Consider the following 57,671-nt stretch of genomic DNA (forward strand, 5'->3'; position numbering starts at 1 on the left):
CCGTAGTTTATTAGAAAATGATGTCATTACAGGGAAACAACTTGTTCAAATTGGAATTCGTAATTTTTCTAACGCACGTGCGTACCATGAATATGCAATAGAGCATGGCGTAACAGTGTATACAATGAAAGACGTACGAGAGCGAGAAATAAAAGATATTATCACGGAAAGTATTGAAGTATTAAGAAAACAAGGTGTGACTTCTATTTATATTTCTCTTGATATGGATGTACTAGACCAAGCGTTTGCACCAGGTTGTCCAGCAATTGGGCCTGGTGGAATGGATAGTACGACTTTACTAGATGCGATTGAATTCCTGGGTAAAGAACCGCTCGTTCAAGGAATGGATATAGTAGAGATTGATCCAACTCTTGATTTTAGGGATATGACGAGCCGAGTAGCTGCGCAAGTAATTATGAGTTTTCTTTTAGCGAGGGAAACAATTAGTAAGCGGGTTAGTATATAGACGGAAAAGTAGATCTTTATCTATGCATTATCAAAAACACATTACTACTCAAAAGTAGTAATGTGTTTTTATGTTAAAAGAGAATGAATGTGTATGGAACCGTTAATAAAATTGCGGGTTGTTATAGTGTATTGTGTAAATTTAATTTCTTGCTTCTGAAGTGTTGACTTGTAAAATAATTTTATGATAAAATAAAATTTTTGCTAAAAAACTAAAAGTATGTTAAGCTTGAGAAGGTTACCATATATGGAGGTGGATTATTTGTTTCAAATTGGCGATAACATTGTTTATCCAATGCAGGGAGCAGGTATAATTAAAGCCATAGAAGAGAAGGAAATCTCAGGAGAAAAACAACAGTATTATGTTATAAAAATGTCGGCTAGTAATATGGAACTAATGATTCCAGCAGGGAGAATATCGAATTCGAATATACGACCAGTTACGGATATAACCGCATTAGTACACATAATGGATATTTTTCAACATGGGGAGTCAGATAGATTACTTACGTGGAAACAAAGGTATAAATTGAACACTGATAAAATAAAGACGGGTAAAATGCAAGAAGGTGCTGAAGTTGTGCGTGATTTAATGCGTATACAGAAAGAAAAAGCACTTAATGCAAGCGAAAAGAAGATGTTAGATAACGCATATGAATTTTTGATTAGTGAGCTGGGATTAATTGAAGGTATCACAGAAAATCAGATAAAAAGCTTTTGTTAAGGTTCATTACAAATAATGTATTATATCCCAAAAAAGATCTTGAATTTTTTGGGAACATAATTATAGAAAATTTATCATTTCAAAGACATTCAACTCTTTCACACCACTTTTAGAGCATTACCTCTATTGTTATTACTACAATCAAATCCATTTTTATTTTTTAATTTCATTTATGAATGTTCGAAGTTTAATTGAATACTTCGATAAAATAGTTACTTGATTTTTGCAATCCTGATTCACACTGGCACGGACGAGGAGCCGTAAGGATGAAAGAGAGGTAGGGCTTTCATTGTTTTAGGTATATAAGTTATTATTTTTAGAAGAATACTGAACCATATTCACTTCTATTGATAAGGTATTTTTTATATTAAAGAGATAAATGAATTGACAACCATATATGTTCAACAAAAAAGGTTTCCTTCTAAGGAAACCTTTTTAATATTATTTATAGCATTTTATTTTTTTTTATATTCGAATTTTTTATTGTAAAGTCGTAAAAATTGACGTTACTATCTAAAAGTAAGTATGATGCGATTATAGTAAGATTTTTTAGGGGGAAGAAAGATGACAAGTTCAAGTAATAAAGCAGCGAGTATTTATGAAGGAACAAATGTAAACGCTGGGGGATCTTTTGAAAACGTTGAAGAAACAAAGTTGTTTGATCCAATTCAAATTGGAGCTTGGTCTCTTCGTAATCGTATAGCAATGGCACCAATGACAAGATGCTTTGCAGATAATGAGACTGGAGCAGTGGGTGCTGATGTAGTGGAATACTATAGAAAGCGTGCTGCTGACGGAGTTGGATTAATTATTACAGAAGGAATTGTCATTAGTCCAAGAGCGAAAGGGAATCCAGGAGTACCAGGAATTTATACACAAGAACAAATCGATTCTTGGAAACCTGTTACAGAGGCAGTACATAAAGAAGGCGGGACGATTATTGCTCAAATATGGCATGTTGGGCGTATGAGTCATCATGAAATAATTGGTGGACAAATGCCGCAAGCACCATCTGCTATCGCTGCAGAGGGAAATGTTCCACGTTTTCGTAAACCGTTTGATACGCCAGAAGCAATGACGTTAGAAGAAATACAAGAAGTGATTGGTCAATACGCACAAGCTGCGAAAAATGCAATCGAAGCTGGATTTGATGGAGTAGAAATTCACGGTGCACACGGATATTTAATTGATCAATTTACGTATGAGTCTGCGAATAAGCGAACAGATAAATATGGCGGTAATTTAAAACAAAGGTTAACGTTTATGAAAGAAGTAACGGCTGCTGTAATAGAAGCTGTTGGAGCTAATAAAACACTTCTTCGCTTCTCTGCTTTCAAAGGTGATAATCCTACTTATATGTGGGAAAATCCTGAGCTTGCAATTGAAACGTTCGTAAATATGTTCAAAGAAGTTGGATTAACGATGATCCATCCTTCAACGATGAATTATACGCAAGGAATTGCTGACGGAAAGAATTTTCATCAACTAGTAAGAAAATATTGGGATGGTACAATTGTTGGGGTTGGTAATTTAAATCCGAAAGAGGCCGAAGAAGCGTTGCAAGAAGGAACGATTGATGTAGTGGCATTCGGCAGACCGTTAATTGCTAATCCAGACTTTGTTCATCGAATTAAACATGCTGAAAGTTTAGTTGAATATGACGCGAAAGAGCATCTTGTTACGTTAGTATGAATAAAGATAAAAGGAGAACACATCGAGTGTTCTCCTTTTATTATGGGATTTTATAGGGGGAAGCGGGATGAGTGAAACGCTACTCGTTATTATTAGTATATTACTATTTTTAATGTTGCTTTTAATCGTCTTTTTTATCATTACATTTTTTATAAAAAAACGAACACATCATTCTATTTTAAAGTTACATCCATACTTAGGAAGAATGCGCTACTTACTGGAAAAGATAGGGCCTGAATTTCGACAATATTGGTTTGATCATGATACGGATGGAAAGCCTTTCTCACGTTATGATTTTCAAAGTGTTATGTTTTTAGCGAAATATCGCTCTGAAATACTTGGTTTTGGATCAAAACGAGATTTTGAAGCTTCTGGCTATTATATTGCTAATACATTATTTCCGATATTGACTGAGGAATTAAGTGTGAATCTCACGCAAGAGCGAGAAGGTAAAAAGTACGTGATTCATAAAGAAGGGTTATTTTCAAGAAGAGAAAAATTGACAGCGGATACAACGAATCTTTGGCTGTACGAAGAAGATGATGCAATTATAGTCGGTGAGAACCGTAAATATCCGTGGAAGCTACATGGTATGTTTGGTGCATCTGCGACTTCTTACGGCGCGATTGGAGAAAATTATATTTTAGCGAGTGGTTTTGGAGCAAAAATGGCAGGCGGATCGTGGATTAATACTGGTGAAGGTGGCGTTATTCCAGAACATTTACATACAGGAGCAAATATCCTTGCGCAAATTGGTCCAGGGTTATTTGGATACCGCGATGAGGACGGTAATTTTTCAATGGGAAAATTCAGGGAGAAAGCAAAAGAAAGTAATATTAGAGCATTCGAATTGAAATTTGGGCAAGGTGCTAAAATACGTGGTGGTCATCTAGAGGGACAAAAAGTAAATGAGAAAATTGCTTCTGTTCGCAACGTCAGAAAGGGAGAGACGATTAATTCACCGAATCGATTTTCATTTTTAAAGAATGCAACGGATACACTTTGTTTTATTCAACAGTTGCAAGAAAGCGGCGGTAAACCAGTTGGAATGAAAATTGTAATTGGTCAGCAGGAGCCTTTGGAAGATTTATTTAAAACGATGAAAGAGTTAAATATCTATCCAGATTTCATTACAATTGATGGTTCAGAAGGTGGATCAGGAGCGACGTATAAATCGATGGCAGATAGTATGGGAATGCCGCTTATTCCAGCGTTACTGACATGTATTGATACAGCGAATCATTATGGTGTTCGGGACAAATTCAAAGTGTTTGCATCGGGGAAATTAATCACACCAGATAAAGTGGCGATTGCTTTAGCGATTGGAGCGGATGCTGTAAGTTCAGCCCGCGGATTTATGATGGCAAGCGGCTGTATTATGGCCCTTCAATGTAATTCTGGCCAATGTCCATCTGGTGTAGCCACGACGAATCCGCATTATCAAAAAGCGTTAGATCCGTATGAGAAGAAGTGGCGAGTCATGAATTATATTATTAGTATGAGATATAGTTTATTTTCATTAGCAGCGGCAGCGGGAGTAAAGAGCCCGCGCCATTTAACTAGAGAGCATATTGTGTTTAAAGACGAGATGGGGAGAGTAGTTCCTCTTTCGGAATTGTTTCCTATAGTAAATCAAATCTAAAAGTATATTTGATATGTAAGATTTTTCAGAGGAATAATCATATTGTTTGGAAAAATTAGGAGTATAATAGGGAAGTGTTTTTAAAAATGACTATTTTTAGGGAGAGATTCACTTGCAGCAAGGTTCGTACAGTATTACAATTTTTTTACTCGTCATAGGGCTCGTTATATTTAGACGCATGCGTTCTATGAATCGACCAATTAAAAATAAAGGAAGACGATTACTATTGCCATTATTCTTCTTATTACCAGGTTTTTCTTTATATGCTGCACCGATACAACTTGTTGGTTGGCAAATTGGTATAGCTGCTGGGATCGGTCTGTTATTGTCAATTCCACTTATTATTTTAAGTGGGTATGAAGTTAGAGAAGATGGCCAAATTTATGCGAAAAAAAGTATCGCTTTTATTGCTACATTTTTAGTTATCGTTCTTTTACGTGCTTATTTTAGAAGACATTTACAAGGTTTAGATCCAAAGTCAATTGGCATTCTTTTCTACACTCTTGCGGTTTGTTATATAGTACCCTGGCGTATTGGATGCTATATGAAATTTCGTAAAGTATATGTAGAGAAAGAGAAAATTGAGATGTCAATAAGCTAAAAGTCATACATTTGTATGGCTTTTTCTTTTAAAATTTATCGGGTAAACGAATGAAAATAAGGTGTGAAAAAAACATTGTTTAATTTTCTGAATATTTTTACTTAAATTTCTTGAAAAATCATTGTAATCCACTGGGATAAAGGCGTTTATAAAGGTTTTCACATGTAATGAAAAGTGCTCGTTCACTTGAAAGAACAAAAAATGTTTGTTAAGGTAGGGAACCATAAGCGAATACAAGAAAATAGAAAAAGTCATTTTTCGAAATTTTGAATGGCTTATGGGCTAAGGGAGAGATTTGGTGAAGATTGAAATTATGGTTTCGCTTGCTATTTATATGGCAGGTATGTTGTATATCGGATATTGGTCTTATAAGAAGACATCCGATTTATCAGATTATATGTTAGGCGGAAGAGGACTCGGTCCAGCAGTTACAGCTTTATCAGCTGGTGCTTCTGACATGAGTGGTTGGATGCTAATGGGATTACCTGGTGCGATGTATGCAACAGGATTATCAAGTGTATGGATTGCGATAGGTTTATTAATAGGTGCTTATGCAAACTATTTAATCATTGCCCCGCGTTTACGAACGTATACAGAAGTGGCAAATGATTCAATTACGATTCCAGACTTTTTAGAAAATCGGTTTAAAGATCGTACGAAAATACTTCGTTTTGTCTCCGCTATCGTCATTTTAGTATTTTTCACATTTTATGCGTCGGCTGGTTTAGTTTCAGGTGGACGTTTGTTTGAAAATTCTTTTAACCTGGATTATAAAATTGGTTTATTTGTAACAGTGGGTGTCGTTGTTGCGTATACACTATTTGGTGGTTTTCTAGCCGTAAGTTGGACGGACTTTGTGCAAGGGTGTATTATGTTTATTGCGCTTGTACTAGTGCCAATTGTTGCTTTTACGGATGTCGGTGGTGTAACAGAAACATTCAATACGATTAAGCAAGTTGATGCATCACATTTAGATATGTTTAAAGGGACTACAATACTTGGTATTATTTCATTTTTAGCATGGGGTCTTGGGTATTTTGGTCAACCACATATTATTGTCCGCTTTATGGCAATTACCTCTATTAAAGATTTAAAAACTTCTCGTAGAATCGGTATCGGTTGGATGACGATTTCAATTATAGGTGCAATGCTTACTGGTCTAATTGGTATCGCTTATTATGCTAAAAATAATGCGACATTACAAGACCCAGAAATGGTCTTTGTAACATTCTCAAATATTTTATTCCATCCATACATTACAGGATTTTTATTATCAGCTATTTTGGCTTCGATTATGAGTAGTATTTCCTCACAATTACTTGTTATTTCAAGTGCAGTAACGGAAGACTTTTATAAAACATTTTTCCGTCGTAACGCAAGTGACAGAGAACTTGTATTTATCGGTAGATTATCAGTATTAGTAGTAGCTATGATCGCAGTTGTTTTAGCGTATCATCCAAGTGATACAATTTTAACACTTGTAGGTTATGCCTGGGCTGGATTTGGTTCAGCATTCGGACCAGCTATTTTATTAAGTTTATATTGGAAAAGGACGAATAAGTGGGGCGTTCTTGCAGGTATGATTGTTGGTGCAGTAGTTGTTATAGCATGGGTACAAATTCCAAGTTTAAAAGCGACTATGTATGAAATGGTACCTGGATTCTTCTGTAGTTTATTAACTGTTATCGTTGTAAGTTTATTAACGAAAGAACCCGTTAAGGCAGTTCATCGTGAATTTAATGAGATGGAAGCAGTGCTGGAAGAGGAAACGAAATAATTAGCGAAGAGAGTAGACGAAACTGGCGTTTACTCTCTTTTTATTTAAAATGAAAATACGGAATTCGTTTACAACTAAAAGTAAGTAACTTATAATAAATTTGAGTTCAAGATAATTTATGTTACGAATACAGATTTTAAATAGAGTAAATATTTTTTGAGAATTATCTCGAATTTGAGATGATTTTGATAAAGTAGACATTCAAGTGTGATATTATAATTAATATCTCGAATTCGAGATAAGATTATAATGACGGATTTTACTTTTCAGTATGGACAAAATGAATAATGAATTTTAATGAATAAAAGTTTTTAAAATGAAATAAAAAGGGGCGGAGAAAATGACAAAGAAAACGATGGGAATTCACCACATTACAGCAATCGTAGGACATCCACAAGAAAATGTAGATTTTTATGCTGGTGTATTGGGGTTACGTTTAGTGAAACAAACAGTGAATTTTGATGATCCAGGTACGTACCATCTTTATTTTGGAAATGAAGGAGGAAAGCCTGGAACAATTATTACGTTTTTCCCATGGGCAGGTGCTCGTCAAGGTATTATTGGAGATGGTCAAGTAGGAATTACGTCTTACGTTGTACCAAAAGGTGCAATGGAGTTTTGGGAAAATAGATTAGAAAAATTCGATGTTTCGTATACAAAAATGACTCGTTTTGGAGAACAGTATTTAGAATTTGATGATCCGCATGGTTTGCATATAGAATTAGTTGAAAGAGAAGAAGGCGAATTAAATAATTGGAGTTTTGGAGAAGTTACACCAGAAGTAGCAATTAAAGGGTTTGGAGGTGCTGTTCTTTTATCTGCACAGCCTCAAAAAACAGCTGAATTGTTAGAACATATTATGGGTCTTGAGAAAATTGGAGAAGAGGGTGAATTTGTTCGATTCCGTTCTTCTGCTGACATTGGAAATATTATTGATTTGAAATTATCAACAATCGGTCGTGGCCAAATGGGCGTTGGCACAGTTCATCATATTGCTTGGAGAGCGAGTGACGATGCAGATCAGCTAGACTGGAAAGAGCATATGACTCGTTTTGGATATCACGTAACTCCTGTACAAGACCGAAATTATTTTAACGCGATTTATTTTAGAGAACATGGTGAAATCTTATTTGAAATTGCAACAGATCCTCCTGGTTTCGCTCATGATGAATCGTTAGAGACGATGGGTGAGGAATTAAAGTTACCGGAACAATATGAACAACATAGAAAACAGATTGAACAAACGCTTTTACCATTTGAAGTGAGAAATTTAGATTAAAGTGATTGAAGGGGGAAAAGGATTATGATGAAACATGTTTTTCAAAAAGGAAAAGATACGTCAAAACCAGTGTTGTTATTACTTCATGGCACAGGTGGTAATGAATTAGATTTACTATCACTTGCAGAAATAGTTGATCCGGAAGCGTCGGTATTAAGCGTTAGGGGAAATGTGTTAGAGAATGGGATGCCGCGTTTCTTCCGCCGATTAGCAGAAGGCATTTTTGATGAAGAGGATTTAATTTTCCGTACGAAGGAATTAAATGAATTTTTAGATGAAGCGGCTAAAGAATATAAATTCGATAGAAATAACATTGTAGCTATCGGTTATTCGAATGGGGCAAATATCGCAGCAAGCTTATTATTCCATTACGAAAATGCATTGAAAGGTGCTGTGCTTCATCACCCAATGGTACCAAGAAGAGGAATGCAATTAGCAAATTTAGCAGGGAAATCTGTGTTTATTGCTGCTGGGACAAATGACCCAATTTGTTCATCAGCAGAGTCCGAGGAATTGAAGGTACTATTAGAAAATGCAAACGCGAATGTAACAATACATTGGGAAAATCAAGGGCATCAATTAACGATGGGTGAAGTAGAAAAAGCAAAAGAGTGGTATGACAAAGCATTTTAAAAAAGAAGCATCTGCTAACGATTAGCAGATGCTTCTTTTTTATTTAAGACTGGATTGCAAGATGAGATGAAGAAAGTGGTAGCTCAATATCAACAATCGTACCTTTATTTAATTCGCTTGAAATGTGTAATTTACCATGATGTTCTTCAATTATTTTGTAACACATCATTAATCCTAGTCCTGTGCCTTTTTCTTTTAAACTATAAAAAGGTTCGCCTAGACGGGAGATACGATCTTCTGGAATGCCACAACCTTCATCGATAATTCGTATTAAGATGAAATTATCCTCTAATGGTTTTGTTTGAATGAAAATATTTCCGCCATTTGGCATCGCTTCTATCGCATTTTTTAATATGTTTATAAAAACTTGTTTTAATTGGTTACCGTCACATTGAATATCATATACGTAATCAAAATGATCCATGATGATATGAACGCTATGCATAATTGCAGTCGGTAAAATAAATGTAACTACCTCTTCAATTAAAGTTTGTATGTTACAAGTTTGGATAGATAATACTTGTGGCTTAGACATCGCCATAAATTGACTTGTGATGGATTCCATTTGTGAAATCTCACTTAACATAACATCGATATACCATTTTTGCTCCTCATTTATTTCAGGGAGGAGCAACGTTAGAAAACCTTTTAGAGAAGTGAGTGGATTTCGAATTTCATGGGCAATTCCAGCTGTCAGTTGTCCGACTACTGCGAGCTTCTCAGATTTTCGTAATAACTTTTCAGTTTCTTTTAGCTCAGTAACATCTCTCCCCATCACGATAAGACCTTTGCGAGAACCGTCAGGATGATAAAGCGGGACTTTTGATATACTTAAGATTAGATCGAAATCATCTCTATGTATAATAAATTCCTCGCCATGAAGAATTTGTCTTTGTTGCCATGCTAGTTCATCAATTTCTTCACAATGTAAAAAAGCTTCTCGGTATGCTTCATTATATTGAATGAGTTCGCTATCTTTTTTCCCATGGTAAGGTACATGATGGAAATTGAAGCAAGAAAGTGCGTAGTCATTTGCCTCAAGCCAGCGCCCTTCATGATCTTTAAATATAACAAAGGCAGGCATGGAGTTTACTAATGTACGTAATCTCTTCTCACTTTCTTTTAGCATATTCTCAATTCTTTCTGATTTTTCAAGCGGCTTCATAATAGCATATACGCCAGTAAGACGATTTTGAACAAAAATAGGAACTAGTTTTGTCACAACATCTAATAAGAATCCATTTTTATGATAAATAGATAAGATATACTCTTGTTGATTATCCGCTTCAGTATTCTTTATATTTTGTAATACTTGCTCAGAAATATGGGCTTCTAAAATAGAGGTAATATTTTTCTGTTCTAATTCTAAAGAAGTGTAACCTAATATTCTTTCGGCAGAAGGATTTATATGTAGAATAACTCCTTCTAAATTTAATGAAATAATACTATCAGGATTGTGTTCGAACAGAGATGCGTACATTTCTGTTAATGAACGATCTTGTATATGGTTTCGCAAACGTCTAGAAATGTTCGGATGACGTTTTTTTTGAGTTGGTGAATATTTTTTACGACTCATAATAGTTCCTCCGTACAAATAGCATCTAAAAAGATTTGTCTATTCATAACTATAATATAGATGTAATGTGTATTTCTATAAAAAATGGAAGTTATAGAATAAATTTTGTTTTTTTTATTTTTTGCAAGGTGAATGCAGGATGTTAATAAGGGGAGCTTATATTGTTTTATAAACCTCTTGTAAGTTACAGACGGCTGTTTTCCGTATAACATTAGGGTAGAGGAGGGGGAGAGAAAATGAAAAATTATATTCAAGGGATTAATCACGTGCAAGTAGCTGCACCTGTAGGGTGTGAAGAAGAGGCGCGTGATTTTTATGGGAATACAATTGGTATGGAAGAAATTCCAAAGCCAGAAAAGTTGAAAAAACGAGGTGGATGTTGGTTTAAATACGGAAATCAAGAAATCCATATTGGTGTGGAGCGGAACTTTACACCAGCTAAAAAGGCTCATCCAGCTTTTTATGTGAATGAAATTAATGAATTTAAGCAAACACTTATAGAGCAAGGTGTTAAAGTGATTGATGATTATGCACGGCCAGATGTAATTCGATTTTACGTGTCAGATCCATTTGGAAACCGAATTGAATTTATGCAAAATAAAGACTAGGTGGATTCCCACCTAGTCTTTAACTTCTTCTGAAAAGTCCTAATACTTCTACAGTTTCTGTAATATTAACGAATGCATTCGGGTCGATTTCAGAAATTGTTAGTTTCATACTTGCTAATTCTTCACGAGAAACGACGGTCATAAGTACACGCTTTTTCTCGCTTGAATAAGCACCTTCGCCATCAAGTAACGTTATTCCACGTACAACAGTTGAAAGAAGTTGTTTTTTCATTTTTTCTGCTTCATTTGTTACAATCATAAGTGTAACTTTACGATGTTTTGTATGAACAGCATCAATTACTTTACCAGTTACATAAATTGAAAGTAAGCTTGTAAGTGCAACATCCCAGGTGAAGAAGAATCCTGCGATTATTACAACGACTGCATTTAAAATAATAAGGAATCCGCCAAGTTTAATGTCTCGCTTGCGGGATAAAAGCATACCGATAATATCAAATCCACCAGTGGATCCATTACAGTTAAAAACAAGACCAATACCAGCTCCGGCGATGACACCTCCGAAGATAGAAGATAACAATGGATCTGTTGCTACGACTTTTACTGGAACGTAGTATAATGCAACAGATAATACAACTACAGAGACAACTGTGTTAAAAATTACTTTTTTTCCAAGACCTATGTACCCTAAAATAAGGATAGGTAAGTTTAATACAAAGTTAATAATGCCTGTGTTTACAGGGGTTACAATTCCTAAAATAATAGCAATTCCGCCAATTCCACTACTTAAAATTTTGTGGGGGATAAGGAAAAGATTAAAGGCAACCGCAATAATAATAGAACCGATAATAACACCAAGGAATCTGACCATTTCTTTCCCGTCCTTCACTGAAAAATTCATATTATTTCAAGATTATATATGATATTGAAAGTTTTGGGTAAAAACAGTTTATTTCGGTAAATTAGATTAATCAAAATAATTTGAGTATTTTATTATTTGAAAGGGGATACAGTTGTGAAGATAAAAACATATCAACAGAAAAGCCCGTTGAAGCAAGAATGTGAGGATTCTTATTTTTGTAATAAAGAAAAAAAGATTTATGGTGTATGTGACGGTGCAACACCACTTGTCCCGTTTGGTGATGAAAATGGACATAATGGAGCATACATCGCTTCGCATTTATTTGCAAGTTATTTTACTTCATTACGAGAGAATCATAGGTTACGATTTGCAGTTGCAAAAGCAAATGAAGCATTGCAAAGCAAAATGTTGGAATATAAAGTAGATACGAGAAAGAAAGATCATTTGTGGTGTACATGTATTGCGGCAGTTCAAATAGATGGTGAGAAAATTGAATATGCGCAGCTTGGGGACTGTATGATTGTCGCAACTTTTCAAAATGGAACGATGCAAGTATTAACGAAAGACACAGTTAAAGGAATTAGTAACCGAGCAAAAAGGAAGAGGGAAGAAGATCGTAAGAAAGGTTTATCTGTCCCGGAGGAACATGTTTTTCAAGATGTTCGAGAACAGTTAAAGTACAATCGTTATCTTGCAAATATGCCAAATGGTTATTCAGTTGCAAATGGAATGAAAGAAGCGATACATTATTTACAACATGGTGAATTACATATAGATGAAGTGAGTGGAATTTTTATTTGTTCAGACGGGTTATTTCACCCAGATTGGCCACTCGAACAAACAGTTGCATATATAAGAAAGAATAGTATAAACGAATATGTAGCAATCATTGAAGAGCTGGAAGGGGAAAAGAGAATAAGACCAGATGATAAAACGATTATTATGATTGATTTTTAAGAGGAGGCAGTTCAAATGGAAATTAAACGTGTCAATCTAACATTTCAAGATGAATTAGTTCCTTTAGAAAAAGTAAACAAACTGATTATTCACCATACAGCTGAAGATGGATGGGACGTGTATAAAACGCATGAATTTCATCAAACTGTAAAAGGGTGGAGTGGGATTGGTTACAACTATTTTATCGAAGAGGACGGAACTGTAGTGGAAGGACGAGGTTTACATATTGGAGCGCATGCGAAAGATCATAACCGCCATACAATTGGGATATGTATGACGGGAAATTTTGATAAATACGATCCAACTCCTGCACAAGTGAATGCATTATATTCTTTATGTAAAATATTTATGAAGCAATTTGCTATAAAGAAAGAGAATATACTCGGTCATAGGGAGTTAGAAGGAGTTACAAAAAGCTGTCCTGGTAATCGTTTTTCTATGGTAGAGTTAAGGAAGATATTATCTTAAATATAGAGGAGTAACAACGATGATGAATATAAAAATACCAAATGATAAAAAAGAAGAGCTTGTAGCACAAATTCAGCAATTTTTCATGGAAGAAGATTTAGATGAAATTGGACGTTTCCAAGCAGAGCGTTTAATAGAAGAGATGATTAAATTAGTTGGACCATTTGCATACAATCAAGCAATTGGAGATGCAAGAAAGCTTGTAAGTGAGAAATTAACTAATATTGAAGAAGATTTATACGTGTTAGAGAAGAATGAAGGAAAATAAAAAAGAGCCGATGGGCTCTTTTTTATTTTTCTTTCTTATGTTCTTTATATTCATGTACTTTTTCTTTCACATTACCAACTGTATCTTTAGCAGTGCCTTTCACCTTATCCCATTTTCCTTCAGCTTGTAATTTCTTATTGTCAGTTACTTTCCCAACAACTTCTTTTACTTCACCCTTTACCTTATCAATAGCACCTTCTACTTTTTCTTTTAAACCATGATCATGTTTAGTCATACATTTCTCCTCCTTGTAGTTTGATTAGAATTCTCTTTTCATAGTGCAAGCTGAATGATGTATCTAGTAATAGCGTAACAAATATAGTTTGAATATTCAAATGATTAATAGGATAGAAAAGAAAGTGTCATAAAATTGTAATGAGAAGAGAAAGAATGTAAATTACATGTCTTTTGCAGTCCATATTGATTTCGTATAAGCAATTTTCATATGGGCACGTTCCATATTATTTTGACTGCTGCTACCGAACTTTGCTTGTCCAACTACTAAGTTACAGTTGGATTCAATAGCCGTCTCTATTCGTTTTTGAATTAATGCAGTATGACAGCCTTTACGCTGAAATTCTGGCAAAGTAGCAGAAGCAGCTAATGATGCAATCCCATTATTTATATACAGGACACCAATACCCGCAGGAGTGTTTTGAACTTCGGCTATGAAAAAATGCCAGCCAGGTTTATTGTAGAGAATTTCGTTATTTTGATGGACGCCATCTTTTGTAAAGGATGGCATGTTAAATCCGCGTACGTATATGTCTGCAAAAATATGAAATTCATTTTCTTTTAGTTCGCGTACTGAAATGTTAGAAGGAAGAAGGGAAGGGTCTTCTCTCGGTATACTATATAAAGCGGTATGGAAGCTGGATTGGTAAAATCCTCTTTGAGATAAGTATTGAAATAATTTGGCTGTACCTTGAGCGGGTGTAATTTCAAAACGACAAGGGATTTGTAGCGATTGATAATAAGAGACGATTTCATCTATCTCATCTGTATTTGTAAATGTAATACCTTTTACCGTATTAAAAGCTGGACCAGCAATTATTTTTGATGAAAAGGCAGTGGCACTCCCGAACTTTTTCATTTGTACTTGCATTGGATTTTCAGCTAATGCTTGTAATGCTTTTAGTCTAGAAGAGAGCATATGTATTTCTGCGTTTTCAATTTCTGTGGCTATATCGAGTGTTATAACAGTAGTCATAAAATTCCTCCATTAATAAATATATTTCATGGTATATATACGATTTTTGTTTTGAGATTCCTGTTGAAATGTGAGAGAATAAGAGGTTTTTTGGAAGGGAAATGGAAGTGAGCTGTCGAAGGGAGTGGAAACAGATTAAAGGTGGTGCTCTCATGAAACAAAAAGCCGTGCAGGCATGCTCTAATTGTGGTTCTCAAAACATAGGAGAAGGTGAGTTTGTCGGATATGCACAAATACGGAAAAAGGAAACGATGTTCACATCTTCACCGGTGGATGCTTATATTTGTACAGATTGCGGGAATATCCTTCTATTAAAAGTACGACATTATGAAAAGTTTAAGCAGAAGCCGTTATGATTATTGGGAAGTGACTTTATTAGAAAAGTTAATAAGAGTAATATTTTACATATATATGAGTATGCCTTATATAAAGAGATGACAACATATACTGTGTGGGATGCTTATTAATCGTTGCACAACATACAAAAAATATATAGAAGAAATTGTGAATTAATATAAGAAAGAAAATTAGCCCTTCTTGGAATATTTCATATCGAAAACTCCTTTAAATGAATAAGGGAGTTTTTATTTTTTTGTAACAATAATTACCTTTAATTGTTATAATTTGTTATTGGAATGAAATGTTTGATTAATGTCATAATCGTAGAAGAAAACTAGCTAAATCGTATGAAAAACCGCTATATAACACAATCGCAACCGTAAGTTGACAAAGTGCAACCGTAGGAAGATAGAGATAGTGACAATGTTTACATACAATTTAGTTAAGAAAACGAAGGGGACACACATATGGAATTTGGTGAGAAGCTTTTTAAATTAAGAAAGGAAAAGGGTCTTTCTCAAGAAGTGTTAGCTGAGAAATTAAAAACAACAAGGCAAGCAGTTAGTAAATGGGAAAACGGTCAAGGATTTCCTGAAACTGAAAAGTTAATAATGATTGGAAAGGTATTTGAAGTATCACTCGACTATTTATTAAAAGAAACTGCTGAGCAAAGTAATGAAAATGTGGAGGGCTATTACGTAAGTCAGGAAATGGCAGAAGGGTATATAGTGTATGGGCAAAAAATTTCTAAATATATTGCGCTAGGATTTAGTTTGCTCATTTTATCTACAATACCGTATTTATTATTTAAAGAAAATGCAACAATTTCGACATTCCTTGTTATTATCATTGCTGTCCTTGGAATTGGAGCAATGATGGTACCTGTAACAATAGAAGAGAGTAGATACAATGTATTAAAAAAAGAAGAACTACTATTTGATCAAAACTTTCTAAAAGAATTGACAAAAAGATATGCGACTATTAAGAAGAAGTATGCGTCAGTAGTGATCGTTGGATTTTGTTTTATTGCAGCAGGAGCGATTCCGTTTTTGTTTGAGAAAAAGCATATAACTTCAGGAGAATTAGTGCAGTATTACCCTTATTGTGTTGTACTTATTGCTATCGGAGTTTATCTTTTTGTACGTGTGTTAGGAGTGTTAGAGACGTATCGGATTTTAGTAGAAAATAAGGAATACAGTAATCGTTTTATTTTTAAATTGAAAAAGAAAGTAAGGAAAAAGGTAGATAGTTTATAAAAAATAAAAAACATGTTTCGAATCAATGTATTCAAAACATGTTTTTTATCGTTCTGAATTATTTCCAAAGAAATAATTCAGAAAATACAGAAAAATGTCGTAATCATTTGTAGAAGTCTGTTATAATGAACGAAAAATGAAAACGCTTTAAAGGGGGATATAACCAATATGATGATGAATGTACCGCTAACAATTAGTTCTATGATGGAAAGAGCAGAAAAACTGTTTTCAAAGAAAGAAATTGTTTCACGGACACATGATACAGTTACGACGTTAACGTATAAGCAGTTAGGTGAAAGGACGAGAAGGCTTTCTAGTGCGTTAAAAAAATTAGGAATTAAAGAAGGCGAGCGTATAGGAACGTTAGCGTGGAATCATCATCGACATGTGGAAGCTTATTTTGCTATTCCTGGTATTGCTTCTGTTTTGCACACAATTAATATTCGTTTATCTCCTCAACATATTTCATACATTATTCAGCACGCAGAAGATCGCATTCTACTTATAGATGAAGATCTCGTACCACTCGTTGAAAATATTCAATCACAATTATCAACTGTACAAGCCTACATTATTATGACTGATAAAGATGAACTTCCAAATACTACGCTAGAACCTGTATATCATTATGAAAAACTATTAGAAGAAGGCGATCCAAATTTCCAATTTGTAAAAGATATTGATGAAAATACACCTGCTGGTATGTGTTATACGTCAGCGACTACAGGGAATCCAAAAGGTGTTGTATATACGCATCGTAGTACTGTACTGCATTGTATGGCACTCGGTTTAGCGGATACAGCTGCTTTATCGGAAAGTGATGCGGCGATGGCAATTGTACCGATGTTCCATGTGAACGCTTGGGGACTTCCTTTTGCAGCTACTTGGTTTGGAACTAAACAAGTTCTGCCAGGACCAATGTTTACTCCAAAAATTTTATTAGAGATGATTCAAGCTGAAAAAGTAACGATAGCAGCAGGTGTGCCGACAATCTGGCTCGGTGTATTACAAGAATTAGAAAATAATAGTTACGATTTATCTAGTATAACGAGAATATTATGCGGTGGTGCTGCTGCACCGAAAAGCGTTATTAAAGCATTTGAACAAAAATATAATGTTCCTTTCGTACATGCATATGGTATGACTGAAACAAGCCCACTCGTAACACTTGCACGTTTAAAAAGTTATGAAACAGAATTATCATATGAAGAGCAATTAGAAATCCGCTCAAAACAAGGATATCTTGTCCCTGGTGTAGAGATGAAAGTAGTCGGTACAAACGGTGAAGTGAAGTGGGATGGTACTGAGATGGGAGAGTTATGTTTACGAGCACCTTGGATTGCTGAAAGCTATTATAACGATGATCGTACTGTCGAAGGATTCCGAGACGGTTGGTTATATACTGGTGATGTTGTTACAGTTGACGAGGAAGGCTGCGTGAAAATTGTTGATCGTACGAAAGATGTTATTAAAAGCGGGGGAGAATGGATTTCCTCAGTTGACCTTGAAAATGCTTTAATGGCACATGATGCTATATTTGAAGCGGCCGTTGTTGCAGTTCCACACCCGCAGTGGCAAGAGCGTCCAGTTGCCTGCGTTGTACAAAAGGCAAATAGCACTGTTACAAAAGAAGAACTATATGAATTTTTAAAACCACAGTTTGCAAAGTGGTGGTTACCAGACGATATTGTATTTATGCAGGAAATTCCGAAAACATCTGTTGGGAAGTTTTTAAAACAGGCGCTTCGGAAAGAACTTGAGCATTTGCATAAGGAGAAATAATTGAAAAAATAATTGTAAACCTATATTTAAAATAAGTTGACAAATACTAAATAGAAAGATAATATAACTCCTATAATATGTTATCTAAAAATCGTTTTAAGTTTACAAATAGGAGAAGCAAATATGAATACAAAAAACTTAGTTTTCGTCGCTTTATTTAGTTCTATTATGGGAGTGTTAGGGTTAATACCTCCAATTGCTCTTGCTATTACACCAGTTCCGATTACATTACAATCACTCGGTGTTATGCTTGCTGGTGGATTGTTAGGATCACGTCTTGGTGCGTTAAGTCAGCTTATTTTCTTACTTATTGTTGGAGTTGGGGCACCATTACTTGCAGGTGGACGAGGTGGTCCAGGTATATTTGTTGGGCCAAGCGCAGGATATTTACTTGGTTATATTGTAGGAGCATTTGTTATTGGTTATTTAATTGAGCGTTTACGTGAAGTTTCTATTATAAAAGTATTATGCATTAATATAATTGGTGGTATTTTCGTAGTTTATGTATTTGGTATCATTGTACAAGCATTCGTAATGGATATTTCTATATGGCAGACGATGAAAGTGAGTGTCGTATTTTTACCAGGTGATTGCATAAAAGCGATTATAGCAGCAATTCTTGTAACGAAATTACATCGTTCATTGAAACATATTATTACGCCTGCTCTAAAGAGTGGGAAATATACAAATGCGGGATAAGAAAGAGAAGAAACACGTTCATTGCGTGTTTCTTTTTATTATTTTGTAAAGAAAGGACGTCTCAAATGGGGATTACAAAAGAATATAAAAAGTATGCCTCTTTACTATCAAGTAAAATAGCAATAAAGGAAAATGATCGAGTATTAACATATAAAGAGTGGTTTGAGTCAGTATGTAAAGTAGCAAACTGGTTGAATGAAAAAGAATCGAAGAATAAAACGATAGCAATTGTATTAGAAAATAGTATGGAGTTTTTACAACTATTTGCTGGGGCTGCGATGTCTGGATGGGTTTGTGTGCCGTTAGATATAAAGTGGAAAGAGGATGAGCTCAAAGAAAGAATTGCAATTAGTAATCCGGATGTGATTGTGACAGAGCGATATAAGGTAAATGATCTACCGGATGAAGAAGGAAGAGTAATTGAAATTGATGAGTGGAAAAGAATGATAGAGAACTATCTTCCTACATATAATCCTGTAGAAAGTTTACAAAATGCTCCTTTTTATATGGGATTTACATCAGGATCAACAGGAACAGCAAAACCATTTTTACGTGCACAACAATCGTGGGTTCATAGTTTTGATTGTAATGTACATGACTTTCATATGAAAAGGGAGGATTCGATTTTAATAGCTGGGACGCTCGTTCATTCTCTTTTCTTATACGGGGCAATAAGTGCATTATATGTAGGACAAACGGTGTACATTATGAGAAAGTTCATTCCAAATCAAGTACTAGATAAGTTAGAAACTGAAAATATATCAGTTATGTATACAGTTCCGACAATGCTTGAATCTTTATATAAAGAAAATAGAGTAATAGAAAATAAAGTGAAAATTATTTCGTCAGGAGCGAAGTGGGAAGCTGAAGCGAAAGAAAAAATAAAGAATATATTTCCTTATGCGAAAAGATATGAATTTTATGGTGCATCAGAGTTAAGTTTTGTAACAGCACTAGTCGATGCAGAAAGCGAAAGAAGGCCAAATTCAGTAGGAAAACCTTGTCATAATGTGCAAGTTCGAATATGTAATGAAGCAGGCGAAGAAGTACAAAAAGGTGAAATAGGAACTGTTTATGTGAAAAGTGATCAGTTTTTTATGGGATACATAATAGATGGGGTTTTAACACGGGAGTTGAATGCAGAAGGCTGGATGACAGTGCGAGATGTAGGCTATGAAGATGAAGAAGGCTTTATATATATTGTTGGTAGAGAGAAGAATATGATTTTATTTGGAGGAATCAATATTTATCCAGAAGAAATAGAAAGTGTATTACATGAACACCCAGCTGTTGATGAAATAGTTGTAATTGGTGTGAAAGATAGTTACTGGGGTGAAAAGCCCCTCGCGATCGTAAAAGGAAGTGCTACGAAACAACAATTAAAGAGTTTTTGCTTACAGAGATTATCCTCTTTTAAAATACCGAAAGAATGGCATTTTGTAGATGGAATACCTTATACAAATAGTGGGAAAATCGCTCGTATGGAAGCAAAAAGTATGATTGAAAACCGGGAGAAAATATATGAATAGAGCAGTTATTGTAGAGGCGAAAAGAACACCTATCGGTAAGAAGAATGGGATGTTAAAAGAGTATGAAGTTCAGCAATTAGTAACGCCGCTTCTTACGTTTTTAAGTAAAGGGATTGAGAGAGAAATAGACGATGTCATGTTAGGGAATATTGTGGGGCCAGGAGGGAATATTGCGAGACTATCTGCTTTAGAGGCGGGACTTGGCTATCATATTCCTGGTGTAACGATTGATCGGCAATGTGGTGCTAGTTTAGAAGCAATTCGAACTGCGTGTCATCTCATTCAAGGCGGGGCAGGTAAGTGTTATATCGCCGGGGGAGTAGAGAGTACAAGTACGTCACCTTTTCAAAAAAGAGCACGATTTTCACCTGAAACAATTGGTGATCCTGACATGGGAGTAGCGGCTGAATATGTTGCGGAGCGTTATAACATAACGAGAGAAATGCAAGACGAGTATGCTTGTCTTAGTTATAAGCGGACACTGCAAGCGTTAGAAAAAGGATATATACATGATGAAATATTTTCTTTTAATGGATTATTAGATGAATCTATAAAGCTAGAAATGAATTATGAACGAATCATTAAAAGAACAAAGCCCGCATTTTTACAAAATGGAACAGTAACGGCAGGTAATTCGTGCGGTGTAAATGATGGAGCATGTGCCGTTCTTGTAATGGAAGAGGGACAAGCCCGAAAGTTAGGTTATAAACCTGTCCTTCGTTTCGTTCGTAGTGCTGTAGTGGGAGTGGATCCCAAGCTTCCAGGGACTGGTCCGATATTTGCGGTGAACAAATTATTAAACGAAATGAATGTAAAAGTAGAGGACATCGATTATTTTGAAATAAATGAAGCATTCGCCTCAAAAGTTGTTGCTTGCGCAAAAGAGTTACAAATTCCGTACGAAAAAGTAAATGTAAATGGTGGAGCAATTGCGCTCGGTCATCCGTACGGTGCATCTGGTGCTATGCTTGTAACACGTTTGTTTTATCAGGCACAAAGAGAGTCTATGAAATATGGAATTGCTACATTAGGAATTGGGGGCGGGATAGGGATTGCGCTATTATTTGAGAAAGTAGAAGACTAGCGAGGTAACTAGTTTTCTACTTTTTGAGGAACATAAATATTGCTACCAGGCTTCGCTTTCATTTCGTTCCAAGCAGCAATCGCATCAGCTTTTGCTTTCCCTTTATTATTTGGATCTTCGAAAAAGTCACGAGTAAAGCGATTGTATTCAAATTGTGCACCGATAGTTGTTTTGTATGTAGGGTCTTTTTTTCGTTCGTTTTCTTCATGCCAAAAAGCTACCGCGTCTTCATATGTTTTTCCAACATTCTCTTTGAAAAATTTTTGAAGAGCTACTGTAAAGCGGAAGTTTGTTCCGATTTTTTCTTTGAAAAAAGCACGAACATCTTCGCTACAGCGGTGATTGTTAGTAATAATCGTTTGAAGAGAAAGGTCTTTATAAGAGAGGGAAGCTTTACGCACTTTTTGCCCAGAGCTGTTTTTTAAGACTTTCCCCGTAGTTAAATAATGTGAGATACAATCGGTTATTTCAATCTTAGAGCCGCTAGCTGGCAACCCATTCTCACGACAAAATGTTTGGAGTTCTGCTTTTAACCAATAATAGTTTTGGAAATCTTCAAGTGATATAGACTTTGTTAAAGGTGGACGCATGAATGTAACAACTACTTTCTTCCATAATTTTCTTCAATTATAAAACGTACGTTCTTTTTATGGAAGGGGTAATTTGTAAATATAATGGGAAGAGGAGATTACATATGGAAAATGTAATGCAAGTTCGTGTTACGGGAATTTTAATTGAAGGTGAAAAATTATTGCTAGTAAAGCAAAAAGTTGCTAATAGGAATTGGTCTTTACCTGGAGGAAGAGTGGAGAATGGTGAAATGTTAGAAGAGGCGATGATTAGAGAAATGAGAGAAGAAACGGGATTAGAAGTTAAAATTAAGAAGCTACTCTATGTTTGTGATAAACCGGATGCCAGTCTATCTTTATTACATATTACATTTCTACTTGAAAAGCTTACAGGGGAAATTATGTTACCCTCTAATGAATTTGATCATAATCCAATTCATGATGTGCAAATGGTACCGATTAAAGATTTAAGTCAATATGGTTTTTCGGAAACTTTTATCACTCTTATAAGTGAAGGTTTTGCAAGTGCAGGGAGTTATCAAGGCTTGAAACAAAATATTGGTTTGTAAGTATAGAGTAAGGATAGCTGTTAGCTATCCTTACTAAAAATGCTTTACACCGCCGACTGTAAAGAAGAAACAAGCTGATTTAAAAATTCATCTCCGCTCATAATTGCTCTCCCGCCACCGCGAGCACTCTTCTTATTTCCGCCACCTTTTCCTTCGATTGTAGGAAGAGCGTCTTTTAAAAGAGCATTCATATCGAGTGATACTGATTTTCCGCAAGCGAGAATACATTGTAGTTTGTCATCATTTTCGATGACGAAATACGTAATTGCATGCTCTTGTTGTTCTGTAATAATAGCGGAAAGCTTTGCGATTTCTTGCATAGAACGATTTGTAAATACTTTAGAAATAAGTATGTCAGCATGAATTTTTATGGGCTGTAGAAGTAGTTCATTTGCCTCTGCAAATAATAATTTTTCATTCATTGTTTGTATTGCTTTTTCATTTTCTTTTTGAGAAGTAAGAAGTTGTGCTACTTTTGCTGGGATATCACTCTCGCTACTGTTTAATTGTTTAGAAACATCTTTCATAATTTGTTGCTGTTGTCCCATTAATTTAAGTGTACGCCAACCAGCGATAAACGTTAAGCGTATACCACCTTTATTGCGCTCCCATCCTAGTACTTGAATAGGACCAACTTCACCAGTTCGTTTCGGATGCGTTCCACCACAGCCGTTGTAGTCAAAGTTTTCGATAATAACAACCCGTATATTTTCTGTTATAGTCGGTTCTTTACGAAGGGGGAATGTTTTCGCTTTTTCTAAGTTCATCCATTCGATATGGATTTGATGGTTTTCGAAAACAATTTTGTTGGCAATGTTTATTGCTTTTTCAACCGTTTCTGTATGAAGATTTTCTATTTCTAAATCAATTGTTACCGTTTCTTTACCAAGGTGGAATCCAATCGTAGGTATGTTAAAATGATCCCAAAAAGCAGCAGATAAAATGTGCTGAGCCGCATGTTGCTGCATATGATCAAAACGGCGCTCCCAATTGATTTTACCTTCTACTTCTTCTGTATGTAATTTTTCTACAATGAAGTGACGAATTTCCCCATGTATCTCTTCTACATTGATTACATCGATATCATTTAATGTGCCAGTATCATGCGGTTGTCCGCCACCTGTCGGATAAAATGCGGTCTCGTTTAAAACGACGTATAAGTTACCGTCTTTATCATAATCTTGCTTTATAATTTTTGTAGTAAAGTCTTGCTTATAAGCGTCAGTGTAATATAATTTTTGCTCCAATTTTCTTTCCCCTTTCGCGTTCACTAGTTTCATTGTAAAGCAATTGAAATTAGTTTTCTAATATTTCAGAAGAAAGAAACTATTTTTAGAATTTTCTTGCTATAATAAGAAAAAGAAAATGCGGGGGTGGAATGAATATGTTATATGAAAACGGCGTAGATAAACTTCTTAGTTTAAGTAAAAATATTTCTGAATTGTATCGAGAATTAAATGAAATGACCCGGATTTTAACGGATTGTAATCGAGAAAGTGTGAAGTTTGATCGGTTATATGTAAAAGAGTTACTGTGGAAGAAAGAAGATGTAATAGAGAAATATGACCAGCTACTTGTGCAACTTTGTATAAATGAATGCTTTGATTTAAAAAGTGTCATTACAGGGGAATATAAGTATACATATGAAGAAGTAGAAAACATAGTTTTACAATTTAATGAAAAGTATAATGTCGCAATCTTAATTAAAGATGTGTGTAAAGAATTACAGTTCACATATGGAATTGATATGGACATAACGAGAACAACTCGGGTATCAACAGCTCAAGTATAGAAAAAGGAAAAGAAAGCAGATCCTTTGCTTTCTTTTTTTTATGTAAGAACGGGGAGAGTAGGTTTAGTGATGAAGGGGAAGTTACAAAATATTCATCCGTTAGGAATGACAATTATAATAGGGACTTTATTTGCGAGGTTCGCCACGTCAATGAGCATTCCTTTTTTAGCAATTTATTTAACGACTGTTAAAGGTGTATCAGCTGGAATGACAGGTGCTATTATCGGAACGAGTGCACTTGTTGGTGTTTTTGCTAGTTTTATCGGAGGGAATTTATCAGATCGATTTGGCCGGAAAACGATTATGCTCTGGTCCATGATCGTTTGGATTTTTGTGTTTATAGGTTTTTCACTTGCGGATCATGTTTTAAGTTTCTTTTTATTAAACGCTTTAAATGGATTATGTAGGTCGTTTTTTGAGCCAACATCAAGAGCATTATTATCAGATTTAACGAAACCAGAGTATCGTTTACTCGTATATAATTTGCGTTACGGTGCAATCAATGTTGGAGTGGCGATTGGCCCTCTTGTCGGATTACAGATTGGAAGCGCAAAATCTACAATTCCTTTTTTAGTAGCAGCTGGAGTGTACATTCTATATACAGCTATATTAGCATTCCAATTTAAGAAGTATCCAATTGAAAAAAAGAAAATAAATACAGAAAAACCTGTCACAATGTTAAATGCAATTCGCATTTTGCGAAAGGATGTCGTATTTTTAGTTGCTTTAGTCGGTATTATTTTGAGTAATTGTGGTTTTTCTCACTTAACGACAACAGTATCTCAATATTTTGCAAATGCACATATATTTCAGGATGGAGTGAAATTATTTTCATATATGTTAGCTTTAAATGCGATTGTTGTAGTGATTATCCAATACCCTGTTATTCAAATGTGCAAAAAGTATACACCGTTAACATCAATTATGGTGGGGACTTTATTTGTAAGCGGAGGATTATTTGGCTTTGGAATAGTAGAATCTATGCTAAGTGCTGCCGTTTGTACAATTATTTTTACAATTGGAGAAGTCTTAATGTTTTCGATGACGGATGTATTTATTGATGATATTGCTATTGCGCATCTAAAAGGAACATACTTCGGTGCGATGGGCTTTTCGGGAATTGGAGCAGTAATAGGTCCGTGGTTTGGAGGAGTACTTCTCGATTACTACGGCTACCAAAATGGGTTTGTAGTATTTTCAGCACTAGCTATATTTTCAACTGTGGCATTTCCTGTGCTTTTAGTTACAAAAGGTTTATCGAAAAAAAGATATGATGCAAATTCTAATATAGAAATGCATGCGAAATAACATAAGCCCCAGTAACCAACTGGGGCTTAGTTTATATTATATTAACTCTTAATTTGAAAAAAGAACTTTTTTTTCATGCTTATCAGCAACTTCATTTTTGGAAATATGAATGGCTAAAAATCCGTTTTCTAAGCAGGCTAGCATCTTTTTATAAATGATAGTAGTAGGTAAAGGGATTGTTCGTTGTAAGGAAATGTTTTTATGAAGTATGCATATAGCTAGGCCTGTCTCTAACTTTTTAATGAGTACATTTTGTTCAGTGACATTTTGTACATCTGTTTCCAAAATATATTCTTCTTCAGTTTCGCAAAGGTCGATGTGAATTTGATTTGGAAAGCTAAAGTTACTATAAGAATCGGAACAAAATTGATCCATCCATTCTTCGAAACCATCAACATGAAAAAGACAATTCTTCTTTTTCTTGCCCATGTAAGACACCCTCCGTAAAATATCAATTCATATCATGTTATGCATGAATGAAACAGAGGTGAAGAATAAATGATGAAATACAAACATTTTATGTTGAATGTGCACGGTATGTGAATATTTTTTATTACATATCATGATGTGCATGTTTTTTTTGGCGTGAATGGTTACGGTTTTTTACTTTATGAGATCCGCTTAATGGCTCAGGTTGTCCTTTTTTTTCTTTAGATTCACGATTGTTTTTACTCATTATATGTTACACCTCCTCTTTCTTTTTAGAATGAGAGAAGTTGACGATTTTATACAAGAATGTTTTTAGAAAAAAAGGTAAAGATAAAGGGGACTAACTATTATAGAAAGGGGATTATATAATGCCATATCATAAAGATAATCAACAAGCCTTTCAAGCGGCACAGCAAGGAGTTACACAAGCAGAAAATGCATTTAATAATATTGTGAAGAATGACCCTAACTATGGTCATGATTTAAAAGAGTTACGCCAAGAGGTTCAGGAAGCATATGAACAAATTCAAAATGCACTAGAGGTAGCTTCAGAAACACAACGTCCACAACTTGAGCAATATGAAAATAATCTCCAAAATATAATGCGAAATGTAGATCAATTAGAAAAGTAAATGAGGTTGTTGTCTATTCGACAACCTTGCTGCTTTAGTGAACGTTATGTTAAAACAGAAAATTCTTTTAATAGTTTTTTCTTTATTATGCGCAGTACATATATTTCAAGTGGAAAAAGTGGAAGCGAAAATGTTGCTCAGAAAAGAGTTAGAACCAACTGGTTATGTAACATGGGAAGTACCTAATAATGAAAAAATTATTGCAATTACATTTGATGATGGGCCAGATCCAACATATACACCGCAAGTTTTAGATTTATTACGTCAATATAAGGCTGAAGCGACATTTTTTATGATTGGATTTCGAGTTCAGCGCAATCCATATTTAGTGAACCAAGTGTTAAAAGAGGGACATGAAATTGGAAATCATACGATGAATCATTTGTATGCGAGTAATTCGTCAGATGAAAAATTAGAAAATGATATTTTAGATGGAAAGAAATTTTTTGAAAAATGGGTGAAAGAACCTTTGCTATTCCGTCCTCCTGGTGGATATATTAACGATGCTGTATTTAAAACAGCGAAAGAAGCTGGTTATCAAACTGTTCTATGGTCATGGCATCAAGATCCACGTGATTGGGCAGATCCAGGGGTTGAATCCATTGTAAATCATGTAGTGAAAAATGCTAAAAGTGGCGATATTGTATTGTTACATGATGGAGGAAATGATCGTAGTCAAACGGTAGCAGCGCTAGCAAAAATTTTACCTGAGTTGAAAAAGCAGGGCTATCGATTTGTAACGGTTTCGGAATTACTACGTTATAAACATTAGAAAAAATCCCAAAAGGAAAATAGACCTTTTGGGATTTTTCTTTACTGGTTCTTTTTACGTTTCTTATTATTTTGTCGCTCTGCTGGAGTTAAAGGCTCGTTTGCAAATTCTTCATTGTAACCAGTTCCTTGTCCTTGTGCAGATGCAACATTCATTCCTGAAATAGTATGATTTGCTTTTCTTTTACCCATTTTATTTCACCTCTATAACATTTTTTGTATGTTGAATGATGAGCAGTTCATAGTATGTATGAACTGTAAGTAAATCGCTGATAGAGCACTTTACTTTATGATAATAGTATTCATAAGGAGCATGAAAGCTATTCAAATTTAGAAACATAAAGAAAACTTATGATAATCTATAAGTTTCTTATTATTTACTTATTTAGAAAGTTGTAATAAGATATTATCGTAAGGTATTGAAAAGTTTGTCTACATTTTATATTCAGACAACTTAGTCACGTTTAACAGGGGGGAAACATAATGGTCAAACATAATCCATTTCAATCACGTGCAACTTTTGAAGTAGATGGAAAAACGTATCATTATTATGATTTGAAAGCGCTTGAAAATGCAGGGGTTGGCAACGTATCTCAATTACCATATTCCGTGAAAGTTTTACTTGAATCAGTACTTCGTCAAGTAGACGGACGTGTAATCACAGAAGAGCATGTTACAAATTTAGCGAAATGGGGAACGAAAGATGTGCAAGATATCGATGTTCCATTTAAACCATCTCGTGTAATTTTACAAGATTTCACTGGTGTTCCAGCTGTTGTTGATTTGGCTTCGCTTCGTAAAGCAATGGCAGACATGGGTGGGGATCCTGACAAAATTAATCCTGAAATTACTGTAGACCTTGTAATTGACCACTCTGTACAGGTTGATAGAGCGGGTACGGCAGACGCGCTTGCATTCAACATGGACTTAGAGTTTAAACGTAATGAAGAACGTTATAAATTTTTAAGCTGGGCACAAAAATCATTTGATAACTACCGTGCAGTTCCACCAGCTACAGGCATTGTACACCAAGTAAACCTTGAATATTTAGCACCAGTTGTTCATGCTGTGAAAAATGCTGAAGGTGACTTAGTTGCATACCCAGATTCATTAGTTGGAACAGACTCACATACAACAATGATTAACGGTATCGGCGTTCTTGGATGGGGCGTTGGTGGTATTGAAGCAGAAGCAGGAATGCTTGGACAGCCTTCATACTTCCCAGTACCTGAAGTAATCGGTGTGAAATTAACTGGCACACTTCCAAGTGGTACTACGGCAACAGACGTTGCATTAAAAGTAACACAAGTATTACGTCAAAAAGGTGTAGTTGGTAAATTTGTTGAGTTCTTCGGTAATGGACTAAAGAGTATGCCTTTAGCTGACCGTGCAACAATTTCAAATATGGCACCAGAATACGGCGCAACTTGTGGATTCTTCCCAATCGATGATATTTCATTAGAATACTTACGTTTAACAGGTAGAGATGAAGAGCAAATTCGTATTGTTGAAGAATACTGTAAAGCGAACGGTTTATTCTATACAGCAGATAGTAAAGATCCAATCTACACTGATCTTGTTGAAATTGATTTAAATACAATCGAATCTAACCTTTCTGGACCGAAACGCCCACAAGATTTAATTCCACTTTCAGATATGAAAGATGCGTTCCACAAAGCTGTTTTAGCACCAGTTGGAACACAAGGACTTGGATTTAATGAGCAAGAGTTCGATAAAGAAGTGAAGGTTACATTAGAAGATAAAGAAGTAACGATGAAAACAGGTGCAATTGCAATCGCTGCAATTACAAGCTGTACAAATACATCAAACCCATACGTATTAATTGGAGCAGGTCTAGTTGCGAAGAAAGCAATTGAAAAAGGACTTGTAGTACCTGAGTACGTAAAAACATCATTAGCACCAGGATCTAAAGTTGTTACTGAGTACTTAGATAAATCCGGTTTAACAACATATTTAGATCAATTAGGTTTCCAAACAGTTGGTTACGGTTGTACGACTTGTATCGGTAACTCTGGTCCATTAGCGCCAGAATTAGAAGAATCAATCGCAGCAAACGACTTACTAGTAACATCTGTTTTATCTGGTAACCGTAACTTTGAAGGTCGTATTCATCCTCTTGTAAAAGCAAACTACTTAGCATCACCACCACTTGTTGTGGCATATGCACTTGCAGGTACTGTTGATATTGACCTGAAAAATGATGAAATCGGTAAAGATGCAAATGGCAATGCTGTTTACTTCAATGATATTTGGCCATCAGCTAAAGAAATTGAAGATGTAGTTCAAAGCGTTGTTACATCTGAATTGTTCAAGAAAGAATATGCACAAGTATTTAACAGCAATGAGCGTTGGAATGAAATCCAAACTTCAAACGAAGCTTTATATACTTGGGATAATGATTCAACATACATTCAAAACCCACCATTCTTTGAAGGTTTATCTAAAGAGCCAGGTGAAGTTGAAACGTTATCAGGTTTACGCATAGTTGGTAAATTTGGTGATTCTGTAACAACAGACCATATTTCACCAGCAGGTTCAATTGGTAAGCACACACCAGCTGGACGCTATTTATTAGAAAACGGCGTACAACCAGTTGACTTTAACTCTTACGGTTCTCGTCGTGGTAACCATGAAGTTATGATGCGTGGTACATTTGCAAACATCCGTATTAAAAACCAAATCGCACCAGGAACAGAAGGTGGATATACAACATATTGGCCAACTGGTGAAGTAACATCAATCTATGATGCTGCTATGAAATATAAAGAAGATGGAACAGGTCTTCTAGTTGTTGCTGGTAAAGATTACGGTATGGGAAGTTCTCGTGACTGGGCTGCGAAAGGTACTAACTTATTAGGTATTAAAGCAGTAATCGCAGAAAGCTTCGAACGTATTCACCGCAGTAACTTAGTATTAATGGGTGTATTACCACTTCAATTTAAAGATGGCGAAAGTGCTGAAACGTTAGGTCTTGTTGGTAACGAGTCATTTGAAATTCAAATTGACAAAACAGTTAGACCGCGCGATCTTGTAAAAGTAGTTGCAACTGATTTAGATGGCAACGAAAAACAATTTGAAGTAGTAGCTCGTTTCGATAGTGAAGTAGAAATTGACTACTACCGTCACGGTGGTATTCTGCAAATGGTTCTTCGTGAGAAAATCGAAGAGTCAAAAGTGTCAAACTAAATAATTGAAATGAAAAATAAGGAAGCTAACAATAGTTAGCTTCCTTATTTTATGGAAAGGGATGAAACCATATGGTTTCATCCCTTTCTTTTTACTACGAAAAGTGGAGGGAACGTCATGAAAGAATATAAAAGAATATTGTGGCCGTTACGAAAAGAGAAAATATTAGTAATGGCAGCTGTATGTAGTGGGATAATTGCTACCATTTTAAATTTATCACGCCCAATTTTCATGGGATTAATTGTAGACAATCTTATTCAAAGGGAGCTAAAAGGTGCGTATTTATATATAGCTTTGTTTGCGGGTATTCGCTTTTTAATGTGGACGAACAATCTTTTATTTGATTATATAAGTTCAAAAGCGAGTCAACGTATATTACAAACGAAACGTATAGAATTATTGCGTCACTATTTCTCATTACCGTTTGAAGAGAGTGAGAAGATCAAGCAAGGGGAGTTAGAAACTTGGGTCGTATCTGATATTCCGAACTGGATCAGATTATATGGCTTTATGTTAATAGAGTATATACACGCTATTGCCCAATTTATTGGAGCTTTCATAGCACTACAACATATAGATATACAGTTTATATTGTGGGTAACTCCGTTTTTATTTTTAAGTACAATTGTTCCAATACTGATGGGAAAAAAGGTAAGAGATATTGCAAGCGTTGCTCAAAAAAATCAATCGAGTGTTGTAGAGATGGTGTCACAGTTTGTAAAGGGTATACAAGATTTACGTAGTTTACAAAAAGAAAAATGGGCTATTCGCTTATTTAAAGGAGTAACGGCACAATCTTATAAATCGGAAGTAAAGAAGACGATGATGCAACACTGCATTGGAGTAGTTGGAACAGTGATTGAAACAGGGGCATATATCGTTGTTCTCATTATAGGCGCGCAAAAAATAATGAAGGGAGAAATGGAAGTTGGCTCAATTGTTGCCGTGTTAGCCACAATTGAAATGCTCTTTTTTCCAGTCCGTTACGTTGGCGATTTATTAATGATGACACAAGTTGCAGTCGCTTCGGCAAATAGAATTTTTTCCTTTTTAGATAAACGAGTGGCAGATAGTAAGGTAGAAAGAGCGATGGGGATGACAGTAACAAATGTTTCATTTCAGGAGAATGATGAAGAGAAATGCAGAATTCATAATATTGATTTGCAAATTAATCCAGGTGAACTCGTTATTATTGTAGGAGAAAGTGGCGCAGGAAAAACAACGCTTTTAAAATTAATGACAGGGTTGTATAAACCATCTAATGGTAACATTGTTTATTATGGTGATGAGGCTCGTATGACTACAGTGTGGCAAGAACCTCGTTTCTTTCGGACGACAGTAAAAGAGAATATGTATTTCGAGGAAGAGGGTTTAGAAAATCAGTTAGAAAAAAATATTGAGCTTGTAAATGTGAAGCCGATAATTAGAGGTTTATCGGAAGGGCTTCAAACTGTACTACATAAAAGCGGTGAAGAGTTTTCGGGGGGGGGGGAAAGAAAACGTCTTGCATTATTACGTGCCATTGTTTCAAATCCGAATCTTATTATTTTAGATGAACCAACTGCGGGATTAGATCCGAGCAACCAAGAAACTATTTGGAATATGATAGAAGGATTAGGAAGAGAGGTCACGAGAATTGTGGCAACACATGATGTAGAGAAAGCGATACTAGCAGATCGTGTTGTCATAATGAAAGAAGGACGTATTGTTGCATGTGGAAGTCCTAAAAAATTAATAAATAGTCATTCGTTTTGCAAGTGATGTGAATAAAGATAAGAGTACTGCTCTTATCTTTATTCAGCATCATTTATTTGATACTCGATAGATTCTGAATGATTCAGATCAACGTTAAAGGTAGCGGTCGTAAGGAAAGTGGCAATTCCAAGAATTAAGAAAAGGACGAATGAGACTAGAGAGACGTAGAGACAAATACGCCCTACTTTCTTTTTTTTAAGGTCTTTACTAAAGAGTGAAATGATCCATGTAATAATACCGACTGGGTATAAAAGAAAACTAAGAATATATAATGTTGTTTTTTCGAATGAATTCATAAAAAATCCCCCTTTTGTTGTAGGTTTATAACTACGAGAGTAAAAAGGTGAATGGGTCCATAAGAAGATAAGCAACACTTCATTTATTTTTCTAATTATATGATAAAAAGGAAAAAATTTCACTTTAAATAAGAATATTCTAATTATTTCGACTGTGAATATTTCCAAGCTCGTCCGTATAAGCTAAAATAAGGTATATAGTATTTGGGTAATTAGGTTAATAAGAAGATAAATACGTTAGGGTGATATAAAATGTGGCGGAAGCTTACGATTATTGTAGTGTTACTTTGTTTAGCGGGATATGCAGCTTATGAACAATTTGGTAAAAAAGATCAGGCGGTACAAGGGGAGCAAGAAAAAAGTGAAGCTGCTATGAAAGAGATGATTGCAAGTAATGGTATCGAAATAGGGAAGAGTGCGCCAAACTTTGAATTAACGAAGTTAGATGGAACGAATGTAAAGTTATCGGATTTAAAAGGAAAGAAAGTGATTTTAAACTTTTGGGCAACGTGGTGTGGACCATGTCAGCAAGAAATGCCGGATATGGAAGCTTTCTATAAAGAACATAAAGAGAACGTAGAAATTTTAGCAATAAATTATACGCCTTCAGAAAAAGGTGGGGGAGTAGAAAAGGTAAGCAATTTTGTTAAAGAAAAAGGAATTACTTTTCCTATTTTATTGGACAAGAACATTGATGTGACAACAGCGTATAAAGTAATTACGATTCCAACTTCGTATTTTATAGATACAAAAGGTGTCATTCAAGATAAGTTTATTGGGCCGATGACGCAAAAAGAGATGGAGAAAAGAGTTGCTAAATTAAAATAATGGTGAAAAGGTAGAGGTGGAGAGTTCCCATTTCTGCCTTTTCTTTTTCAAGTAGTAATAACTTCATGATATGATGTAAGAAATATAAACGTTTAGAGATAAAGGAGTGTATGGAGTGGGGAATGTATCCTTACCGTTAGATTATGTTGTAATTGATTTTGAAACAACAGGATTTAACCCTTATAATGATAAAATTATTCAAGTTGCAGCAGTGAAATATCGTAATCATGAATTAGTAGATCAATTTGTTTCATACGTGAATCCAGAGCGGCCAATTCCGGACCGAATAACGAGTTTAACAGGTATTACTAATTATCGCGTTTCAGATGCACCGACGATTGAAGAAGTGTTACCTTTATTTTTAGCATTTTTACATACAAATGTTATTGTGGCCCATAATGCTTCTTTTGATATGCGCTTTTTGAAAAGTAATGTAAATATGCTAGGGCTACCTGAACCTAAAAATAAAGTAATTGATACTGTATTTTTAGCGAAGAAATACATGAAGCATGCGCCTAATCATAAACTTGAAACGTTAAAGCGAATGCTTGGCATTCGTTTAAGTTCTCATAATGCATTTGACGATTGTATTACGTGTGCCGCTGTTTATCAAAAGTGTGCAGCTATTGAAGAAGAAGGGAACCGAAAAGTAAATAAGGCTGTGCTTGATGAAACTGCGGTATACGAAGCGGTGAAAGAAATGCTTGTATGTAATAAACGTAATGTAGAATGGCTACGTTGTATGAATGTAGGAAGTTATTTAGATATAAAAGCTTTTTATCCAGTTATGAGAGTAAAGGTAAAAGGGCGAAAGAAATATGTATTAACAGAAATATTAGAAGATGATGTGAAAGAAATATGTACAAGCTTAAAATGTGAACCAGCGTTAAAAAGTGAAGTTGGTAATACGAGAATTATGCTTAATAGCTTAGAGGATGTTATGAAATTAGAAAGTTATATTTTAGAACAGTATGATTTTGTGTTACAGGTGCTTCATGATTATAAAGAAAATGAAATGAATGCAGATGAAAAGTTGAAAGAGTATTTAAATATTATGGTATGAAAAACTCCGTGTGCAATATATTGTACACGGAGTTTTTTTAGGAGTACTAAAACATAAAATTTTCTTACAAATCTGATTAAAGAGTTTTTCGTTTGCTCATACTATGTAATAAGAAAGCGAAGGAGAGAGGGTGAACAACATGAGAAGAAGTCGCCGTAAATCGTTTGAAGAACTTGTAAATGAAAATAAACAACAATTATTAAGCGATCGTGATGCAATTGATCGCATTGAAGAGCGCATCGAAAAACGTTATGAAATGAAACTTTTTAAGCAAGCTGAATAATTCTTAACACTAGTACGATACTAGTGTTAAGGAGGCGATAGTAATGGGTAATCCGAAAAAAAATTCAAAAGACTTTGCACCAAATCATATTGGAACACAATCGAAAAAAGCTGGTGGAAATAAAGGAAAGCAAATGCAAGATCAAACAGGTAAACAACCGATTGTTGATAACGGTTAAAAAGGAGAATGTTATCATTCTTCTTTTTTGTGAGGAAATGAAAGATGAGTTTTTAGCAGTAATATGAAAAAAAGGGCTGACTTTTGTCAGCTCTTTTTCGTAATCGTGAAATTTTCAACGAGTAAACGCCAATTTTGCGGGAATGGTAAACCGATTTTCCAGTAACTAATACCACCTATACCTTGTTCTTTCATTAAATTGAATTTACTTTGAACAGACCGTGAATCTTCAAACCAAACTTCGTGTTGCACGCCGTTTTCATCAAAATAATTAAAATGAGGAGCTTGGGCTGTGAAATCATAACGAATAGGAACATTATATTTACGAGCTAGTGCAACAGCTGCGACGGAGCTAATTGCTTTTGCAGGTGGATTTCCTTGTTTAAATGGAAGTTTCCAATCAAACCCGTATAAATTTTGCCCCATCATAATTTTTTGTGGAGGCATTTGAGATTTTGCATATTGAAGTACTTCTTTCACTGGACCGATAGGAGAAATCGCCATCGGTGGCCCGCCCTGCCATCCCCAGTCATATGTCATAATGACGACGAAATCAACAATTTGCCCTTGCGCTTTATAATCATGAGCTTCGAAAAATTTGCCCTTTTGATTGGAACTTGTTTTCGGTACGAGAGTTGTGCTCAATGTGTACCCACTAGGTAAGCGTGTTTTTACATTTCGTAAAAAGCGATTATACGCCTCGCGGTCTTCAGGTGCTACACTTTCGAAATCGAAATGAATGTCTCGCATGCCATATTTTTCAGCTGTTTGCAAAATGTTAGTAATAAATTTGTTTTGAATCGTTGCGTCGCGTAAAATAACTGATGTTAGATCGGCACTGAAATTACCATTTTCAATATTTGTAATAACGAGCATAGGGATTGTTTTACCTTGCGTTGCAATATTAGCAATTTTAGCTGTTTCAGTAGGTTCTTTTAATGTGCCATCTCTTTTTGCCTCAAAACTAAAATAGGCTAAGTATGTTAAAAATGGATTGATGGCGCGTGTCGCATTAACTAAACTCTCTTTAATCGGTATAGTTGAAGGTTGTAAATAAGCGATGGATTCTACAGCTCGTTTTGTGCCTTTTGGTACATATAATTGTTGTCCGACATGGAGAATAGATTTTAAAGATAAATTATTAACTTTAGCTAAACTAGCGAGGGGGACATTATATGTTTGAGAAATTCGATATAGGCTGTCACCAGGCTGTACATAATAATTATTTCCTTTCGTATTAACGATAAGTGCCTGACCAACAACGAGCGTTTCAGCTGGATTTAGTCCATTGTCTTTTACTATTTCGTCAGGTGTTGATCCATATTTTGATGCCAAGCTATATACGCTATCACCACTACGAACAGTTACAATTTGAATCATATGCTGGCTCCTTTCAGTAAAAGATTCACTGTTTTTATTTTATTTTTGATGTTACTGTATTATGATTAAATGTATGCAAGGTAGCAGAAGTGAAAGAAGGCGAATACATATGTTTGTAGCAGAACATGAAGTTGAAATCCGTTATGCGGAAACAGATCAAATGGGTGTTGTTTACCATTCAAACTACTTAGTGTGGCTTGAGTTAGGTCGCACGAAACTTATACAAGATTTAGGTTTTTCATATGTTGAAATGGAGAAAGAAGGAATTATTTCTCCTGTGTTAGATTTACAAATTTCATATCGTAAAGCGATGCGTTATGGAGAAAAGGCAATCGTAAAAACATGGGTCGATACTGTGAGCCCGCTTCGCGTTGTATATGGATATGAAATATATAATGGTGATGGTGATCTTTGTATTACTGCAAGTACGACGAATATTTGTGCGAAAAAAGAAGGGTTCCGCCCTGTATCATTTAAAAAGTTATATCCTGAGTGGTATGCGAAATATGAGGAAATTAAGAAAAAATAAAAAAGCGTGGCAGAAGCCGCGCTTTTTTATTTTTCATAATTAAATTGTGGGAAGTCGTCACCTTCATGAAGTGTAACAGATAAATTATGTCCATCGAAGAACCATTCATCATCGCCTTCAATAAAGAAGTTAATACCTTCTTCTTGAATTTGAACAGCAGGGTGTGCAGGATCATCTTTACGAATACCTAAAGAAAGTCCTTTTTGCACAGTACTGCAACCACCGTATTGTACGAAAAAGCGTAGTGTTTCATTTGATTGTAAGTTTAATTCATTTTTATACCATTGTGCTGCTTCTTTTGTTACGGAAAGATTCATGTATAGTTCCTCCAAGTTATGTTGCTTTTTCTTTAGTATAAAAAATAACGCAAAAAGACGCTATTAATATGCTTCACGTTTTCTTTTTGCGTTATGTGGGTTACGATCTTATTTTTGCTTTTTTGAAAAGTTTGCTTTTGGTTCAGTTTTATTTATAATTCGTCCGATATTTGCACGGTGTTTATAAATAACCATACCTGCTAATAAACACATCGCAATAATGAAGATTTTATCCCCGCTAACAATGGATGCAATAACAGCAACAACTGCTGTTACCATAGAAGAAAGTGATACGTATCTTGTTGTAAATAAAAGGGTGAAAAATACAACAGCCAATATTGCAAAAACAACTGGTGAATAGCATAATAGCACCCCAGCAGAAGTTGCAACTGCTTTACCACCACGGAATTTCGCGAAGATCGGGTAGACATGTCCAAGAACAGCCGCTAACCCGAACCATAGTGGGTGAATATCTAATCCGAAAATCATTGGTAGACTTGTTGCTAATGTCCCTTTTAAAATGTCAGCAATTGTAACGGTAAAACCTGCTTTTTTCCCTAATGTACGGAATGTGTTTGTTCCGCCTAGATTACCGCTCCCGTGCTCACGAATATCGATTCCGTAGCCAATTTTTCCAACAACTAGTGCAAATGGAATCGAGCCAAGCAAGTAGGCAACGATAAATAAAAGATATGTAGTAACCATAAGTTCAGTCTCCTTTATTCAAATGTGTTGATAAAGGGTAAAAAGAGTTTTTCCCGTATATTGTACCATACATTTGTAAAGAGCACATTTCTTTTTTGTAAATGAAAAATTCATTATTTCGTGAAAAAAATTTCACAGTAATGTTACATTTCTCACAGAAACAGCAAGACTATATGTAGTAACATTTTAATCAAAAGACAACAACATATTGGTGGAGGGTTATAAATGTTACAAAATAATACACGTGGAGAAGAATTAATGAAAGTGTTCGAGACGATAGTCCACGGCAATGAACAAGATTTAATGCAAGAAAATGCAAATGTAGACGGCCGCTCTCCAATGGGTGTAATGGGAACGTTCGCATCTGAGAGTGCAAAATATTATGCTGTTGAGAATTTATTGTCAGATCAAGTGAAAAAAGCGATAAATGAAAATATATTATATCCACATGATTTAGATTTTTATGCGACAGGAACGACGACTTGTTCGCAAATTCCGTTAGCGCAAATGCTTGCTAACGGTTTTCATACTGGACATGGACATATGAGACAACCACAAGACATTAAAAGTGCATTGGCTCTTTCGTCTATTATTTTTCAAGCGAATCAAAATATGCAGCATGGCGGTCAATCGTTTGCACTCTTTGATATTGATTTAGCACCTTATGTACGAAAAACAATTGAGAGACATAAAAAACGATTACAATCATATCCGCTTACGAAAGAACAAATAGAAGAATTTGCATGGAAAGAAACGGAAAATGATACGTATCAAGCGTGTGAGGCTTTCGTTCATAATTCGAATAGTATGCATAGTAGGGGCGGAGGACAAGTACCGTTTATTTCTATTAATTACGGAACAGATACATCAAAAGAAGGAAGAATGTTAATTAAACAACTATTAAAAGCAACACAAGCTGGACTTGGTAAAGGAGAGACACCAATTTTTCCGATTCAAATTTTCAAGATGAAAAAAGGTGTGAATTTTGAAGAAAGTGATCCGAATTACGATTTATTTGAATTAGCATTAGAGACAACTGCAGAGCGATTATTCCCTAACTTTTCATTTTTAGATGCTCCGTTTAATACAGTGCATTATGATGGAAGACCAGAAAGTGAAGTATGTTACATGGGATGTCGTACCCGTGTTATGTCTAATATACATGGAGAAGAAACAGCGATTGGTAGAGGGAATTTATCATTTACGTCTATCAATTTAGTGAAATTAGCGTTAATTAGTGGTTCAAAAGAAGCATTTTTTGAAGCGCTAAACTACTATTTAGATTTAGGAATTAAGCAGTTATTAGAAAGATTTGCGTATCAATGTAAGAAGCGAGCAAGAGATTTTCAGTTTTTATATTCACAAGGTGTATGGCGTGGTGGAGAAGCATTGCAGCCTGAAGACTCCGTAGCTTCGATTTTAAAACAAGGGACGTTAAGTGTTGGTTTTATCGGTCTTGCGGAATGTTTAGTAGCTTTAACAGGAAAGCATCATGGGGAAGATGAAGAATCATGGAAACTTGGGTACGAAATTATTTCCTTTATGAGAGATAGAATGGATAAAGCGACAGAAGAACATCAACTAAATTTCTCGATAATTGCAACTCCAGCAGAAGGATTATCAGGAAAGTTTGTGAAAAAAGATAGAGAAGAATTTGGCGTGATTAGCGGTATAACGAACCATAATTACTATACGAATTCATTCCATATTCCAGTTTATTATAACATTCAAGCGATAAATAAAATCCGTTTAGAAGGCCCGTTCCATGCTCTCTGTAATGGAGGACACATTACGTATATTGAACTGGACGGAGCAGCGATGCATAACAAAAAGGCATTAAAACAAATTATACAAGCCATGGCAGAACATGGCGTTGGATACGGTTCAATTAATCATCCTGTTGACCGTTGTAAGTGCTGTAGTTATCACGGGGTTATTGGAAATGAATGTCCAAGTTGCGGGAATGAAGATGAGGCTAATATAGAAAGAATTCGCCGTATAACAGGCTATCTTGTAGGAGATATGTCGAAGTGGAATAGTGCGAAACGTAGTGAAGAGATAGATCGGGTGAAACATAAATGAAAGTGATGAATATTATTCATGATAGTGTAGTAGATGGAGAAGGATTGCGGACAGTCGTGTTTTTTGCGGGCTGTCCGCATCGTTGTGTCGGTTGCCATAATCCGAAATCGTGGAATATTTGCAACGGAACGGAAATGACAGTAGAAGAAATTGTGAAAGAGATTGCAAGTAATCCATTAACTGATGTAACATTTTCAGGTGGAGATCCATTTTTTCAAGCTGCTGAAGTGAAAAAGGTAGCAAAAATCGTGAAAGATTTGAAAAAAAACCTATGGATGTATACAGGTTATACGTTAGAAGAGATACAGAGTTCCCAAAATAATGATATGATAGAGTTGTTACATTATGGGGATGTTTTAGTCGATGGAAGGTTTGAAATTGAGAAAAAAGATTTAACACTTCCATTTCGCGGAAGCTCCAATCAACGTATTATTCGATTGAAAGAGTAAAAAGGCGGGATAGATTATATGAATAAAACAGTATTGCTTGTTGAAGACGAAAGAAGATTACGTGAAATTGTTAGTGATTATTTTCGTAATGAAGGCTTTGAAGTAATCGAAGCAGAAGATGGAAAGAAAGCGTTAGAGTTATTTGCAGAGCATGAAATTGATTTAATTATGTTAGATATTATGTTACCGGAAATAGATGGATGGTCTGTTTGTAGACGAATTAGAAAAGAATCAGCAGTACCAATTATTATGTTGACAGCACGTTCGGATGAGGATGATACATTGCTAGGTTTCGAATTAGGTGCAGACGAGTATGTAACGAAACCATTTAGTCCGAAAGTGTTAGTAGCTCGTGCAAAGACGTTATTGAAACGTGCGGATGGCGCGGTAGGAGTAGCGGAAGAAAATGCTATGTCTTTAGCTGGAATTGAAGTGAATCGTCTATCTAGAACTGTTTTAGTAGATGGAGAAGAAATTATATTGACACATAAAGAATTTGAACTTCTCGTTTATTTAATGGAGAACAAAGGAATCGTATTATCACGTCAACATTTATTAGACCAGTTATGGGGATATGACTATTACGGTGATGACCGAACGGTTGATACCCATATTAAAAAACTTCGAAATAAGTTAGGAGATAAAGCGAAGCATATCGGTACTGTTATTCGAGTTGGTTATAAATTTGAAGAATAATCTAGAACAATTTGTGTAATTTAGCCTAGGAAAATGGCAATTTTATACTCTCTTTTGAAGGTAGAATGTACAAAAAATACTTTTCTTGTCTACAATGTTAGATAGGAGTATTTTTTTAATTGGATTTCACGATGAGTTCACAAGAAGGACACAAAACGTGACTATACTGAAAATACGAATTCACCAGAGAGGGGAAATAAAACATGGGATATTACGACGGACCAAATTTAAATGAAGAGCATAGTGAAACGAGAGAAGTGAGAAAATCAGGTAGTAAAAAAGGCTATTTCTTCACAGGTTTAGTGGGAGCTGTAGTCGGAGCGGTTTCGATTAGTTTTGCAGCACCATATATGCCATGGGCTCAAAATAATGGAGCACCAGTATCATCATTTAGTTCGGATTCAAAAGTAGAAGGTACTGTAGTTCCTGTTGTAAATAAAGCGAAAAATGAAACTGATTTACCTGGTATGATTGAAGGAGCGAAAGATGTTGTTGTAGGCGTTATTAATATGCAACAAAGCGTTGATCCATTTGCAATGCAACCGACAGGTCAAGAACAACAAGCTGGTTCAGGATCAGGTGTTATTTATAAAAAAGCAGGAAATAAAGCATATATTGTAACAAACAACCACGTAGTAGATGGAGCGAATAAACTTGCTGTAAAGCTAAGTGATGGTAAAAAGGTAGATGCAAAGTTAGTAGGGAAAGATCCTTGGTTAGACTTAGCTGTTGTTGAAATTGATGGGGCTAATGTAAATAAAGTTGCAACTTTAGGTGACTCAAGTAAACTTCGTGCGGGTGAAAAAGCGATTGCAATCGGTAACCCACTTGGATTTGACGGAAGTGTAACGGAAGGTATAATCAGTAGTAAAGAACGCGAAATCCCAGTTGATATTGATGGGGATAAACGCCCAGATTGGCAAGCACAAGTTATTCAAACAGATGCAGCGATTAATCCTGGTAACAGTGGTGGTGCATTATTTAACCAAAACGGTGAAATAATTGGGATTAATTCAAGTAAAATTGCACAACAAGAAGTTGAAGGAATTGGATTTGCTATTCCAATTAATATCGCAAAGCCAGTTATTGAATCACTTGAAAAAGACGGAGTAGTAAAACGTCCAGCTCTTGGAGTAGGTGTCGTTTCGTTAGAAGATGTGCAAGCTTATGCAGTCAATCAATTGAAAGTACCGAAAGAAGTAACTAATGGTGTTGTATTAGGTAAAATTTACCCAATATCACCGGCAGAAAAAGCTGGTTTAGAGCAATATGATATTGTCGTAGCATTAGATGATCAAAAAGTAGAAAATTCACTTCAATTCCGTAAATATTTATATGAAAAGAAAAAAGTAGGCGAGAAAGTAGAAGTCACATTCTACCGTAACGGTCAAAAAATGACGAAAACAGCTACTTTAGCAGATAATTCAGCTACAAAGAATCAATAATCGAAAATAAAGAAAGTCTCTTTCATATTGAAAGAGACTTTCTTTATCGGCTATACTAAAGGAATAGGAGGGATTAATTATGACAATTGAAAACCCAACTCGTACGGAAATTGGTGAAGTGTTAAAGAAAAGCAAAACAATTGCGGTTGTTGGATTATCAGATAAGCCAGAACGTACATCGTATATGGTTTCAAAAGCAATGCAAGATGCTGGATACCGCATTATTCCAGTTAATCCAACAGTAAATGAGGTGCTTGGAGAAAAGGCAGTTTCTTCACTAAAGGATATTAAGGAACACGTTGACATTGTAAATGTATTTCGTCGCTCAGAGTTTTTAATGGATGTTGCAAAAGAATTTGTCGAGATTGATGCAGATGTTTTTTGGGCACAATTAGGAGTACAAGATGAAGATACATATAAACTTTTAAAAGAAAAAGACTATACTGTAATAATGGATCGTTGTATTAAAGTAGAACATGCGATGACAAAATAGTATAGACTTAAAGTTAGAAAGATTGATTCAGCCCTCATTATAGATAAGTAGGGCCGATGAACGAGGTGTTCATCATGAGATTTATTAAAGGCTGTTTTTGGGGATTGTTATTTGTAATCCCATTTTGGATTTTGATCATTTGGATCATAATAAAGGTTTGGAATGTGTAATCTTGGAATACATATCCATTTCTCGTTGACAAACGATTATTTTTCTGAAATAGTAGCCTAGAGGAATCCTTGTGAGAAAACAAGGATTTTTCTATTGAAAATGGTATATAAAAGAGATAAGATAACTTGCCAAAACTATAGTCGAGGCGTTATTCTATAATAGAAACATATGTTCTGATTTTGGATTAGGAAAGGGGCAAGGAGTTTGGCGAAGCATCAGTTCCAATATAATGAAGATGCGATTCAAGTGTTAGAAGGACTTGAAGCCGTTCGAAAACGCCCGGGTATGTATATCGGGAGTACGGATAGCCGTGGATTGCATCATTTAGTATATGAAATAGTAGATAACTCCGTTGACGAGGCGTTAGCGGGATTTGGCGACGAAATTTCTGTCGTAATACATAAAGATAATAGTATTAGCGTTATAGATAAAGGGCGAGGAATGCCTACGGGAATGCATAAACTTGGGAAACCTACACCTGAAGTTATTTTAACTGTACTTCATGCAGGTGGTAAGTTTGGTCAAGGTGGCTATAAAACGAGTGGTGGTTTACACGGTGTTGGGGCATCAGTTGTAAACGCCTTGTCAGAATGGTTAGTAGTAACAATTAAACGTGATGGTAACATTTATGAACAACGCTTTGAAAATGGTGGCGTTCCTGCAACAACGTTAGAGAAAATCGGGAAAACAAAAGAGTCTGGTACAACAATGCATTTCAAACCAGATACAACGATTTTTAGTACGACAAATTACAATTATGAAACATTATGTGAGAGATTACGTGAATCTGCATTCTTATTAAAAGGAATGAAAATCTCAATAAAAGACGAACGTAATGATTTAGAAGATATATTTCATTATGAAACAGGAATTGAAGCTTTCGTTTCATATTTAAACGAAGAAAAAGATTCAATTCACCCGGTTGTATATTTCACTGGTGAACAAAACGGGATTGAAGCAGAACTAGCATTCCAGTTTAATGATGGTTACTCAGAAAATATTCTTTCGTTTGTAAATAACGTACGTACAAAAGATGGTGGAACACACGAAGCTGGATTTAAAACAGCAATGACGCGTGTGTTCAATGAGTATGCTCGTAAAGTTTCATTATTAAAAGAAAAAGATAAAAATTTAGAAGGTACAGATATTCGTGAAGGTGTAGCGGCTATCGTTTCTGTACGTGTACCAGAAGAAGTACTGCAGTTTGAAGGACAAACGAAAGGGAAACTTGGTACAAGTGAAGCTCGTTCTTCTATTGATGCCATTGTATCAGAGCATCTAGCTTACTTTTTAGAGGAAAACCCGGATGTAGCTACACTTCTTGTGAGAAAGGCAGTTAAAGCAGCGCAAGCACGTGAGGCTGCTCGTAAAGCGAGAGAAGAAGCACGTAGTGGTAAGAAAAAGAAAAAATCAGAAGGTACTTTAAGCGGGAAGTTAACACCTGCACAATCACGTAACCCTCAGAAAAACGAATTGTATTTAGTAGAGGGTGACTCGGCTGGCGGTTCAGCAAAGCAAGGGCGAGATCGTCGTTTTCAGGCGGTACTACCATTGCGTGGTAAAGTAATTAATACGGAGAAAGCAAAGCTTGCTGATATTTTTAAGAATGAAGAGATTAATACAATTATTTATGCAATTGGCGGCGGTGTAGGAAATGAATTCGCTGTTGAAGATATTAACTACGATAAAGTTGTTATTATGACCGATGCAGATACGGATGGAGCTCATATTCAAGTATTGTTATTAACGTTCTTCTACAGATATATGAAGCCACTTATCGAAGCCGGTAAAGTGTTTATCGCACTTCCTCCTTTATACAAGGTAAGTAAAGGGAAAGGTAAGAGTGAGGTAATTGAATACGCTTGGTCAGATGAGGAATTAGACGGTGTAACGAAAAAAGTTGGCAAAGGCTATATGTTACAACGTTATAAAGGACTTGGTGAAATGAATGCGGATCAATTATGGGAAACAACAATGAATCCTGAAACGCGTACATTAATTCGCGTGAAAATTGATGATGCAGCAAGAGCAGAGCGTCGCGTTACAACATTAATGGGCGATAAAGTAGAACCGCGCCGTAAATGGATTGAACGTAATGTACAGTTTGGTATGCAAGAAGAAGGAAATATTTTAGAAAATGAAATGATTATGGAGACGGAGGTGGAATAACATGCAAGCAGAGAAGTTTCATGACCTCCCGCTTGAAGACGTGTTAGGTGACCGCTTTGCACGTTATAGTAAATATATTATTCAAGATCGTGCACTTCCAGATGCACGTGATGGCTTAAAGCCAGTACAAAGACGTATTTTATATTCTATGTATGTAGAAGGTAATGTACATGATAAAGCGTTTCGTAAATCAGCTAAAACAGTAGGTAATGTTATTGGTAATTATCATCCACATGGAGATTCCTCTGTATATGAAGCAATGGTTCGCTTAAGCCAAACTTGGAAAGTACGTAATGTTTTAGTTGAAATGCATGGTAATAACGGTAGTGTTGATGGGGACCCAGCGGCAGCGATGCGTTATACGGAAGCTCGTTTATCACCAATCGCATCTGAATTATTACGTGATCTTGATAAAGAAACAGTTGAATTCGTGTCAAACTTTGATGATACGAGTGAAGAACCGGTTGTATTACCAGCAGCGTTCCCGAATTTATTAGTAAACGGATCTACAGGAATTTCCGCTGGTTATGCAACAGAAATTCCTCCGCATCATCTTGGAGAAGTTATTGACGCTACAATGATGCGTATTGATAAGCCAAATAGTACTGTTGATGATTTATTAACAGTTATGAAAGGACCAGATTTCCCAACAGGCGGTATTATTCAAGGGATTGATGGTATTAAAAAGGCGTATGAAACAGGAAAAGGTAAAATTATTATTCGCGGAAAAGCAGAAATTGAAACAGTGCGCGGTGGGAAACAACAAATTGTAATCACTGAAATTCCTTACGAAGTGAATAAGGCAAACCTTGTAAAGAAAATGGATGAATTACGTCTAGATAAAAAGTTAGATGGCATTGCTGAAGTACGTGATGAGACGGATCGTACTGGTTTACGAATCGTTGTTGAATTAAAGAAAGAAGTAAACGCCGAAGGTATTTTAAATTATTTATATAAAAATACAGATTTACAAATTCCATATAACTTTAATATGGTAGCGATCAATAATCGCCGTCCAACACTTATGACATTACCGAAAATTTTGGATGCTTATATTGGACATCAAAAAGAGGTTATTACGAGACGTTCACAATATGAATTAAGAAAAGCAGAAAATCGTCAACATATTGTAGAAGGTTTAAAGAAGGCATTATCGATTTTAGACCAAGTAATCGAGACAATTCGAGCTTCAAAAGATAAACGTAATGCGAAAGATAATTTAAGTGCAAAATTTGGCTTTACAGAAGCACAAGCAGAAGCAATTGTATCCTTGCAATTATATCGCTTAACGAATACAGACATTACGGCGTTACAAGAAGAAGCAGATGAGCTTAATAAGAAAATTCTAGAGCTACAGTCAATTTTACAAAGTGAAAAAAGATTACTTCAAGTCATTAAAACTGATTTGAAGAGAGTTAAGAAAACATATAGTGATGATCGCCGTGCTATTATTGAAGAACAAATTGAAGAAATTAAAATAGACGTAGAAGTGATGATTCCACAAGAAGATGTCATCGTTACTGTAACGAAAGAAGGATATGTGAAACGTACTGGATGGCGCTCACATAATGCATCAAACGGCAAAGACTTCGGTATGAAAGAGGGTGACATCTTACTTGAACGATTCGATACGAATACGACTGAAACAGTTCTTTTATTCACAAGTAAAGGGAACTATATATATCTTCCAGTATACGAAATGCCAGATATTCGTTGGAAAGATTTAGGTCAGCACGTTGCAAATATCGTTTCACTCGACCGAGATGAAACGATCATTTGGGTAACGGTTGTACCGAACTTTGAGGAAGAAAAACGATTTATCGTATTTGTAACACGAAATGGTATGATAAAGAAAACAGAATTAAATCAATATAAAGTTCAGCGTTATTCAAGGGCATTCGTTGCTGTAAACTTGAAAAAAGGTGATGAAGTTGTCGATATATTTGCGACAGATGGAACGAGTGATATCGTTCTTGCTACACATGGTGCATATGCACTTATTTTCCATGAAGATGAAGTAAGTCCAGTCGGTGTAAGAGCTGCTGGTGTGAAAGCAATTAATTTAAAAGAAGATGACTATGTCGCTTCTGGTAAACCGTTAAATGGTGACAAAGATCAACTTATTCTCGTAACGCAGCGCGGTGCTGTAAAACGTCTAAAAGCATCAGAAATTGAGAAATCAACGAGGGCGAAACGAGGTCTTGTTATTTTCAAAGAGTTAAAACGTAATCCATACCGCATTGTCGGTATTGAAATTGTTCGGGACGATGAATTAGTTTATATGAAGACAGAAAAAAATATTGTAGAAGAGATTGATCCGAAAGCGTATCGAAATAAAGACCGGTATAGTAATGGTAGCCTAGTGCTAGATGTTAATGATACTGGTGAAGTAGTAGAAACGTGGACGAAAAAACGACCGGAGTAAAGTGAAACTATAATCAGTGGGGATTTTGTTCATCCCCACTGATTATTAGTTGAACCAATCGGACTTTAACGGGCAGTTGGTCTCCCATCTAACTCCTTCGCGGTCGGGAGCCTTACTGCCCGTTAAAGCGGGTTAAAAAAAGCATCTTGCTATGAATAGTAGCAAGATGCTTTTTTCTAGGCAATTTATTATGTAAATAATAATAATCTTGTTATAATAACTGAATGAAATCGTTCTCATAAAGTGAAACTTTAATCAATGGGGATTTTCTTTATCCCCACTGATTATTAGTTGAACCAATCGGGCTTTAACGAGCAGTTGACTCCTCATCTAATTTCTTAGCTTTCGCTGGATTTTGAGTTAGGAATCTTACTGCCCGTTAAAGCGGGACAAATGGAGGGGCAACATGAAAAAAATAGGTGTAGGGATTGTAGGATTTGGTTTTTCTAGTACGACATTTCATATCCCACTATTACAAACAATAGAAGAATATGATATTCGTGCTGTATTATCCTCAAAAGAAGAGGTAGTAAAAGAAACATTACCAAACGCTAATGTTGTTAGTACAATTGATGAATTGGTGAAGCGAGCTGATGTTGACTTAGTTGTTATTACATCACCTAATACAACTCATTTTCCATATGTAAAAGAAGCAATTTTAAACGGTAAGCATGTTGTTGTAGAAAAACCATTTGTTGTTTCAATTGAAGAAGGGGAAGAGCTTATTTCATTAGCAGAGCAGCATAATGTAATGTTAAGCGTATATCATAATCGTCGTTTTGATAATGATTTCTTAACAATTAAGAAATTGTTAGGAGAAAACAGAGTAGGGAATGTATACGCATATGAATCAAATTTTGATCGTTTCCGTCCACATGTGCGTGATCGATGGAGAGAAAAAAATCTACCAGGTTCCGGTATATTATACGATTTAGGATCGCATTTAATTGACCAAGCGTTATCAATATTTGGGAAACCAGATGCGATAAGTGCAGATGTAATAAAACAACGACCAGGTGCAGAGGTGGATGATTATTTCCACATAGTACTGCATTACGGAGCTAAACGTGTCATTTTACGTAGTAGCAGTTATGTGAAAAAAGCTGGACCGCATTTTATAGTGCATGGAGAGAAAGGTTCTATCGTGAAGTACGGTATGGATTCGCAGGAAGAGCAATTAAAAAATGGAATGAAGCCAGGTGATAATGGTTATGGAGTAGACGATGAAGAGAATTTTGCTACTTTAGAAACAGAAGAAAGCTTAGAGCGCATTCCAACAGAAGTCGGTTGTTATGATAATTATTATAAAGGTGTACGAGATAGTATATTAAATGGTGAGAAACTACCTGTAACAGCAAAAGAAGGCTTAGATGTTATTAAACTGATTCAATTAGCGATTGAAAGCAGTGAAAAGGGTAGAGTCATTTCTATAAAATAAAAAAGACACGAAATTCGTGTCTTTTTTATTAGGAATATGTGAATATGATTAATTATTTAGTTTAGTCGTTTATCATACATTAATTGGATTTGTATGCCATAAGGATCTTCAATAATACCATATGCTTCACTAAATATATTTTTTTCTAGGGGAGAGATTATTTTCACATGCTTATCGGAAATTAAATTATTATAAAACCTTTGTATTTCTTCTAAATTAGCGCTTTGAATGCAAAGTGACATGTTATTTCCAACGTTATAACGTTCATTAGGCTTCATTGTATCTTCTGCTATCATTAGCTTTGTATTCCCAATTTGTAAAACAGAGTGAGCAATATGATCTTTATTTTCACTTTTAATTTTAAAAGAACTATCTCTTTTCGCCAGTTCTTCATACGTAACAACCATTAACTTTTTGGCTTCTAAATGACGTGTATAAAAGTTAATCGCCTCCTTTGCTTGCCCATTCATTGAAAGAAAAATAGCTATTTCTAATGTCATAAATATATAACTCCTTTATTAGTTGATAATTATAATATAGATTAAAAGGGTTTCAATACATGACACCTTTTTGGGAGGGAAATATGAAAAAAACGGAACGAATAAATGATATGCTTATTTTCTTAAATAATAAAAGATATTTTAATTTAAAAGATTTAATGGTTAGATATGATATTTCTAAAAGTACCGCTTTGCGAGATATTCAATCATTGGAAGAAATAGGTGTACCCATATATTCTGAATTGGGTAGAAATGGAAGTTATAAAATTATAGAAAATAGTGTTTTATCACCAATTTATTTTAGTGTGGATGAAATGTATGCCTTATATTTTTCAATTCTTACGCTAAATGGATACAAGACAAAACCATTTAATGTAGAAAGTATTGCGCTTGAAAATAAATTTAAACATGTATTACCTGATAATGTGAGTAAAAATATTTCAATTATGGAACGAACGCTTTCCTTTGAAGTAACAAATCATAGTAATTTTAGTCCGTTCTTAAAAGAAATTTTACAGGGGATTTTTGCTGAGCGAGTTTATCATTTAACATATTTAAAAAAAGGTGAGGAGAAAGCATTGGTTGCCCAATTTATTCGAATAGAATCTAAATTTGGCCAGTGGTATGCTAAAATCTTTAATTTTGAGACGAATAATGTTCAAATAATTAGATGTGATAAAATTCTTTCTATTGTGGAAACGAGCAATATTAATCCAAAAAATCTTGAAGAATTATTAAGTTATCTTACTACTTTTCACAGAAAGCCTGATGCAATTAATTTTAGTGTCATTGTTAATCAAAAAGGAAAAGACATTTTTGATAAAGAGAATTACCCTTCCATGAGGATGCAAAAGGAAAATGAAAATTACATTATAACAGGCTATTTTAACAAGCAAGAATTTGATTTTATTTCAAATTATTTTCTGAATTTCGGTGAAACGATTATTTCAATTCAGCCTGTTATGCTAAAAGAGTTAATCTATAATAAGGTGTTATCTATAAAGAAGCATTTAACTTCTTTAAGATAAAGTTAGTTTTAGACATTTTTTGATATGAAAAAGCCCTTGCGATTTAAATATCCAAAGGGCTTTTTGGTAATTCTATTTGTTCTTTAGAAAAATTATTTTTCTGGGACGGAGAGTCCATAAAAGAACATCGTAACGATATCTTGTATATGTTTTTCACGATCTCCTTCAAGAAGTTGTGCTCCAAATTCATCACCTAATTTTGTAAACATTTGAATGTAAAGTAACATCATTTCTTTAGTAAGGTGAGGATTAATTTCGTTTTTGCGCTGCGCTCGTTCTAATATTTCTAAATACCAGGGCAGGATTTTTTCATTTTGATAACTATAAATAAACTTCCGGAGTTCTTCGTCCCTTTGCATCATTTGTAGTAACATATCAGGTTGAAATAACCCGCCAGTATTCATTTTTCTTACAATCATTTTTTGCATCATATCATGAAAAGGTAATTTTTCTTCTGCAAGCTCTTTATAATATTGAAATTCAGATATGATAAATTCTTGTATAAGCTCCCTAAATAACGCATCTTTACTTCCGAAATGATTATAAATTGTAACTTGAGAAACGTTCGCTTCTTTTGCGATATGTTCTATTTTCACTTCATTAAATCCACGTTCTGAAAATAATACGAATGCTGCTTCTTTAATGGCACGTTTTTTCTTTTCTTTTACTCTTTCAAATCCGTTCAATGCAATCACCTCACTTAAAATATACAAGAAAAAATAATGGAAAACAATAATTTTGAAATATGGACTAATAAATATTTCAAAAAGTTGTTGCGAATATGAAAGATGAGGAGTACAATGATTTTGAAATATCACATATTAAATATTTCAAAAAATGAGGTGGAATTATGATTTCAGTTCAGGATGTCACAAAACAGTTTTCGAATGGAAAAGGTTTGTTTCATATTACATTTGATGTAAAAGAGGGAGAAGTATTCGGTTATTTAGGACCGAATGGTGCCGGGAAATCAACGACGATTCGTAATTTAATGGGATTTATAAAACCGACAGCTGGTAAAGCGACAATTTTTGGATTAGATTGTTGGAATGAAGCAGCGAAAATTCAAAGGGAAGTTGGTTATCTACCGGGTGAAATTTCTTTTATTGAAGGAATGAACGGATTAGAGTTTTTAAAATTAATGCAAGGAATGCGTGGATTAAAGGATACGAAAAGACGAGATGAACTGATAGATCGTCTGCAATTTGATGTGAAAACACCGATTCGCAAAATGTCTAAAGGAATGAAGCAAAAAGTGGGGATAGTTGCTGCATTTATGCACGATCCAGAGGTGTTAATTTTAGATGAACCAACATCTGGACTTGATCCACTTATGCAGCAAGTATTTATAGAATTAATATTAGAGGAAAAGCAAAGAGGAAAAACAATCCTAATGTCATCACATATTTTCACTGAAATTGAGCGTACGTGTGATCGAGTAGCGATTATTAAAGATGGTCGACTCGTAACGGTTGAAAATATTCACGATTTACAAAGTATGAGACGACAGGTAATAGATGTAACCGTATCATCGCAAGAAGAGATTGAATCTCTTACAAAGTGTAATTTGCAATTTGAAGTGGTAAAAGGTAGAGAGGCATCTATCATTGTACAAGGAAACTATCAAACTGTTTTACAAACAATTTCAAACTATAATGTAACGGCACTTCAAACGAGAGCGATGGATTTAGAACATTTATTTATGCATTATTACGATAAGAAAGAAGGGGTAACGCATGAATAAGCAATTATTTTTAGCTAGTTTGAAAGAAACACAAAAAAATATTTTGAGTTATGCGTTTGGTGCGGCTTTATATTTGTGGTTATTAATTTGGATATTCCCGTCAATGGTATCAGCGAAAGGGCTAAATGAACTAATAGCTGCCATGCCTGATAGTGTGAAAAAAATCGTTGGTATGGAAAGTCCGATTCAAAACGTAATGGATTTTTTAGCTGGTGAATACTATAGTCTATTGTTTATTATCATTTTAACAATTTTTTGTGTAACAGTTGCAACACATTTAATTGCTCGTCATGTAGATAAAGGAGCAATGGCATACTTGTTAGCAACACCTGTATCTAGAGTGGAAATTGCTATTACACAAGCTGCTGTTCTCATATTGGGACTTCTGATTATTGTATCTGTTACGTATGTAGCTGGGTTAGTAGGTGCAGAATGGTTTTTACAAGATAATAACTTAAATAAAGAATTATTTTTGAAGATAAATGTAGTCGGAGGGCTCATATTTTTAGTCGTTAGTGCGTATTCATTTTTCTTTTCTTGTATATGTAATGACGAAAGAAAGGCACTAAGTTATTCAGCGAGTTTAACTATCTTATTTTTCGTATTGGATATGGTAGGTAAATTAAGTGATAAGTTAGAGTGGATGAGAAGTCTATCATTATTCACGCTGTTTCATCCGAAAGAAATTGCTGAAGGAACGTATAATATATGGCCGGTAAGTATAGGTTTAACTGCTGGAGCACTTTGTATTTTCATAGTAGCAATTGTAGTTTTTAAGAAGAGGGATTTACCGTTGTAAAGTAGAAAGTCCACTGAGAAAGTGGGCTTTTTTTATTTGTAAATTAAATCTAGTATGTTTATTACATAACACTTATAAAGGATATTTATCTTTTTATTTACAAAAATATTCAAAAAAATGAACCTTTTCCTAGGTTCCTACGTCTAATACATGTAAAGTTAAATTTGAAGTGAGGATGAAACAGGAGGAGCAATTGTGAAAGTAATCCCTTTATATAAAATGATTATAAAAGAAGAAACCGATGTTTCTTTAGCGAAAAAAGGCGATCATGAAGCCTTTATAACGCTTATACATACAGAAAAAGTGAAGATGTATCGAATAGCAAAGGCGATGTTACGTGATGAGACAAATATAGAGGACGCGATACAGACAACAATTTTAAAAGCTTATGAAAATATAAAAAAACTAAAAAAAGAAGAGTTTTTTCAAACTTGGTTAATTCGAATTTTAATGAATGAGTGTAACAATATTATTAGAGCGTATAAAAATGTAATTGTGACAGAAGAGAATGATTACAATATGAGTGCGTGTGATCAGTATGAAGATATAGATTTGTATAATGCGATTCAATCGTTACATGAAGAATTAAGAGCTGTTACGGTGCTTTATTACTATGAAGATATGAATCAAGATAGTATTGCGAAGCTGTTAGAAATACCGAAAGGAACAGTGAAATCAAGATTATCGCGTGCGAGGGAACAACTACAAAAACGATTAAAGATGGAATAGGGGGTGTAAAGGGTGGATAGTGAAAAATTATTTGATGAGAAATTAAAAAAGAGAATAAAAAATGAAAATGTTATAGTATCTCCAGAGTTAAATGAGAAGATTAATGGTACACTACATAATCTTCAGGTAAAAAAGAAGAGTTACAAAATCCATATGATGATAATTAGTGCAGCGGTTTGTATACTTTCAGTGGTATCTATGTCTGAGTTTTCTATACAAAGTTTTGCGCAAAACGGTGGAGTATTTGAATATGTAAAGAAAAAAGCGTTTTCTGATTATGAAAATGAAGAAGAAATAAAATCAAATGTACATTATCCAGATAAAGAAAAGATTCATCAAAAGATGCTAGATTCTATTGATTATTTTAAAAATAGTTCAGGACAATTTGAGGAATATTCTAGCTCATCAAGAATTGCTACAACATATAAGTATGCAATTGATACGGAAAAACAAAGAGGTATCTCTTCGAAAGAAGATAAACTAGCGAAAAAACGAACAATTATATATAACGAGGGCAAGAAAAAAGAGTTTGATGATGAGAAGTATACCTATAAAGAGACAAAATGGAACCCGAAAGAAAGAAACAATGAATTATTAAAGTTAAATCCTACGGAAAGGTTATTGAGAAAATCAGGTGAAAAAAAGCGATATGATGATGAATATGTAGGACTAGCGAAATATAGTATTCAATCAGAATTCGCAGATTTGTTAATTCGATATAAAGATTGGAATTATAAAGAAACGAAATATCTTGGATTAGATTGTTACAAAATTGAAGGAGTCATCAATATAGAGATGCCTGTTAGCACCTCTGAAGATTTAAGAGGGAAATTCGAAATGGTTGTGGAGAAAAATACAGGGATTATGTTGAAATTTCTTAGTTTTCAAGAAGGCTTGATTCAATATTCACTTACGACAGAATGGATACAAATAGATAAGGGATTGAAAGAAAGTATGTTTCAAAAGGATAGCGCTAAATATGAAAAACATATTGGATGAATAGAAACAGGAGGAGAGTAAATGGGGAATCATTCATCTTTAAGAGAAGAGAAAAATAAGCAAAAATATAAAAAGAAAACGATAATAAGTTTACTACTAGCGGTATTGCTATTTGGTGGAATTGGCTATGGAGCCTATGTATATATGAAAACTTCTAGTCTCGTACAAAAATCTAATTTGAATTTAGCACGAGGTGAAAAATCCAATTTACGTGAGAAATCTGTAAAGCCAATTGCAAATCATGTTTCACTTTTAATTATGGGAATTGATGAAAATCAAGAACGACAAAAGGAGTATAATGGTGCATTTCATACAGATGCATTATTGTTAGCGACTTTTAATAAAGACGATAAAACAGTGAAATTAACGAGCATACCGCGTGATACATATACATACGTTCCAGTTGAAAAGAAAAAAGATAAAATAACCCATGCATATGGAAGTGGTTTCGTTAAAAATGGTAAAGATGGAGGACCGCAAGCTTCTGTGGAAGCGGTAGAAAAATTGTTACAAGTGCCCGTTGATTATTTTGTGAAATTTAATTTTGGTTCCTTTACTAAAATTGTTGATGGGTTAGATGGTATTGAAGTAGATGTCCCAGTTGAATTTACGGAGCAAAATAGTAAAGATGAACCTGATGCGATTCATTTGAAAAAAGGATTGCAAAAATTAAATGGGGAAGAAGCACTTGCACTAGCAAGAACGCGCCATATTGATAGTGATGCGATGAGAGGGCAGAGGCAACAACTTGTTATTGAATCGATTTTAAGTAAATTAAAAAGTGTAGGATCGATTACGAAGCTAGAAAAAATAGTTGAGGCAGTTGACGACGATTTTAAAACAAACTTAGTAATGGATGATATTTTATCTTTTTATAAATACGGTTTAAACGGTTCAGTTGAAAAAATACAACTAGCTGGTGATGATTTATATTTACCTAATGGTCCAAATGGGCAACGTGTATATTATTATAATCCTAATAAAAAAGATTTGCAGAGTTTGAGTAATACTCTTAGAACACATCTAGGGTTAAGTGAAAAGCAAATTGAGGAGAATTAAAGCAGACGTAATGTCTGCTTTTTATTGTGTATAATAGTATGTCATTTATTCTTAAATGTTATATACTATTTTCGAATTAAAGATAATAGTGTAACATAAAATTGTGGTTTAAGTTAAATAGCAAGGGGGCTATCACATAGAATAAATGTTATTGCTTAAAATAGTTTGGGAGAAATGAAAATACAGGGGAGTAGCAAAAATGAGAATTGCAAAGAATTTAACATTCCAAGTTATTGTGGCCATTATTTGTGGTATTGCAGTAGGGGCAATTTGGCCGAGTGTTGGACAACAAATGAAGCCAATTGGTGAAACATTCATCAATATGATTAAAATGGTTATTGCACCGATTATCTTTTTAACAATTGTGCTTGGTATTGCAAGTATGGGAAGTATGAAAAAGGTAGGCCGTGTTGGTGGGAAGGCACTATTATATTTTGAAATTGTTACAACAGCGGCTTTAATTATTGGTATCATCGTAGCGAATGTTGTGCGTCCCGGAGACGGATTAGATCCCTCAAAACTAAAGGGCGGAGATGTTTCGCAATATGTACAAAGCGGACAAGAAATGAAATGGATGGATTTCTTTTTACATATCGTGCCGTCTAACATGTTTGAAGCATTCGCCAAAGGTGATATTTTACAAGTTCTGTTCTTCTCCATTTTATTCGGCGCAGGGTTAACGATGTTAGGGAAAAATGGACAACCGGTTATTGACTTTTTTGAAAGATTATCGAAAGTATTTTTTAACATTTTATCAATTGTAATGAAATTAGCACCGGTTGGAGCATTCGGTGGGATGGCATTTACAATTGGGAAGTATGGTTTAAGCACGCTCATACCACTTGGCAAATTAATGATTTGTGTATATGCGGCAATGGCATTATTTGTTTTTATTGTTTTAAATTTTATTTGTAAACTGTACAAATTTAGTTTGTGGAAATATTTAGCTCACATTAAAGAAGAATTACTCATTGTTCTCGGGACATCGTCATCAGAATCAGTACTGCCGCGAATGATGACAAAGATGGAAGACTTGGGATGTTCGAAGCCAGTAGTAGGTTTAGTCATTCCGACAGGATACTCATTTAATTTAGATGGAACGACAATTTATTTATCGATGGCTACTATATTTTTAGCTCAAGTCTTTCATGTCGATCTTTCACTAGGTCAACAATTAACTATAATAGCTATTTTATTAGTTACATCTAAAGGTGCAGCAGCAGTAACAGGTGGAGGCTTTATTGTATTAGCATCTACGTTATCTGCGATGAATGTTATTCCATTAGAAGGGTTAGCACTATTGCTTGGTGTAGATCGTTTCATGTCAGAAGCACGTGCTATCGTTAATTTAATTGGTAACGGTATTGCAACTGTAGTTGTTGCAAAAAGTGAAAATGAATTTGATGATGAGAAGTATACGAAAGTA

At 34.9% G+C, this 57,671-nt stretch carries 60 protein-coding genes (2 of these 60 running past the window's edge); 45 read left to right on the forward strand and 15 right to left on the reverse strand.

The genetic code is table 11. The features are described from left to right. The 8 genes from hutG to ASE54_RS08505 form a co-directional block, all read left to right on the forward strand. Positions 1–466 carry the 3' end of a formimidoylglutamase gene (gene hutG / locus ASE54_RS08470; protein WP_000399815.1) on the forward strand. Its footprint begins 506 nt before the window's first position, so only the last 466 of its 972 coding nucleotides appear in the window; its start codon lies beyond the left edge, outside the window; the stop codon is at positions 464–466. A 261-nt stretch (positions 467–727) separates the two neighbouring features. Continuing rightward, positions 728–1,189, forward strand: a complete 462-nt coding sequence (locus ASE54_RS08475; RefSeq protein WP_170264802.1) for a CarD family transcriptional regulator — start codon at positions 728–730, stop codon at positions 1,187–1,189. Between the two features lie 564 nt (positions 1,190–1,753). Next, entirely contained in the window at positions 1,754–2,881 is a 1,128-nt protein-coding gene (locus tag ASE54_RS08480) for an alkene reductase (protein WP_000204597.1), read from the forward strand. 67 nt (positions 2,882–2,948) lie between these two features. Then, positions 2,949–4,523 (forward strand): FMN-binding glutamate synthase family protein, encoded by a 1,575-nt coding sequence (locus tag ASE54_RS08485; protein WP_000005159.1) that lies wholly within the window; start codon positions 2,949–2,951, stop codon positions 4,521–4,523. Positions 4,524–4,635: 112 nt separating this feature from the next. Then, positions 4,636–5,124: a cytochrome c biogenesis protein CcdC gene (locus ASE54_RS08490; RefSeq protein WP_001183916.1), complete on the forward strand. Its 489-nt coding sequence runs from the start codon at positions 4,636–4,638 to the stop codon at positions 5,122–5,124. 298 nt (positions 5,125–5,422) lie between these two features. Further along, positions 5,423–6,901, forward strand: coding sequence for a sodium/proline symporter PutP (gene putP / locus ASE54_RS08495; protein WP_000687593.1), 1,479 nt, complete (start codon positions 5,423–5,425; stop codon positions 6,899–6,901). Between the two features lie 340 nt (positions 6,902–7,241). After that, the gene (locus ASE54_RS08500; RefSeq protein ID WP_000163260.1) at positions 7,242–8,180 is read left to right on the forward strand and encodes a ring-cleaving dioxygenase; all 939 of its coding nucleotides are present in this window, start codon (positions 7,242–7,244) and stop codon (positions 8,178–8,180) included. A gap of 24 nt (positions 8,181–8,204) precedes the next feature. Beyond that, entirely contained in the window at positions 8,205–8,813 is a 609-nt protein-coding gene (locus ASE54_RS08505) for an alpha/beta hydrolase (protein WP_000975495.1), read from the forward strand. Positions 8,814–8,856: 43 nt separating this feature from the next. Here ASE54_RS08505 and ASE54_RS08510 read toward each other — a convergent pair whose 3' ends face one another. Continuing rightward, positions 8,857–10,389, reverse strand: coding sequence for a BA3702 family sensor histidine kinase (locus ASE54_RS08510; RefSeq protein WP_000087650.1), 1,533 nt, complete (start codon positions 10,387–10,389; stop codon positions 8,857–8,859). A 236-nt stretch (positions 10,390–10,625) separates the two neighbouring features. On the opposite strand from ASE54_RS08510, the gene ASE54_RS08515 reads away from it, so the two are divergent. Continuing rightward, positions 10,626–10,997 (forward strand): VOC family protein, encoded by a 372-nt coding sequence (locus ASE54_RS08515; RefSeq protein ID WP_000800780.1) that lies wholly within the window; start codon positions 10,626–10,628, stop codon positions 10,995–10,997. A 19-nt stretch (positions 10,998–11,016) separates the two neighbouring features. Here ASE54_RS08515 and ASE54_RS08520 read toward each other — a convergent pair whose 3' ends face one another. Beyond that, on the reverse strand, positions 11,017–11,826 hold the full coding sequence (locus tag ASE54_RS08520; protein ID WP_000251344.1) for a YitT family protein: 810 nt from the start codon (positions 11,824–11,826) through the stop codon (positions 11,017–11,019). A gap of 126 nt (positions 11,827–11,952) precedes the next feature. Here ASE54_RS08520 and ASE54_RS08525 point away from each other — a divergent pair, with 126 nt between their 5' ends. Genes ASE54_RS08525 through ASE54_RS08535 form a run of 3 tightly spaced genes read left to right on the forward strand, consistent with a single transcriptional unit; the run spans position 11,953 to position 13,510 of the window. Then, positions 11,953–12,774 (forward strand): protein phosphatase 2C domain-containing protein, encoded by an 822-nt coding sequence (locus tag ASE54_RS08525; RefSeq protein ID WP_002162635.1) that lies wholly within the window; start codon positions 11,953–11,955, stop codon positions 12,772–12,774. A gap of 15 nt (positions 12,775–12,789) precedes the next feature. After that, positions 12,790–13,242 carry a peptidoglycan recognition family protein gene (locus tag ASE54_RS08530; RefSeq protein WP_000403998.1) on the forward strand — a complete coding sequence of 151 codons (453 nt, stop codon included), beginning with the start codon at positions 12,790–12,792 and terminating at the stop codon, positions 13,240–13,242. A 19-nt stretch (positions 13,243–13,261) separates the two neighbouring features. Next, complete coding sequence (locus ASE54_RS08535) at positions 13,262–13,510, forward strand: DUF2164 domain-containing protein (protein WP_000981064.1); 249 nt, start codon at positions 13,262–13,264, stop codon at positions 13,508–13,510. Positions 13,511–13,532: 22 nt separating this feature from the next. Here ASE54_RS08535 and ASE54_RS08540 read toward each other — a convergent pair whose 3' ends face one another. Then, positions 13,533–13,745 carry a CsbD family protein gene (locus ASE54_RS08540; RefSeq protein ID WP_000160410.1) on the reverse strand — a complete coding sequence of 71 codons (213 nt, stop codon included), beginning with the start codon at positions 13,743–13,745 and terminating at the stop codon, positions 13,533–13,535. 162 nt (positions 13,746–13,907) lie between these two features. After that, positions 13,908–14,720, reverse strand: a complete 813-nt coding sequence (locus ASE54_RS08545) for a GNAT family N-acetyltransferase (RefSeq protein WP_000214258.1) — start codon at positions 14,718–14,720, stop codon at positions 13,908–13,910. A gap of 152 nt (positions 14,721–14,872) precedes the next feature. On the opposite strand from ASE54_RS08545, the gene ASE54_RS08550 reads away from it, so the two are divergent. The 6 genes from ASE54_RS08550 (at position 14,873) to ASE54_RS08575 (ending at position 21,409) form a co-directional block, all read left to right on the forward strand. Continuing rightward, complete coding sequence (locus tag ASE54_RS08550; protein WP_000810191.1) at positions 14,873–15,076, forward strand: hypothetical protein; 204 nt, start codon at positions 14,873–14,875, stop codon at positions 15,074–15,076. A gap of 450 nt (positions 15,077–15,526) precedes the next feature. After that, positions 15,527–16,315 carry a helix-turn-helix transcriptional regulator gene (locus ASE54_RS08555; RefSeq protein WP_000394226.1) on the forward strand — a complete coding sequence of 263 codons (789 nt, stop codon included), beginning with the start codon at positions 15,527–15,529 and terminating at the stop codon, positions 16,313–16,315. 168 nt (positions 16,316–16,483) lie between these two features. Further along, positions 16,484–18,097, forward strand: a complete 1,614-nt coding sequence (locus ASE54_RS08560) for a long-chain fatty acid--CoA ligase (RefSeq protein WP_000980195.1) — start codon at positions 16,484–16,486, stop codon at positions 18,095–18,097. 123 nt (positions 18,098–18,220) lie between these two features. Continuing rightward, positions 18,221–18,796, forward strand: a complete 576-nt coding sequence (locus tag ASE54_RS08565; protein ID WP_001093320.1) for a biotin transporter BioY — start codon at positions 18,221–18,223, stop codon at positions 18,794–18,796. Between the two features lie 65 nt (positions 18,797–18,861). Next, positions 18,862–20,325, forward strand: a complete 1,464-nt coding sequence (locus ASE54_RS08570) for an acyl-CoA synthetase (protein ID WP_000513183.1) — start codon at positions 18,862–18,864, stop codon at positions 20,323–20,325. Beyond that, positions 20,318–21,409: an acetyl-CoA C-acyltransferase gene (locus ASE54_RS08575; RefSeq protein WP_001078012.1), complete on the forward strand. Its 1,092-nt coding sequence runs from the start codon at positions 20,318–20,320 to the stop codon at positions 21,407–21,409. Before ASE54_RS08570 ends, ASE54_RS08575 begins: the two co-directional genes overlap by 8 nt. Before the next feature lie 8 nt (positions 21,410–21,417). Here the strand turns inward: ASE54_RS08575 and ASE54_RS08580 are convergent, their stop codons facing one another. Next, entirely contained in the window at positions 21,418–21,999 is a 582-nt protein-coding gene (locus tag ASE54_RS08580) for a DUF6434 domain-containing protein (RefSeq protein ID WP_001247749.1), read from the reverse strand. A gap of 104 nt (positions 22,000–22,103) precedes the next feature. On the opposite strand from ASE54_RS08580, the gene ASE54_RS08585 reads away from it, so the two are divergent. Next, a complete protein-coding gene (locus tag ASE54_RS08585; protein ID WP_000432582.1) occupies positions 22,104–22,547 on the forward strand; it encodes an NUDIX hydrolase in 444 nt (147 codons plus the stop codon). A 44-nt stretch (positions 22,548–22,591) separates the two neighbouring features. Here ASE54_RS08585 and ASE54_RS08590 read toward each other — a convergent pair whose 3' ends face one another. Then, on the reverse strand, positions 22,592–23,794 hold the full coding sequence (locus ASE54_RS08590) for a serine-tRNA(Ala) deacylase AlaX (protein ID WP_000435889.1): 1,203 nt from the start codon (positions 23,792–23,794) through the stop codon (positions 22,592–22,594). Positions 23,795–23,931: 137 nt separating this feature from the next. On the opposite strand from ASE54_RS08590, the gene ASE54_RS08595 reads away from it, so the two are divergent. Both ASE54_RS08595 and ASE54_RS08600 read left to right on the forward strand, forming a co-directional pair. Then, complete coding sequence (locus ASE54_RS08595) at positions 23,932–24,339, forward strand: hypothetical protein (protein ID WP_000965134.1); 408 nt, start codon at positions 23,932–23,934, stop codon at positions 24,337–24,339. A gap of 69 nt (positions 24,340–24,408) precedes the next feature. After that, positions 24,409–25,647, forward strand: coding sequence for an MFS transporter (locus ASE54_RS08600; protein ID WP_002082353.1), 1,239 nt, complete (start codon positions 24,409–24,411; stop codon positions 25,645–25,647). Positions 25,648–25,695: 48 nt separating this feature from the next. On the opposite strand, the gene ASE54_RS08605 is transcribed toward ASE54_RS08600, so the two are convergent. Further along, on the reverse strand, positions 25,696–26,076 hold the full coding sequence (locus ASE54_RS08605; protein ID WP_000516758.1) for an Hsp20/alpha crystallin family protein: 381 nt from the start codon (positions 26,074–26,076) through the stop codon (positions 25,696–25,698). 124 nt (positions 26,077–26,200) lie between these two features. Then, positions 26,201–26,323: a small acid-soluble spore protein P gene (locus ASE54_RS08610; RefSeq protein ID WP_000042142.1), complete on the reverse strand. Its 123-nt coding sequence runs from the start codon at positions 26,321–26,323 to the stop codon at positions 26,201–26,203. A 121-nt stretch (positions 26,324–26,444) separates the two neighbouring features. Here ASE54_RS08610 and ASE54_RS08615 point away from each other — a divergent pair, with 121 nt between their 5' ends. After that, on the forward strand, positions 26,445–26,708 hold the full coding sequence (locus ASE54_RS08615; RefSeq protein ID WP_001146303.1) for a hypothetical protein: 264 nt from the start codon (positions 26,445–26,447) through the stop codon (positions 26,706–26,708). A 46-nt stretch (positions 26,709–26,754) separates the two neighbouring features. After that, positions 26,755–27,480: a polysaccharide deacetylase family sporulation protein PdaB gene (pdaB, locus tag ASE54_RS08620; protein ID WP_000917689.1), complete on the forward strand. Its 726-nt coding sequence runs from the start codon at positions 26,755–26,757 to the stop codon at positions 27,478–27,480. A 41-nt stretch (positions 27,481–27,521) separates the two neighbouring features. Here the strand turns inward: pdaB and sspO are convergent, their stop codons facing one another. After that, positions 27,522–27,671 (reverse strand): small acid-soluble spore protein O, encoded by a 150-nt coding sequence (gene sspO, locus ASE54_RS08625; protein WP_000518060.1) that lies wholly within the window; start codon positions 27,669–27,671, stop codon positions 27,522–27,524. A gap of 291 nt (positions 27,672–27,962) precedes the next feature. Here sspO and acnA point away from each other — a divergent pair, with 291 nt between their 5' ends. Next, complete coding sequence (gene acnA / locus ASE54_RS08630; RefSeq protein ID WP_000238552.1) at positions 27,963–30,686, forward strand: aconitate hydratase AcnA; 2,724 nt, start codon at positions 27,963–27,965, stop codon at positions 30,684–30,686. A gap of 51 nt (positions 30,687–30,737) precedes the next feature. Then, on the forward strand, positions 30,738–32,447 hold the full coding sequence (locus ASE54_RS08635; RefSeq protein WP_103656404.1) for an ABC transporter ATP-binding protein: 1,710 nt from the start codon (positions 30,738–30,740) through the stop codon (positions 32,445–32,447). 32 nt (positions 32,448–32,479) lie between these two features. Here the strand turns inward: ASE54_RS08635 and ASE54_RS08640 are convergent, their stop codons facing one another. Continuing rightward, positions 32,480–32,737, reverse strand: coding sequence for a hypothetical protein (locus ASE54_RS08640; protein WP_001083890.1), 258 nt, complete (start codon positions 32,735–32,737; stop codon positions 32,480–32,482). A 252-nt stretch (positions 32,738–32,989) separates the two neighbouring features. On the opposite strand from ASE54_RS08640, the gene ASE54_RS08645 reads away from it, so the two are divergent. The 4 genes from ASE54_RS08645 (at position 32,990) to sspN (ending at position 35,089) form a co-directional block, all read left to right on the forward strand. Beyond that, the gene (locus ASE54_RS08645; protein WP_000269061.1) at positions 32,990–33,565 is read left to right on the forward strand and encodes a redoxin domain-containing protein; all 576 of its coding nucleotides are present in this window, start codon (positions 32,990–32,992) and stop codon (positions 33,563–33,565) included. A 115-nt stretch (positions 33,566–33,680) separates the two neighbouring features. Beyond that, positions 33,681–34,628, forward strand: a complete 948-nt coding sequence (locus tag ASE54_RS08650) for a 3'-5' exonuclease (RefSeq protein ID WP_000528761.1) — start codon at positions 33,681–33,683, stop codon at positions 34,626–34,628. A gap of 139 nt (positions 34,629–34,767) precedes the next feature. Continuing rightward, entirely contained in the window at positions 34,768–34,911 is a 144-nt protein-coding gene (locus ASE54_RS33850) for an FbpB family small basic protein (RefSeq protein WP_001254699.1), read from the forward strand. A gap of 43 nt (positions 34,912–34,954) precedes the next feature. Then, on the forward strand, positions 34,955–35,089 hold the full coding sequence (gene sspN / locus ASE54_RS08655; RefSeq protein WP_000527987.1) for an acid-soluble spore protein SspN: 135 nt from the start codon (positions 34,955–34,957) through the stop codon (positions 35,087–35,089). A gap of 86 nt (positions 35,090–35,175) precedes the next feature. On the opposite strand, the gene ASE54_RS08660 is transcribed toward sspN, so the two are convergent. Beyond that, positions 35,176–36,468, reverse strand: a complete 1,293-nt coding sequence (locus tag ASE54_RS08660) for a glycosyl hydrolase family 18 protein (RefSeq protein ID WP_000614856.1) — start codon at positions 36,466–36,468, stop codon at positions 35,176–35,178. 109 nt (positions 36,469–36,577) lie between these two features. Here ASE54_RS08660 and ASE54_RS08665 point away from each other — a divergent pair, with 109 nt between their 5' ends. After that, entirely contained in the window at positions 36,578–36,997 is a 420-nt protein-coding gene (locus tag ASE54_RS08665) for a thioesterase family protein (protein ID WP_000495808.1), read from the forward strand. Between the two features lie 26 nt (positions 36,998–37,023). On the opposite strand, the gene ASE54_RS08670 is transcribed toward ASE54_RS08665, so the two are convergent. Both ASE54_RS08670 and plsY read right to left on the reverse strand, forming a co-directional pair. Beyond that, positions 37,024–37,314, reverse strand: a complete 291-nt coding sequence (locus tag ASE54_RS08670) for a HesB/YadR/YfhF family protein (protein WP_001054452.1) — start codon at positions 37,312–37,314, stop codon at positions 37,024–37,026. Between the two features lie 108 nt (positions 37,315–37,422). Then, positions 37,423–38,019, reverse strand: a complete 597-nt coding sequence (plsY, locus tag ASE54_RS08675; RefSeq protein WP_000258974.1) for a glycerol-3-phosphate 1-O-acyltransferase PlsY — start codon at positions 38,017–38,019, stop codon at positions 37,423–37,425. 225 nt (positions 38,020–38,244) lie between these two features. Here plsY and ASE54_RS08680 point away from each other — a divergent pair, with 225 nt between their 5' ends. The 8 genes from ASE54_RS08680 (at position 38,245) to ASE54_RS08715 (ending at position 49,387) form a co-directional block, all read left to right on the forward strand. Beyond that, positions 38,245–40,101: an anaerobic ribonucleoside triphosphate reductase gene (locus tag ASE54_RS08680; protein WP_000940083.1), complete on the forward strand. Its 1,857-nt coding sequence runs from the start codon at positions 38,245–38,247 to the stop codon at positions 40,099–40,101. Further along, entirely contained in the window at positions 40,098–40,550 is a 453-nt protein-coding gene (gene nrdG, locus ASE54_RS08685) for an anaerobic ribonucleoside-triphosphate reductase activating protein (RefSeq protein ID WP_000867078.1), read from the forward strand. The genes ASE54_RS08680 and nrdG overlap by 4 nt, the downstream gene beginning before the upstream one ends. Positions 40,551–40,568: 18 nt before the next feature. Beyond that, positions 40,569–41,246: a response regulator transcription factor gene (locus ASE54_RS08690; RefSeq protein ID WP_001044679.1), complete on the forward strand. Its 678-nt coding sequence runs from the start codon at positions 40,569–40,571 to the stop codon at positions 41,244–41,246. A 203-nt stretch (positions 41,247–41,449) separates the two neighbouring features. Then, positions 41,450–42,691, forward strand: a complete 1,242-nt coding sequence (locus ASE54_RS08695; protein WP_000542642.1) for a trypsin-like peptidase domain-containing protein — start codon at positions 41,450–41,452, stop codon at positions 42,689–42,691. 79 nt (positions 42,692–42,770) lie between these two features. Beyond that, positions 42,771–43,184, forward strand: a complete 414-nt coding sequence (locus ASE54_RS08700) for a CoA-binding protein (RefSeq protein ID WP_000151394.1) — start codon at positions 42,771–42,773, stop codon at positions 43,182–43,184. A gap of 375 nt (positions 43,185–43,559) precedes the next feature. Further along, positions 43,560–45,524 carry a DNA topoisomerase IV subunit B gene (gene parE / locus ASE54_RS08705; RefSeq protein WP_001062195.1) on the forward strand — a complete coding sequence of 655 codons (1,965 nt, stop codon included), beginning with the start codon at positions 43,560–43,562 and terminating at the stop codon, positions 45,522–45,524. Position 45,525: 1 nt separating this feature from the next. Continuing rightward, positions 45,526–47,949 (forward strand): DNA topoisomerase IV subunit A, encoded by a 2,424-nt coding sequence (gene parC, locus ASE54_RS08710; RefSeq protein ID WP_001147460.1) that lies wholly within the window; start codon positions 45,526–45,528, stop codon positions 47,947–47,949. A 406-nt stretch (positions 47,950–48,355) separates the two neighbouring features. Beyond that, on the forward strand, positions 48,356–49,387 hold the full coding sequence (locus tag ASE54_RS08715; RefSeq protein WP_000719768.1) for an oxidoreductase: 1,032 nt from the start codon (positions 48,356–48,358) through the stop codon (positions 49,385–49,387). A gap of 56 nt (positions 49,388–49,443) precedes the next feature. On the opposite strand, the gene ASE54_RS08720 is transcribed toward ASE54_RS08715, so the two are convergent. Continuing rightward, positions 49,444–49,887, reverse strand: coding sequence for a VOC family protein (locus ASE54_RS08720; protein WP_000171340.1), 444 nt, complete (start codon positions 49,885–49,887; stop codon positions 49,444–49,446). Between the two features lie 59 nt (positions 49,888–49,946). Here ASE54_RS08720 and ASE54_RS08725 point away from each other — a divergent pair, with 59 nt between their 5' ends. Beyond that, positions 49,947–50,915 carry a WYL domain-containing protein gene (locus ASE54_RS08725; protein WP_000187494.1) on the forward strand — a complete coding sequence of 323 codons (969 nt, stop codon included), beginning with the start codon at positions 49,947–49,949 and terminating at the stop codon, positions 50,913–50,915. Positions 50,916–51,007: 92 nt separating this feature from the next. Here the strand turns inward: ASE54_RS08725 and ASE54_RS08730 are convergent, their stop codons facing one another. Further along, positions 51,008–51,610: a TetR/AcrR family transcriptional regulator gene (locus ASE54_RS08730; RefSeq protein WP_003309799.1), complete on the reverse strand. Its 603-nt coding sequence runs from the start codon at positions 51,608–51,610 to the stop codon at positions 51,008–51,010. 155 nt (positions 51,611–51,765) lie between these two features. Here ASE54_RS08730 and ASE54_RS08735 point away from each other — a divergent pair, with 155 nt between their 5' ends. The 6 genes from ASE54_RS08735 to ASE54_RS08760 all read left to right on the forward strand — a co-directional run. Continuing rightward, a complete protein-coding gene (locus ASE54_RS08735) occupies positions 51,766–52,659 on the forward strand; it encodes an ATP-binding cassette domain-containing protein (RefSeq protein WP_000626561.1) in 894 nt (297 codons plus the stop codon). Continuing rightward, positions 52,652–53,458, forward strand: coding sequence for an ABC transporter permease subunit (locus ASE54_RS08740; protein ID WP_001041417.1), 807 nt, complete (start codon positions 52,652–52,654; stop codon positions 53,456–53,458). The genes ASE54_RS08735 and ASE54_RS08740 overlap by 8 nt, the downstream gene beginning before the upstream one ends. Before the next feature lie 195 nt (positions 53,459–53,653). Further along, on the forward strand, positions 53,654–54,187 hold the full coding sequence (locus tag ASE54_RS08745) for a sigma-70 family RNA polymerase sigma factor (protein WP_000864724.1): 534 nt from the start codon (positions 53,654–53,656) through the stop codon (positions 54,185–54,187). Between the two features lie 12 nt (positions 54,188–54,199). Continuing rightward, complete coding sequence (locus tag ASE54_RS08750) at positions 54,200–55,186, forward strand: hypothetical protein (protein ID WP_000376637.1); 987 nt, start codon at positions 54,200–54,202, stop codon at positions 55,184–55,186. 21 nt (positions 55,187–55,207) lie between these two features. Continuing rightward, positions 55,208–56,245, forward strand: a complete 1,038-nt coding sequence (locus tag ASE54_RS08755; protein WP_000526731.1) for an LCP family protein — start codon at positions 55,208–55,210, stop codon at positions 56,243–56,245. A gap of 199 nt (positions 56,246–56,444) precedes the next feature. Next, positions 56,445–57,671, forward strand: the 5' portion of a protein-coding gene (locus ASE54_RS08760) for a dicarboxylate/amino acid:cation symporter (RefSeq protein WP_001216969.1). Its footprint extends 36 nt past the window's final position; 1,227 of the gene's 1,263 nt are visible here — the first part of the coding sequence; the start codon lies at positions 56,445–56,447; its stop codon lies off the right edge, out of view.

Origin of the sequence: Bacillus sp. Root131, from assembly GCF_001429475.1 — a bacterium.
Classification (GTDB): domain Bacteria; phylum Bacillota; class Bacilli; order Bacillales; family Bacillaceae_G; genus Bacillus_A; species Bacillus_A thuringiensis_S.

Excerpts from the sequence above, each read along its gene's own strand:
- ASE54_RS08480 (WP_000204597.1), top strand. The coding sequence starts at position 1,754 with ATGACAAGTTCAAGTAATAAAGCAGCGAGTATTTATGAAGGAACAAAT.
- ASE54_RS08485 (WP_000005159.1), top strand. The coding sequence starts at position 2,949 with ATGAGTGAAACGCTACTCGTTATTATTAGTATATTACTATTTTTAATG.
- ASE54_RS08500 (WP_000163260.1), top strand. The coding sequence starts at position 7,242 with ATGACAAAGAAAACGATGGGAATTCACCACATTACAGCAATCGTAGGA.
- ASE54_RS08505 (WP_000975495.1), top strand. The coding sequence starts at position 8,205 with ATGATGAAACATGTTTTTCAAAAAGGAAAAGATACGTCAAAACCAGTG.
- ASE54_RS08510 (WP_000087650.1), bottom strand. The coding sequence starts at position 10,389 with ATGAGTCGTAAAAAATATTCACCAACTCAAAAAAAACGTCATCCGAAC.
- ASE54_RS08515 (WP_000800780.1), top strand. The coding sequence starts at position 10,626 with ATGAAAAATTATATTCAAGGGATTAATCACGTGCAAGTAGCTGCACCT.
- ASE54_RS08520 (WP_000251344.1), bottom strand. The coding sequence starts at position 11,826 with ATGGTCAGATTCCTTGGTGTTATTATCGGTTCTATTATTATTGCGGTT.
- ASE54_RS08530 (WP_000403998.1), top strand. The coding sequence starts at position 12,790 with ATGGAAATTAAACGTGTCAATCTAACATTTCAAGATGAATTAGTTCCT.
- ASE54_RS08535 (WP_000981064.1), top strand. The coding sequence starts at position 13,262 with ATGATGAATATAAAAATACCAAATGATAAAAAAGAAGAGCTTGTAGCA.
- ASE54_RS08540 (WP_000160410.1), bottom strand. The coding sequence starts at position 13,745 with ATGACTAAACATGATCATGGTTTAAAAGAAAAAGTAGAAGGTGCTATT.
- ASE54_RS08545 (WP_000214258.1), bottom strand. The coding sequence starts at position 14,720 with ATGACTACTGTTATAACACTCGATATAGCCACAGAAATTGAAAACGCA.
- ASE54_RS08550 (WP_000810191.1), top strand. The coding sequence starts at position 14,873 with ATGAAACAAAAAGCCGTGCAGGCATGCTCTAATTGTGGTTCTCAAAAC.
- ASE54_RS08555 (WP_000394226.1), top strand. The coding sequence starts at position 15,527 with ATGGAATTTGGTGAGAAGCTTTTTAAATTAAGAAAGGAAAAGGGTCTT.
- ASE54_RS08560 (WP_000980195.1), top strand. The coding sequence starts at position 16,484 with ATGATGATGAATGTACCGCTAACAATTAGTTCTATGATGGAAAGAGCA.
- ASE54_RS08565 (WP_001093320.1), top strand. The coding sequence starts at position 18,221 with ATGAATACAAAAAACTTAGTTTTCGTCGCTTTATTTAGTTCTATTATG.
- ASE54_RS08570 (WP_000513183.1), top strand. The coding sequence starts at position 18,862 with ATGGGGATTACAAAAGAATATAAAAAGTATGCCTCTTTACTATCAAGT.
- ASE54_RS08575 (WP_001078012.1), top strand. The coding sequence starts at position 20,318 with ATGAATAGAGCAGTTATTGTAGAGGCGAAAAGAACACCTATCGGTAAG.
- ASE54_RS08580 (WP_001247749.1), bottom strand. The coding sequence starts at position 21,999 with ATGCGTCCACCTTTAACAAAGTCTATATCACTTGAAGATTTCCAAAAC.
- ASE54_RS08585 (WP_000432582.1), top strand. The coding sequence starts at position 22,104 with ATGGAAAATGTAATGCAAGTTCGTGTTACGGGAATTTTAATTGAAGGT.
- ASE54_RS08595 (WP_000965134.1), top strand. The coding sequence starts at position 23,932 with ATGTTATATGAAAACGGCGTAGATAAACTTCTTAGTTTAAGTAAAAAT.
- ASE54_RS08600 (WP_002082353.1), top strand. The coding sequence starts at position 24,409 with ATGAAGGGGAAGTTACAAAATATTCATCCGTTAGGAATGACAATTATA.
- ASE54_RS08605 (WP_000516758.1), bottom strand. The coding sequence starts at position 26,076 with ATGGGCAAGAAAAAGAAGAATTGTCTTTTTCATGTTGATGGTTTCGAA.
- ASE54_RS08610 (WP_000042142.1), bottom strand. The coding sequence starts at position 26,323 with ATGAGTAAAAACAATCGTGAATCTAAAGAAAAAAAAGGACAACCTGAG.
- ASE54_RS08615 (WP_001146303.1), top strand. The coding sequence starts at position 26,445 with ATGCCATATCATAAAGATAATCAACAAGCCTTTCAAGCGGCACAGCAA.
- pdaB (WP_000917689.1), top strand. The coding sequence starts at position 26,755 with ATGTTAAAACAGAAAATTCTTTTAATAGTTTTTTCTTTATTATGCGCA.
- sspO (WP_000518060.1), bottom strand. The coding sequence starts at position 27,671 with ATGGGTAAAAGAAAAGCAAATCATACTATTTCAGGAATGAATGTTGCA.
- acnA (WP_000238552.1), top strand. The coding sequence starts at position 27,963 with ATGGTCAAACATAATCCATTTCAATCACGTGCAACTTTTGAAGTAGAT.
- ASE54_RS08635 (WP_103656404.1), top strand. The coding sequence starts at position 30,738 with ATGGAAAGGGATGAAACCATATGGTTTCATCCCTTTCTTTTTACTACG.
- ASE54_RS08640 (WP_001083890.1), bottom strand. The coding sequence starts at position 32,737 with ATGAATTCATTCGAAAAAACAACATTATATATTCTTAGTTTTCTTTTA.
- ASE54_RS08645 (WP_000269061.1), top strand. The coding sequence starts at position 32,990 with ATGTGGCGGAAGCTTACGATTATTGTAGTGTTACTTTGTTTAGCGGGA.
- ASE54_RS33850 (WP_001254699.1), top strand. The coding sequence starts at position 34,768 with ATGAGAAGAAGTCGCCGTAAATCGTTTGAAGAACTTGTAAATGAAAAT.
- sspN (WP_000527987.1), top strand. The coding sequence starts at position 34,955 with ATGGGTAATCCGAAAAAAAATTCAAAAGACTTTGCACCAAATCATATT.
- ASE54_RS08660 (WP_000614856.1), bottom strand. The coding sequence starts at position 36,468 with ATGATTCAAATTGTAACTGTTCGTAGTGGTGATAGCGTATATAGCTTG.
- ASE54_RS08665 (WP_000495808.1), top strand. The coding sequence starts at position 36,578 with ATGTTTGTAGCAGAACATGAAGTTGAAATCCGTTATGCGGAAACAGAT.
- ASE54_RS08670 (WP_001054452.1), bottom strand. The coding sequence starts at position 37,314 with ATGAATCTTTCCGTAACAAAAGAAGCAGCACAATGGTATAAAAATGAA.
- plsY (WP_000258974.1), bottom strand. The coding sequence starts at position 38,019 with ATGGTTACTACATATCTTTTATTTATCGTTGCCTACTTGCTTGGCTCG.
- ASE54_RS08680 (WP_000940083.1), top strand. The coding sequence starts at position 38,245 with ATGTTACAAAATAATACACGTGGAGAAGAATTAATGAAAGTGTTCGAG.
- nrdG (WP_000867078.1), top strand. The coding sequence starts at position 40,098 with ATGAAAGTGATGAATATTATTCATGATAGTGTAGTAGATGGAGAAGGA.
- ASE54_RS08690 (WP_001044679.1), top strand. The coding sequence starts at position 40,569 with ATGAATAAAACAGTATTGCTTGTTGAAGACGAAAGAAGATTACGTGAA.
- ASE54_RS08695 (WP_000542642.1), top strand. The coding sequence starts at position 41,450 with ATGGGATATTACGACGGACCAAATTTAAATGAAGAGCATAGTGAAACG.
- ASE54_RS08700 (WP_000151394.1), top strand. The coding sequence starts at position 42,771 with ATGACAATTGAAAACCCAACTCGTACGGAAATTGGTGAAGTGTTAAAG.
- parC (WP_001147460.1), top strand. The coding sequence starts at position 45,526 with ATGCAAGCAGAGAAGTTTCATGACCTCCCGCTTGAAGACGTGTTAGGT.
- ASE54_RS08715 (WP_000719768.1), top strand. The coding sequence starts at position 48,356 with ATGAAAAAAATAGGTGTAGGGATTGTAGGATTTGGTTTTTCTAGTACG.
- ASE54_RS08720 (WP_000171340.1), bottom strand. The coding sequence starts at position 49,887 with ATGACATTAGAAATAGCTATTTTTCTTTCAATGAATGGGCAAGCAAAG.
- ASE54_RS08725 (WP_000187494.1), top strand. The coding sequence starts at position 49,947 with ATGACACCTTTTTGGGAGGGAAATATGAAAAAAACGGAACGAATAAAT.
- ASE54_RS08735 (WP_000626561.1), top strand. The coding sequence starts at position 51,766 with ATGATTTCAGTTCAGGATGTCACAAAACAGTTTTCGAATGGAAAAGGT.
- ASE54_RS08740 (WP_001041417.1), top strand. The coding sequence starts at position 52,652 with ATGAATAAGCAATTATTTTTAGCTAGTTTGAAAGAAACACAAAAAAAT.
- ASE54_RS08755 (WP_000526731.1), top strand. The coding sequence starts at position 55,208 with ATGGGGAATCATTCATCTTTAAGAGAAGAGAAAAATAAGCAAAAATAT.